The 54473-nt window shown below is 64.6% G+C and carries 60 protein-coding genes (2 of these 60 cut by a window edge); 37 read left to right on the top strand and 23 right to left on the bottom strand.

The genetic code is table 11. From position 1 onward, the window contains the following. Positions 1–396 carry the 3' portion of a nuclear transport factor 2 family protein gene (locus ACRECS_RS08810; protein WP_431582584.1) on the top strand. The gene continues 93 nt to the left of window position 1, outside the view, so only the last 396 of its 489 coding nucleotides appear in the window; its start codon lies off the left edge, out of view; its stop codon occupies positions 394–396. An 88-nt stretch (positions 397–484) separates the two neighbouring features. Here the strand turns inward: ACRECS_RS08810 and ACRECS_RS08805 are convergent, their stop codons facing one another. Further along, a complete protein-coding gene (locus ACRECS_RS08805; RefSeq protein ID WP_431582583.1) occupies positions 485–1264 on the bottom strand; it encodes a SapC family protein in 780 nt (259 codons plus the stop codon). A 68-nt stretch (positions 1265–1332) separates the two neighbouring features. Continuing rightward, positions 1333–2781: an FAD-binding oxidoreductase gene (locus tag ACRECS_RS08800; RefSeq protein WP_431582582.1), complete on the bottom strand. Its 1449-nt coding sequence runs from the start codon at positions 2779–2781 to the stop codon at positions 1333–1335. 133 nt (positions 2782–2914) lie between these two features. Here ACRECS_RS08800 and ACRECS_RS08795 point away from each other — a divergent pair, with 133 nt between their 5' ends. The 3 genes from ACRECS_RS08795 to ACRECS_RS08785 all read left to right on the top strand — a co-directional run bounded on the left by ACRECS_RS08795 (position 2915) and on the right by ACRECS_RS08785 (position 5192). After that, positions 2915–3388, top strand: a complete 474-nt coding sequence (locus tag ACRECS_RS08795) for a hypothetical protein (protein WP_431582581.1) — start codon at positions 2915–2917, stop codon at positions 3386–3388. A gap of 123 nt (positions 3389–3511) precedes the next feature. Further along, the gene (locus ACRECS_RS08790) at positions 3512–4981 is read left to right on the top strand and encodes a DEAD/DEAH box helicase (RefSeq protein ID WP_431582580.1); all 1470 of its coding nucleotides are present in this window, start codon (positions 3512–3514) and stop codon (positions 4979–4981) included. A gap of 4 nt (positions 4982–4985) precedes the next feature. Then, a complete protein-coding gene (locus tag ACRECS_RS08785) occupies positions 4986–5192 on the top strand; it encodes a DUF1289 domain-containing protein (protein ID WP_431582579.1) in 207 nt (68 codons plus the stop codon). Positions 5193–5342: 150 nt separating this feature from the next. Here ACRECS_RS08785 and ACRECS_RS08780 read toward each other — a convergent pair whose 3' ends face one another. From ACRECS_RS08780 to ACRECS_RS08765, 4 genes are all read right to left on the bottom strand, one after another. After that, positions 5343–5963: a glutathione S-transferase family protein gene (locus ACRECS_RS08780; protein WP_431582578.1), complete on the bottom strand. Its 621-nt coding sequence runs from the start codon at positions 5961–5963 to the stop codon at positions 5343–5345. Between the two features lie 49 nt (positions 5964–6012). After that, entirely contained in the window at positions 6013–6888 is an 876-nt protein-coding gene (locus ACRECS_RS08775) for a dienelactone hydrolase family protein (RefSeq protein ID WP_431582577.1), read from the bottom strand. 48 nt (positions 6889–6936) lie between these two features. Next, the gene (locus ACRECS_RS08770; RefSeq protein ID WP_431582576.1) at positions 6937–8025 is read right to left on the bottom strand and encodes an MBL fold metallo-hydrolase; all 1089 of its coding nucleotides are present in this window, start codon (positions 8023–8025) and stop codon (positions 6937–6939) included. 74 nt (positions 8026–8099) lie between these two features. Continuing rightward, positions 8100–8954: a LysR substrate-binding domain-containing protein gene (locus ACRECS_RS08765; RefSeq protein ID WP_431582575.1), complete on the bottom strand. Its 855-nt coding sequence runs from the start codon at positions 8952–8954 to the stop codon at positions 8100–8102. A gap of 111 nt (positions 8955–9065) precedes the next feature. Between ACRECS_RS08765 and ACRECS_RS08760 the strand changes: the two genes are divergently transcribed. Next, positions 9066–10595 carry an MFS transporter gene (locus tag ACRECS_RS08760; RefSeq protein ID WP_431582574.1) on the top strand — a complete coding sequence of 510 codons (1530 nt, stop codon included), beginning with the start codon at positions 9066–9068 and terminating at the stop codon, positions 10593–10595. 63 nt (positions 10596–10658) lie between these two features. Here the strand turns inward: ACRECS_RS08760 and ACRECS_RS08755 are convergent, their stop codons facing one another. The 6 genes from ACRECS_RS08755 to ACRECS_RS08730 all read right to left on the bottom strand — a co-directional run bounded on the left by ACRECS_RS08755 (position 10659) and on the right by ACRECS_RS08730 (position 15593). Then, complete coding sequence (locus tag ACRECS_RS08755) at positions 10659–11339, bottom strand: cell cycle transcriptional regulator TrcR (RefSeq protein ID WP_431582573.1); 681 nt, start codon at positions 11337–11339, stop codon at positions 10659–10661. 283 nt (positions 11340–11622) lie between these two features. Further along, the gene (locus ACRECS_RS08750; protein ID WP_431582572.1) at positions 11623–12159 is read right to left on the bottom strand and encodes a hypothetical protein; all 537 of its coding nucleotides are present in this window, start codon (positions 12157–12159) and stop codon (positions 11623–11625) included. Positions 12160–12263: 104 nt separating this feature from the next. Further along, positions 12264–13289: a glycosyltransferase family 4 protein gene (locus tag ACRECS_RS08745; RefSeq protein WP_431582571.1), complete on the bottom strand. Its 1026-nt coding sequence runs from the start codon at positions 13287–13289 to the stop codon at positions 12264–12266. A gap of 5 nt (positions 13290–13294) precedes the next feature. Beyond that, positions 13295–14197: a UDP-2,3-diacylglucosamine diphosphatase gene (locus ACRECS_RS08740; protein WP_431582570.1), complete on the bottom strand. Its 903-nt coding sequence runs from the start codon at positions 14195–14197 to the stop codon at positions 13295–13297. 90 nt (positions 14198–14287) lie between these two features. Beyond that, positions 14288–14905 carry a glutathione S-transferase family protein gene (locus ACRECS_RS08735; protein ID WP_431582569.1) on the bottom strand — a complete coding sequence of 206 codons (618 nt, stop codon included), beginning with the start codon at positions 14903–14905 and terminating at the stop codon, positions 14288–14290. Positions 14906–15020: 115 nt separating this feature from the next. Next, positions 15021–15593 carry a hypothetical protein gene (locus ACRECS_RS08730; protein ID WP_431582568.1) on the bottom strand — a complete coding sequence of 191 codons (573 nt, stop codon included), beginning with the start codon at positions 15591–15593 and terminating at the stop codon, positions 15021–15023. 87 nt (positions 15594–15680) lie between these two features. Between ACRECS_RS08730 and ACRECS_RS08725 the strand changes: the two genes are divergently transcribed. Next, the gene (locus tag ACRECS_RS08725) at positions 15681–16649 is read left to right on the top strand and encodes a helix-turn-helix transcriptional regulator (RefSeq protein ID WP_431582567.1); all 969 of its coding nucleotides are present in this window, start codon (positions 15681–15683) and stop codon (positions 16647–16649) included. Positions 16650–16793: 144 nt separating this feature from the next. Here ACRECS_RS08725 and ACRECS_RS08720 read toward each other — a convergent pair whose 3' ends face one another. Continuing rightward, positions 16794–17924, bottom strand: coding sequence for a citrate/2-methylcitrate synthase (locus ACRECS_RS08720; protein WP_431582566.1), 1131 nt, complete (start codon positions 17922–17924; stop codon positions 16794–16796). A 78-nt stretch (positions 17925–18002) separates the two neighbouring features. Here ACRECS_RS08720 and ACRECS_RS08715 point away from each other — a divergent pair, with 78 nt between their 5' ends. Beyond that, on the top strand, positions 18003–19070 hold the full coding sequence (locus tag ACRECS_RS08715; protein ID WP_431582565.1) for a citrate synthase/methylcitrate synthase: 1068 nt from the start codon (positions 18003–18005) through the stop codon (positions 19068–19070). A 124-nt stretch (positions 19071–19194) separates the two neighbouring features. Here ACRECS_RS08715 and ACRECS_RS08710 read toward each other — a convergent pair whose 3' ends face one another. From ACRECS_RS08710 to ACRECS_RS08695, 4 genes are all read right to left on the bottom strand, one after another. Then, on the bottom strand, positions 19195–19776 hold the full coding sequence (locus ACRECS_RS08710) for a hypothetical protein (protein WP_431582564.1): 582 nt from the start codon (positions 19774–19776) through the stop codon (positions 19195–19197). 56 nt (positions 19777–19832) lie between these two features. Next, a complete protein-coding gene (locus ACRECS_RS08705; RefSeq protein WP_431582563.1) occupies positions 19833–21539 on the bottom strand; it encodes a flotillin family protein in 1707 nt (568 codons plus the stop codon). A gap of 5 nt (positions 21540–21544) precedes the next feature. Next, positions 21545–22156, bottom strand: a complete 612-nt coding sequence (locus tag ACRECS_RS08700; RefSeq protein WP_431582562.1) for a YqiJ family protein — start codon at positions 22154–22156, stop codon at positions 21545–21547. Positions 22157–22700: 544 nt separating this feature from the next. Further along, entirely contained in the window at positions 22701–23705 is a 1005-nt protein-coding gene (locus ACRECS_RS08695) for an NAD(P)H-quinone oxidoreductase (protein WP_431582561.1), read from the bottom strand. Positions 23706–23781: 76 nt separating this feature from the next. Here ACRECS_RS08695 and ACRECS_RS08690 point away from each other — a divergent pair, with 76 nt between their 5' ends. Together ACRECS_RS08690 and clpA are read left to right on the top strand one after the other, a co-directional pair. Then, positions 23782–23979 (top strand): DUF1192 domain-containing protein, encoded by a 198-nt coding sequence (locus ACRECS_RS08690; RefSeq protein WP_431582629.1) that lies wholly within the window; start codon positions 23782–23784, stop codon positions 23977–23979. A gap of 125 nt (positions 23980–24104) precedes the next feature. Further along, entirely contained in the window at positions 24105–26417 is a 2313-nt protein-coding gene (gene clpA / locus ACRECS_RS08685; protein ID WP_431582560.1) for an ATP-dependent Clp protease ATP-binding subunit ClpA, read from the top strand. Positions 26418–26467: 50 nt separating this feature from the next. Here clpA and ACRECS_RS08680 read toward each other — a convergent pair whose 3' ends face one another. Beyond that, positions 26468–26917, bottom strand: coding sequence for a UrcA family protein (locus ACRECS_RS08680; protein WP_431582559.1), 450 nt, complete (start codon positions 26915–26917; stop codon positions 26468–26470). 101 nt (positions 26918–27018) lie between these two features. On the opposite strand from ACRECS_RS08680, the gene ACRECS_RS08675 reads away from it, so the two are divergent. The 3 genes from ACRECS_RS08675 to ACRECS_RS08665 all read left to right on the top strand — a co-directional run bounded on the left by ACRECS_RS08675 (position 27019) and on the right by ACRECS_RS08665 (position 28457). Next, on the top strand, positions 27019–27600 hold the full coding sequence (locus ACRECS_RS08675) for a hypothetical protein (RefSeq protein ID WP_431582558.1): 582 nt from the start codon (positions 27019–27021) through the stop codon (positions 27598–27600). Between the two features lie 8 nt (positions 27601–27608). Then, positions 27609–27836: a hypothetical protein gene (locus ACRECS_RS08670; RefSeq protein ID WP_431582557.1), complete on the top strand. Its 228-nt coding sequence runs from the start codon at positions 27609–27611 to the stop codon at positions 27834–27836. A gap of 90 nt (positions 27837–27926) precedes the next feature. Beyond that, on the top strand, positions 27927–28457 hold the full coding sequence (locus tag ACRECS_RS08665; protein WP_431582556.1) for a rhodanese-like domain-containing protein: 531 nt from the start codon (positions 27927–27929) through the stop codon (positions 28455–28457). Here the strand turns inward: ACRECS_RS08665 and ACRECS_RS08660 are convergent. After that, the gene (locus tag ACRECS_RS08660; protein ID WP_431582555.1) at positions 28432–29331 is read right to left on the bottom strand and encodes a LysR family transcriptional regulator; all 900 of its coding nucleotides are present in this window, start codon (positions 29329–29331) and stop codon (positions 28432–28434) included. The two genes, ACRECS_RS08665 and ACRECS_RS08660, sit on opposite strands and share 26 nt — an antisense overlap. Before the next feature lie 270 nt (positions 29332–29601). Here ACRECS_RS08660 and ACRECS_RS08655 point away from each other — a divergent pair, with 270 nt between their 5' ends. The 4 genes from ACRECS_RS08655 (at position 29602) to ACRECS_RS08640 (ending at position 34182) form a co-directional block, all read left to right on the top strand. Beyond that, positions 29602–31245: a diguanylate cyclase domain-containing protein gene (locus ACRECS_RS08655; RefSeq protein WP_431582554.1), complete on the top strand. Its 1644-nt coding sequence runs from the start codon at positions 29602–29604 to the stop codon at positions 31243–31245. A gap of 74 nt (positions 31246–31319) precedes the next feature. Then, entirely contained in the window at positions 31320–31517 is a 198-nt protein-coding gene (locus tag ACRECS_RS08650) for a hypothetical protein (RefSeq protein WP_431582553.1), read from the top strand. Positions 31518–31597: 80 nt separating this feature from the next. Next, a complete protein-coding gene (locus ACRECS_RS08645; RefSeq protein WP_431582628.1) occupies positions 31598–33298 on the top strand; it encodes an AMP-binding protein in 1701 nt (566 codons plus the stop codon). Between the two features lie 137 nt (positions 33299–33435). Beyond that, positions 33436–34182 (top strand): hypothetical protein, encoded by a 747-nt coding sequence (locus ACRECS_RS08640; protein WP_431582552.1) that lies wholly within the window; start codon positions 33436–33438, stop codon positions 34180–34182. Here ACRECS_RS08640 and ACRECS_RS08635 read toward each other — a convergent pair. Further along, positions 34179–35537: an NAD-dependent succinate-semialdehyde dehydrogenase gene (locus tag ACRECS_RS08635; protein ID WP_431582551.1), complete on the bottom strand. Its 1359-nt coding sequence runs from the start codon at positions 35535–35537 to the stop codon at positions 34179–34181. The two genes, ACRECS_RS08640 and ACRECS_RS08635, sit on opposite strands and share 4 nt — an antisense overlap. Positions 35538–35749: 212 nt before the next feature. Here ACRECS_RS08635 and ACRECS_RS08630 point away from each other — a divergent pair, with 212 nt between their 5' ends. The 8 genes from ACRECS_RS08630 to ACRECS_RS08595 all read left to right on the top strand — a co-directional run bounded on the left by ACRECS_RS08630 (position 35750) and on the right by ACRECS_RS08595 (position 41953). After that, positions 35750–35989 (top strand): exodeoxyribonuclease VII small subunit, encoded by a 240-nt coding sequence (locus tag ACRECS_RS08630; protein WP_431582550.1) that lies wholly within the window; start codon positions 35750–35752, stop codon positions 35987–35989. Between the two features lie 4 nt (positions 35990–35993). Beyond that, positions 35994–36893 (top strand): polyprenyl synthetase family protein, encoded by a 900-nt coding sequence (locus tag ACRECS_RS08625; protein WP_431582549.1) that lies wholly within the window; start codon positions 35994–35996, stop codon positions 36891–36893. Positions 36894–36916: 23 nt separating this feature from the next. Continuing rightward, the gene (coaD, locus tag ACRECS_RS08620; protein WP_431582627.1) at positions 36917–37417 is read left to right on the top strand and encodes a pantetheine-phosphate adenylyltransferase; all 501 of its coding nucleotides are present in this window, start codon (positions 36917–36919) and stop codon (positions 37415–37417) included. A gap of 102 nt (positions 37418–37519) precedes the next feature. Then, complete coding sequence (locus tag ACRECS_RS08615; protein WP_431582548.1) at positions 37520–38317, top strand: peptidylprolyl isomerase; 798 nt, start codon at positions 37520–37522, stop codon at positions 38315–38317. Between the two features lie 44 nt (positions 38318–38361). Then, entirely contained in the window at positions 38362–39387 is a 1026-nt protein-coding gene (gene queA, locus ACRECS_RS08610) for a tRNA preQ1(34) S-adenosylmethionine ribosyltransferase-isomerase QueA (protein ID WP_431582547.1), read from the top strand. Between the two features lie 163 nt (positions 39388–39550). After that, positions 39551–40966: a PLP-dependent aminotransferase family protein gene (locus ACRECS_RS08605; protein WP_431582546.1), complete on the top strand. Its 1416-nt coding sequence runs from the start codon at positions 39551–39553 to the stop codon at positions 40964–40966. A 108-nt stretch (positions 40967–41074) separates the two neighbouring features. After that, complete coding sequence (locus tag ACRECS_RS08600) at positions 41075–41530, top strand: carboxymuconolactone decarboxylase family protein (RefSeq protein ID WP_431582545.1); 456 nt, start codon at positions 41075–41077, stop codon at positions 41528–41530. A gap of 102 nt (positions 41531–41632) precedes the next feature. After that, positions 41633–41953 carry a DMT family transporter gene (locus ACRECS_RS08595; protein ID WP_431582544.1) on the top strand — a complete coding sequence of 107 codons (321 nt, stop codon included), beginning with the start codon at positions 41633–41635 and terminating at the stop codon, positions 41951–41953. Positions 41954–42020: 67 nt separating this feature from the next. Here the strand turns inward: ACRECS_RS08595 and ACRECS_RS08590 are convergent, their stop codons facing one another. Continuing rightward, on the bottom strand, positions 42021–42797 hold the full coding sequence (locus ACRECS_RS08590) for an alpha/beta fold hydrolase (protein WP_431582543.1): 777 nt from the start codon (positions 42795–42797) through the stop codon (positions 42021–42023). Between the two features lie 141 nt (positions 42798–42938). On the opposite strand from ACRECS_RS08590, the gene ACRECS_RS08585 reads away from it, so the two are divergent. From ACRECS_RS08585 to ACRECS_RS08535, 11 genes are all read left to right on the top strand, one after another. Then, positions 42939–43403 (top strand): MarR family winged helix-turn-helix transcriptional regulator, encoded by a 465-nt coding sequence (locus ACRECS_RS08585; RefSeq protein WP_431582542.1) that lies wholly within the window; start codon positions 42939–42941, stop codon positions 43401–43403. A 35-nt stretch (positions 43404–43438) separates the two neighbouring features. Beyond that, positions 43439–44350, top strand: a complete 912-nt coding sequence (locus tag ACRECS_RS08580) for a bifunctional helix-turn-helix transcriptional regulator/GNAT family N-acetyltransferase (RefSeq protein WP_431582541.1) — start codon at positions 43439–43441, stop codon at positions 44348–44350. 91 nt (positions 44351–44441) lie between these two features. Then, complete coding sequence (locus ACRECS_RS08575) at positions 44442–44987, top strand: hypothetical protein (RefSeq protein WP_431582540.1); 546 nt, start codon at positions 44442–44444, stop codon at positions 44985–44987. Further along, positions 44984–45184, top strand: a complete 201-nt coding sequence (locus ACRECS_RS08570) for a hypothetical protein (RefSeq protein WP_431582539.1) — start codon at positions 44984–44986, stop codon at positions 45182–45184. The genes ACRECS_RS08575 and ACRECS_RS08570 overlap by 4 nt, the downstream gene beginning before the upstream one ends. 88 nt (positions 45185–45272) lie before the next feature. Continuing rightward, entirely contained in the window at positions 45273–45785 is a 513-nt protein-coding gene (locus ACRECS_RS08565; RefSeq protein ID WP_431582538.1) for an EF-hand domain-containing protein, read from the top strand. A 60-nt stretch (positions 45786–45845) separates the two neighbouring features. Next, positions 45846–46532: an HAD hydrolase-like protein gene (locus ACRECS_RS08560; protein WP_431582537.1), complete on the top strand. Its 687-nt coding sequence runs from the start codon at positions 45846–45848 to the stop codon at positions 46530–46532. A 3-nt stretch (positions 46533–46535) separates the two neighbouring features. After that, a complete protein-coding gene (locus tag ACRECS_RS08555) occupies positions 46536–47342 on the top strand; it encodes a nucleotidyltransferase domain-containing protein (RefSeq protein ID WP_431582536.1) in 807 nt (268 codons plus the stop codon). Next, positions 47335–48471, top strand: coding sequence for a tRNA guanosine(34) transglycosylase Tgt (gene tgt, locus ACRECS_RS08550; protein WP_431582535.1), 1137 nt, complete (start codon positions 47335–47337; stop codon positions 48469–48471). Before ACRECS_RS08555 ends, tgt begins: the two co-directional genes overlap by 8 nt. Positions 48472–48504: 33 nt before the next feature. Then, positions 48505–48708, top strand: coding sequence for a hypothetical protein (locus ACRECS_RS08545; RefSeq protein ID WP_431582534.1), 204 nt, complete (start codon positions 48505–48507; stop codon positions 48706–48708). A gap of 5 nt (positions 48709–48713) precedes the next feature. Next, on the top strand, positions 48714–49490 hold the full coding sequence (locus ACRECS_RS08540) for a GNAT family N-acetyltransferase (protein WP_431582533.1): 777 nt from the start codon (positions 48714–48716) through the stop codon (positions 49488–49490). A 132-nt stretch (positions 49491–49622) separates the two neighbouring features. Continuing rightward, positions 49623–50684 (top strand): cell wall hydrolase, encoded by a 1062-nt coding sequence (locus ACRECS_RS08535; RefSeq protein ID WP_431582532.1) that lies wholly within the window; start codon positions 49623–49625, stop codon positions 50682–50684. A gap of 203 nt (positions 50685–50887) precedes the next feature. Here ACRECS_RS08535 and ACRECS_RS08530 read toward each other — a convergent pair whose 3' ends face one another. After that, positions 50888–51235: a hypothetical protein gene (locus tag ACRECS_RS08530; RefSeq protein WP_431582531.1), complete on the bottom strand. Its 348-nt coding sequence runs from the start codon at positions 51233–51235 to the stop codon at positions 50888–50890. Between the two features lie 340 nt (positions 51236–51575). Here ACRECS_RS08530 and ACRECS_RS08525 point away from each other — a divergent pair, with 340 nt between their 5' ends. Further along, on the top strand, positions 51576–52064 hold the full coding sequence (locus ACRECS_RS08525; RefSeq protein WP_431582530.1) for a helix-turn-helix domain-containing protein: 489 nt from the start codon (positions 51576–51578) through the stop codon (positions 52062–52064). Between the two features lie 55 nt (positions 52065–52119). On the opposite strand, the gene ACRECS_RS08520 is transcribed toward ACRECS_RS08525, so the two are convergent. Beyond that, on the bottom strand, positions 52120–53376 hold the full coding sequence (locus ACRECS_RS08520; protein WP_431582529.1) for an N-acetylmuramoyl-L-alanine amidase: 1257 nt from the start codon (positions 53374–53376) through the stop codon (positions 52120–52122). 498 nt (positions 53377–53874) lie between these two features. On the opposite strand from ACRECS_RS08520, the gene ACRECS_RS08515 reads away from it, so the two are divergent. Next, positions 53875–54473 carry the 5' portion of an Rne/Rng family ribonuclease gene (locus ACRECS_RS08515; protein WP_431582528.1) on the top strand. Its footprint extends 2128 nt past the window's final position, so 599 of the gene's 2727 nt are visible here — the first part of the coding sequence; its start codon is at positions 53875–53877; its stop codon lies off the right edge, out of view.

The following is a 54473-nucleotide window of genomic DNA, read 5'->3' as shown; positions in this document are numbered from 1 at the left end:
GGACCGGGCGAAGCGGCAGTGCGACAGGCGCTGAAGCGCTATGCGGCGGCCTGGACGAGCGGTGATCTGGCCGCGATCGTGGCATGCTATCATGATGACTTCACGCTGCATTATTTCGGCCAATCCGCCCTGTCGGGCGATCATGTCGGCAAGGCGGCGGCGCTCAGGACATTGGCGGCCTTTGCGCAGCGCACGCGGCGCAAGCTGATCGGCGTCACCGACATCATGGCGGGCGACCGGTTCGGCGCGATCGTGGCGCGCGAAATGCTGATGCAGGGCGACCAGCCGGTCGAGGTCGATCGTCTGCTGCTCTATCAGGTGGCCGACGGGCTGCTGATCGAATGCTGGGTTCATGACCAGGACCAGCGGCTGATCGATACGATCATCGGCGAATGACGCCGGCACGAGATGGAGCCGGAACGGACAGCGCCCCTGCCATGACCATCGGTCATGACAGAGGCGCTGCGGATCTTTATCGTTCAGGTCAGATGGTCAGTTCGGGCACCGGCATCTTGCCGAGCTGTACCTGGCGCGCGAAGATATCGCGCATCAGCGGCAGCGAGAACAGATGTGCATAGAGCAGCGGCAGCATGCCGTTCTTGTGGATCTTGCGCAGCTGATCGCCGCGCAGATCGGCGAGCTTCTCTTCATTGACCATCTGGAAGCCGCGATAGACGAAGGGCTGTTCGGCGCCTTCGGGCTGGATCGAGACTTCGCCTTCCATCAGCAGGCCCATTTCGCGCAGCTCGCCCATGAACTGATTGGTGCGGGCGCCGGCCTGTTCGAACGATTCGTTGAACGCGAGGACGTTCTTGACCAGCTCGGTCGGCTGGCCGTCAGCGAACAGCGGCTCGCCATCGTCGAAATTGCCCAGTGCCTCCGAGGTCGGATCGAAGCACAGCGACAGTTCCTGTGCATCGGGACGCAGCCGCGCGAGCATATAGGGATAGCGGCGGACATAGGCCGGCACGTAGAAATTATTCTCGAGCAGCTTGCCGTCGTCGCCGATGAAGACGTTGACGCCTTCGTTCAGCCCCATCAGCGCGATCGGGATCGCATCGTCGCCGGCGGTGAAGACGATCGGCATGAAACGCTGCGCCAGGGTGAATTCGTCGACCGTGATCGGAATGGTGTGCTGGTTGACCAGGAACGGTGCGCTGTCCATCGCCCGGGCGCGATAATTGGCATGGGCTTCGGATGAGAGCGGCTCTAGCGCGTTATAGAAGAGCGGCAGTTGCGATTGCTGTTGCGGCGCGCTGGCCATTGGAATCTCCATTGAAAACGATCGTCGTTGATCGGGCGCACACTACGCGAGCCGAATGGCTCGTGGCTCTATGGCTTGGCGGGCGTCGGCGCAAGCGTCACGAGCTTCCCGGGATTGAACAAGCCATGCGGATCGAGCGCACCCTTGATCGCGCGCAGCACGGCCATGCGCGCGGGCGAGGACAGGCGTTCGAGTTCGCCAAGCTTCATCTGGCCGATGCCATGTTCGGCGGAGATCGATCCGCCGCTTGCCACGACGAGATCGTTGACGAAGCGCGTCACGCCCGGCGCATCCTCCGCATACCAGCGCGCCGGATCGACCCCGGCGGGCGCGCGGACATGGAAATGGACATTGCCGTCGCCGAGATGGCCGAAAGCGCTGGCATGCGTGCCGGGAAATGCCGCCTCGCAGGCCGCCGCGGCCTCGATCATGAAGCGCGGCATGACCGAGACCGGGACCGAGATGTCGTGCTGCACGGCGGGGCCGGCGGCGCGTTCGGCCTCGGAGATCGAATCGCGCAGCCGCCAGAACGCCTCGGCCTGCGCCTCGCTTGCGCCGATCACTGCGTCATTGGCCATGCCATCCGACAGCGCGGCGGCGAGCAGGCGCTCAAGCAGCGCCGCGGGCGATTCGGCCGCCTCGTCGGTCGCGACCGATTCGATCAGCACATGCCAGGGATGACTGCCGCCGAGCGGCGCCCGCGTGCCGGGGATGTGGCGCAGCACCAGGCCAAGCGAATCGGCCGGGATGATCTCGAAGCTCTCGATCGAGTGAGTCGCGGCTTCGAGCCGGCGGAGCAAGCGGAGTGCCGCCTCCGGGCCTTCCAGCCCGACCCAGGCGACCGCGCGCGCCGTGACGGCGGGGACGAGACGCAAGGTCGCCGCGGTGACGATGCCGAGCGTCCCTTCCGCGCCGATCAGCAGTTGGTTGAGATCATAGCCGCGATTGTCCTTCTTCAGCGCGGCGAGGCCGTCATGAATCGAACCGTCAGGCAGCACCGCTTCGACGCCGGCGACGAGCGCGCGCATCGTGCCGAAACGCAGCACCTGCGTGCCGCCGGCATTGGTCGAGACCAGCCCGCCGATCGTCGCGCTGCCGCGTGCGCCAAGCGTGAGCGGGAAACGGCGGCCCTGTGCGAGCGCCGCGGCATGGAGATCGGCGAGAATCACGCCCGCCTCGGCGATGGCGAGATTGTCCGCCGGCCTGACGCTGCGGATATGGTTAAGCCGGCGCAGCGACAGGATCAGCGCGGATCCGTCCGTGGGCGGTGTCGCGCCGCCGACCATGCCGGTATTGCCGCCCTGCGGCACCAGCGCGACGCCCTGTTCCCCGGCCAGCGCCACGATCGTCGCGACGCCCGCGGTGCTGTCAGGCGCGAGGATCGCCGGGCTCGCGCCGTGATAGCGGCCACGCCAGTCATGCAGCCAGGGGTCGATATCGGCAGGATCGGTCAGCACTGCCTTGGGCCCAAGCGCAGCGCGGACGGACTCAATCAGCAGGGATTGGGCGGATGTCATGGCGCTGCGCTATCACGCGGCGCGGTACAGGCCAATTGCGGTGCGCTCAAAAGCGACACACCGCCGAATGCTGCGCGGCCAGTGTCATTAGTTCATCGACTGTTCAAACGTTTGCGGTAATTGTTGGCGGTTCATGCCGAATCCGATCGTCCCTGTTGTGATCCTATTGCTGGCCGCCCCGCCCCCGACCGACAAGGATCAGGGTAACAGGGGCGTGTTGGTCGCACAGCTGACGATTCGGCAGCGGATCATCATCCGCGTGCCGCGCCCGCCGGTCGGTCCGCCGCCAATGGCCGATATCGTCATACCGGATTCACCACGGCGCATGGCCGAGAAGAACGGTCCCAAATGCATCCCGGTACAGAATCTCGCCGGGTCGGCGGAGGCACGCAAGGACAGCGTCGATTTGATGATGGCCGATGGCAGCAGGATGCGGGCGAAGCTCGATCATGATTGCCCCGCACTCGATTTCTACGCCGGCTTCTACATCAAGAAGACTCCCGACGGCATGATCTGCGCCGAACGCGACATCATCCGCTCGCGCTCTGGCCGCGCCTGCCCGATTTCTTCGTTCAAACGGCTTCAATCCAAACGCGGAAGAGATTAGGGCTTTAATTGCTCGTCGCGTAAAGTCGGACGAGCGCCTTTACCTTGACTTTTGCCCTCTTATCCGCAAGCGCACCATTACTGGCTGGTGGCTTTCCCCAAGCCTGATTTTTCCGGACACAGCATGACTTTTGCCGATCTCGGCCTTTCCGACGAACTCCTAAAAGCCGTGAACGAGTCCGGTTATACCGAACCGACTCCGATTCAGGCGAGCGCGATCCCGAGCGTGCTGATGATGCGCGACATCGTCGCCATCGCGCAGACCGGCACGGGCAAGACCGCGGCCTTTGTGCTGCCGATGATCGATATCCTCGGCGAAGGGCGCAGCCGCGCACGCATGCCGCGCTCGCTGATCCTCGAGCCGACGCGCGAACTCGCCGCGCAGGTCGCGGAGAATTTCGAGAAATACGGCAAATACCACAAGCTCTCGATGGCGCTGCTGATCGGCGGCGTATCGATGACCGACCAGCAAAAGGCGCTGGAAAAGGGCGTCGACGTGCTGATCGCGACGCCGGGCCGGCTGATGGACCTGTTCGGGCGCGGCAAGATCCTGCTCACCGGCTGCTCGCTGCTGGTGATCGATGAGGCCGACCGCATGCTCGACATGGGGTTCATCCCGGATATCGAGGAAATCTGCACCAAGCTGCCCAAGCAGCGCCAGACCCTGCTCTTCTCCGCGACGATGCCGCCGCCGATCAAGAAGCTGGCCGACAAGTTCCTCGACAATCCCAAGACAATCGAAGTGGCGCGTCCCGCGACCGCCAACATCAACATCAAGCAATGGCTGGTGCCGGTCACCTCGTCGAAGAAGCGCGAAAAGCTGACCGAGCTGCTGCGCGCCGAGGATGTGCGTACCGCGATCATTTTCTCCAATCGCAAGACCACGGTGCGCGAACTCAACAAGGCGCTGCAGCGCCAGGGCTTCCGTTCGTCGGAGATTCACGGCGACATGGAACAATCGCAGCGCATCGCCGAGCTCGACCGGTTCAAGGCCGGCGACGTCAACATCCTGGTCGCGTCCGACGTCGCGGCGCGCGGACTCGACATCAAGGGCGTGAGCCATGTGTTCAACTTCGATGCGCCCTGGCACCCAGATGATTATGTCCACCGCATCGGCCGCACTGGCCGCGCGGGGGCGACCGGGGTCGCCTTCACGCTGGTGACGTCGGACGATGCCGAGAATATCCAGAATATCGAGAAGCTGACTGGCCTGAAAATCGACCGCTACGAGGGCGCAGCGGACATCGCCGCGGCCGACGATGACGGCGACGCCAAGCCGCGCGGACGCTCACGCGCCAAGCCGGCGGCAAAGGGCCGTTCAGCCAAACCGGCACCGGTCGAGGCCGATACGCCGGAGGCGGAGGAAGCCCCGGCCCGCACGCCGCGAGCGCCGCGCGATGCACGGCCTGCGCGCGACGCCCGTCCCGCCCGTGAGGAGCGGCCGGCACGTGCGGCACGGCCGCCCCGTGACGAGCGTCCTGCCCGTGACGAGCGTCCGGCGCGCGACCATCGCCGCGAGCCCGACGATGGACCCGATGACGGCTGGAACGGCCCGATGCCAAGCTTCCTGAGCGCCAAGCTCATCGTCGACTGACACCATGGGCGGGATTTTCGAAACGGTCCCGGTGGTGCGGATCGCGAGTCCGTGCATCAATATCTGCGAGATCGACGAGGTGTCCGGCCTGTGCGCCGGATGCGCGCGGACGATCGACGAAATCGCCGGCTGGACCAGCGGCACGGCCGAATGGCGCGATGCTGTGATGGCGGCGCTGCCGGGGCGGGTTCGGGACCGGAATAAGCCGTAACAGCACCGTCACCCCGGACTTGTTCCGGGGCGACGGTGCCATCGCGATCCGCTCGTTTGTAGCGCGGTGGACCCCGGAACAAGTCCGGGGTGACGGTTTGATATATTCTACCCCTGTCTTTCCCTACCCGCCTGCCATCGGCAGCGAAGATCAGGCCGGCTGCTGTGCCGGCATCAATGCATCGTCCTTGGCATTGCCGCGCTGATACGCCTCGCGCGCCGTGAGGCGGGCGACATAATCGACAAAGGCATCGCGCTTCGGCAGCGTGCCGAACTGCGTGCCCCAGGCGACCTGCGATCCGACATAGACATCGGCGGCGGTGAAGCTGTCGCCGGTGATATAGGGATGCGCCGACACTGCCTGTTCGAGCACATCGACCATCAGGTCGTAACTGCCATAGCCGGCCATCCGGCCCTGCTCGGCGGTCGGCGCGAAGCCGAGCGACTTATTGGTGACCGCTTGCTCGGTCGGTCCCGAAGCGAAGAACATCCAGCGGTAATAATCCGCCCGGTCAGCAGTCGGCGGGGCAAGGCCAGCCTCCGGAAAGGCATCGGCGAGATAGGCGCAAACCGCGGCACACTCTGTCACGACATGGCCGTTATGGACGATCGCCGGCACCTTCCCCATTGGATTGACCGCGAGATAGGCCTCGTCCTTCATTGACGACGCGAAGTCGAGCACCACCGTTTCATAATCCGCGCCAGTCTCTTCGAGCATCCAGCGCGCGATCCGGCCGCGTGACATCGGATTGGTGTAAAAGGTCAGGCTCATCGCACTCTCCATGTTCAGATTATGGAACATATATAGAACATTCGAACGGTCAGCCGTCAAGATGGCTGTGCAGGAAAGCGATGGTGCGTTCCCATGCCAGCGTCGCCGCCGCCTCGTTATAGCGTTCCTTCGAGGTGTCGTTGTTGAAGGCGTGATCGACACCCTCATAGGTATAGGCGGTCACGTCCTTGCCCGCCGCCTTGAGCGCCTCGGTCCAGGGCACGCCGGTCGCCGCAACGCGTGCGTCCTTGCCGGCATAATGGAGCAGCAGCGGCGCTTGTACCTTGGCCGCCTCTTCCGGCGCGGGTGCGGGACCGTAATAAGCGACACCCGCCGACAGCGCATCGCCCGCCGCAACCGCGACGCGGTTGACCAGCGCGCCGCCCCAGCAAAAGCCGATGATCCCCGCCTTGCCATTGCCGTTCTCGCGCGTCTTGAGCCGCGCGATCGTCGCGATCGCGCTGGCGATGACGGCATCGTAATTGGCCTTGCCGATCAGGTCGCGCGCGGCATTCTCATCGGCCGGCGTACCGCCCTGGTCGGACAGGAAATCAGGCGCGACGGCGTAGAAACCGCCCAGCGCGACGCGGCGCGCGACATCCTCGATATGTGGGGTCAGGCCGCGATTTTCATGGATCACCATCACCGCACCCGCGCCTCTCGCATCGCGCGGTGCAGCGAAATAGCCGGTCATGCTCTTGCCCGGGCCGATATCGTAGCTGCCCTTGCGCGTCACCAGGCGCGGGTCGGCCGGATCGATGATCGCGGCAGCGGCGGGCGACGCGGCAATGCCCGCGATCAGCACTTCGGCCGCGGCGACCGATCCGGCGAGCGCCGCCATTTCGCGCAGCAAGGTGCGGCGATCGCGGTGCTCATGGGTGAAGGCGTCATAGATCTGGATGGCGCGGTCGCGAAGATCGGACATTGGCGGCTCCAAAGATGAATCGCCCCCCGGCGCGGCATAACTAGCGCGTCAGATCGCGCGATACCACCACACACCGTCGACAACGTTCCTCACTGCCCTGCCCTCGATCTCGAGCCGGCGGAGATGCGCCAGCGCTTCGCCCGTCGCCATGCCAAGCATGTCGGGACCGATCGCGCGGCGGAACAGGCGGCCGAAACAATCCACCGCGCGACGCGGCTCGGACAGGAAGACTTCGAGTTCATCGAGCCGCTCATGATGCTCGCGGTCCATCGCGTCGAGCCGGGCATGGAGGCCGGTAAAGGGATCGCCATGCCCCGGCAGCACGAGCAGATCGTCACGCAAGGTCTTGAGCTTGGCGATCGAGGCAAACCATTCGCCAAGCGGGTCGGCATTGGGCTCAGTCACGCCGAGCGAGACATTGGGGCTGATCCGCGGCAGCACCTGATCGCCCGCGATCAATATGCCCGTCGCCTCGTTAAGCAGGCAGGCATGTTCCGGGCTATGGCCCGATCCGACCACCACGCGCCACGCCTGGCCGCCGATGCTCAGCGTGTCGCCATCCTTGATCCGCGTGAAGCTGAGCGGCATCGGCGTGACGATGCGGCGAAAGCCCGCCCAGCCACGCTCCGCCGCATGGGCGATCTGCTCCTCGTTCCAGCCGGCACCGACCCGCATCGCGGTGACCTCCCCCGGAATCCCGTCACGCGCATCGGCGACGAGCATCTGCGCGGTCAGCCATTCGCCGCGCGTCATCACCAAAGGCGCCGCGTGATGATCGCACATCCAGCCGGCAAGTCCGATATGATCGGGATGGAAATGCGTGCCGATCATCTGCGTCACGCGCACCCCGGAGAGCGGCCCCTTGAACACGGCCTTCCACGCGGCGCGCGCCTCGGTCGTGTTCATGCCGGTGTCGATCAGCGCGACGCCGTCTTCATCATCGAGCAGCCAGCAATTGACGTGCTTGAGTGGCCCGGGGATCCTGAGCCGGACCCAGCGTATACCCTCGGCCACCGTCATCACATCGCCATCGGCCGGTTCAGCGCCGCCGAACGGGTAGGTCAGCCCCTTGTGGCTGGTGGGCACGAAGCTCTCGTCGGGAACGAAGGCGGCATCGGACTGGGGCGCGGTCGACATAGGTTGCGGGTAGCAACGGAATGACGCGCGTGCCAACAACTATGTGTGCGTTGCTGTGACTGGACGGAATGTCTTCAATGGGAAGACGCGCGATGCTCCCGAAAGGCGCACGCCAGGGTGCGCAGTGCTTCGCGAGATTTGGTATCGGTCAGCGTGGAGTGCAGGACAATCTCAGAGGATGGCAGCGGTGGCAGTCCGAAACGCTGGCTGACCTCCACCGTGTCGGCCGGTGCGAGGCGGCAGGAAAATGCCGAGACCGCCAGACCGGCCGACACCGCCGCCGTCACGACCGACGATCCGCCGCCAAGGAAAACCTCAGTCCAGGCAATGCCGGCGGCATCGAGCGCGCGGGTCGAGATGTCGCGGACGCCGCACACCGACGACAGGGCAGCGAGCTTGAGCGGCTCACCCTGGCGATGCTCGAACTGCGGGGCGGCGAACCAGCCGAAATGCTCCGGCCCGAGGACCTCGCCGTCGCGCCGGTCATCCTCACGGCGAATGATCGCCGCATCGAGTTCGCCGCGGTCAAAGGCATCGAGCAATGCGCGTGACGTATCAAGCTGCACTTCGATCGTCAGGCCCGGGTCATGCGCGTTGAGCCGGGCCAGCAACGTGGGCACTTCGGGGCCGGCGACATGCGCGGCGATGCCCAGCGCGAAATGGCGGCGGGGCGAGGAAAGCGCCATCACCGCCCGGTCATGCGCACAGAGAAAATCGCGGGCGGATTCGAGGAACACCGCTCCTTGTGCCGACAAGCGCACCGAGCGCGGCGTTCGCTCGATCAGCCGGTGATCGAGCCGCTCCTCAAGCCGCTTCAACTTCACGCTGATCGCCCCTTGCGTGCTGCCGAGCGCTTCAGCGGCACGGGTAAAGCTTTGTAGGTCAGCGATCGTCACAAAGGCACGGACCGCGTCCACATCCAGCGTCATCACGGCATCTATCCATTTCCGTCGTCTCTGAAATATCTAATCATCCAATTCTGTTATGATCAAGCACGCATTATCTCGCATCGGCCCATCCCGGTGTCGAAAGGCCGAACCATGCCCCTCACATCCCGCAGCCAGAGCCTGATCGCACTGGCCGCCGTCTGCCTGTCCTCGCTGATGTTCGGCCTGGAGATTTCCAGCATCCCGGCGATCCTGCCGACGCTGGAGCAGGCATTGCACGCGGACTTTAGCGAGCTGCAATGGATCATGAACGCCTATACCATCGCGGTGACCACCGTGCTGTTCGCCACTGGCACGCTGGCCGACCGTTATGGCCGCAGGCGCATTTTCCTGATCGGCATCATCGCTTTCGGCGCGACATCCTTGATCTGCGGCCTCACCGGCAACGTCGCCGTGCTGATCGCCGCGCGCTTCCTTCAGGGCATGAGCGGCGGGGTGATGCTGATCTGCCAGGTCGCGGTCCTGTCGCACCAGTTCAGCGGGGCGCAGGAACGCGGCATGGCATTCGGCTGGTGGGGAATCATCTTCGGCATCGGCCTCGGCTTCGGGCCGATCATCGGCAGTGCGATCGTCGCGCTGTCGAGCTGGGCCTGGGTCTTCCTGGTCCATGTCGTGCTCGCCGCAATCACCGCGCTCCTCGCCGTCATCGGCGTCCGGGAATCGCGCGATCCCGGTGCGGAAAGCCTCGATATGATTGGCATCCTCACGCTTTCCTTGTCGGTCTTCTGCCTCGCCTTCTACATCACGCAGGGGCCCGCGCTCGGCTTTGGCAGCCCGGTCGCGCTCGGCATCATCGGCCTGGCAGCGGCGAGTTTCATCGCCTTCATCATCGCCGAGAAGATCAGCCCCCGGCCGATGATCGACTTTTCGGTCTTCCGCATCCGGGCCTTTTCCGGCGCAGTGGTCGGGTCGGCGGCGATGAACATCAGCTTCTGGCCGTTCATGATCTACCTGCCGATCTGGTTCCATGCCGGGCTTGGCTATGACACCGTCACGACCGGGACGGCGCTGCTTGCCTATACACTGCCGGCGCTGCTGGTGCCGCCGGTCGCGGAGCGGCTGGCGCTGCGCTACCGCGCCGCTCTCGTCATTCCGGCCGGGCTATTCGTCATCGGCCTGGGATTCTTCGTGATGAAGGCCGGCAGCGCCGCCGCGGACGCGAGCTGGGTGACGATGCTGCCCGGCGCACTGCTTGCCGGGATCGGCATCGGCCTGACCAACACGCCGGTCACCAATACCACGACGGGCGCGATCTCGAGCGACCGCGCCGGCATGGCATCGGGTATCGACATGAGCGCGCGGATGATCTCGCTCGCGATCAACATCGCGATGATGGGCTTCATCCTGATCAGCGGTGTCGCGACACATCTCAGAAGCGTGTTGCCAGCGTCAGTCGATGATGCGGCACTGCGCTCGCTGGCGGAACGGATCGCCGCCGGCAACACCGCCGCCGTGCCGGAACTGTCCGGCGCAGTGGTTCACGACGCGCTGGTCAACGGCTTTGGCTGGGTCATGCTCTATGGCGGAATCGGCGTCTGGACGCTGGCCGGGATCAGCTTCGTGGTGTTCGGCGCGCGCGAAGAGGCCCAGACGGCAGAGGCGGCGAGCCCCTGCACGTCATGATGGCGTGTCGATAAACGGCGGGCGCCATGCACCAGCCTTGGCCGGCGCGCGGCGACCGACCGATCAGCGCTTGAACAGATTCTCGGCGGTCGGCTCGGCCGAGGCGGGCGCCTCGCCGGCTTCGACCGCTTCAGCGTCGAGCACGGCCTGGGCACGCTGCGCGCGCAGCTCAGTGATCAGCGCCTCACGATCGCCCTCAAGCCGCGTATCGACCGGCGCTTCGAGACCCGCCGCCTTGGCCGCCTTGGCCACCGCCGCGTCGAGCTCGCGCTGCGTGGTCAGGCCCAGGGTGACCGGATCCTTCGGCGTGATGTTGGCGATGTTCCAGTGGCTGCGGTCGCGGATCGCCGCGATCGTGGTACGGGTCGTGCCGATCAGGTTGCCGATCGCGCCATCCGTGATTTCCGGATGGTTGCGGATGATCCAGGCGATGCCGTCGGGCTTGTCCGAACGCTTCGACACCGGCGTGTAGCGCGGGCCCTTGGTGCGGCGGACCTGTTCCGGACCTTTCAGGATCTTGAGCGAATATTCCGGATCGGCCTGGCCCTTGTCGATTTCTTCCTGGGTCAGTTCATGGGCACGAACCGGGTCGCGGCCGGTCAGTTTGGTCGCGGCGGTATCATCGGCGATCGCCTGGATTTCGAGGATGTGCAGGCCGCAGAATTCAGCGATCTGCTCGAACGAGAGCGAGGTATTGTCGACGAGCCACGACGCGGTCGCATGCGGCATGAGCGGCTGAGCCATGGTGAAACTCCTTAAAAACAGAAAGGGCCGCCCCTTTCGGAGCGGCCATGTGCTGGCGCCCGACTTACTGCGGATGGCGCGGAGTGGCAAGGCATTGCCTCCCCATCCCCTTGTGCACTGGCGATCACCCTGTTTCTCGCTACGCGCGGCAAACAGTTTATCGACCGACTGGCCATTGGCGCGAAGGATCCTTTCGACCCTTTTGCGGCCTTCATAACAGGCCAGGGCCGGCACATGCCGGCTGGTAGCCTTCAATCCCGGACGCTCACGCGCCCAGCGGCCGCTATTCCACGCCCAATAGCATTCTGTAGAAGTCGCCATGCGCAGGGCCGCCCGCAAGCAGTATGCAGCGGTCAAGGGTTTGGCATTGCAGTTCCGACCCGGATTGATCGATCGCGATGCCAGCGCCCAGATATTTTGCTGCCGCCGCAAGTGCTGCGAGCAAGCTAGTTCCATCCCGCGCGCACGTCCATATCGTGTGGTCTGGACAAGTAATATCTCGCACCGTCACCTCGCCGGAAGAAGCTTCCAGGGCCAAGTAATCGGCTTCCACCTGCCCTATAATATAGCCGTATGACACTTGCTCCGGGACATGGCAGAAGCGCACCATTCCTATTTCGACATTGCTGGCGTCATAGCGCGCAAAAAGATCATTGAGCGTGGAGTCTGGTAGGCTGGTATCCTGCTCAACTGCGCGCTCGCGTACCTCAAAGGTGGCAATTATATCCGCAGCTTCGTCGCTGCTAAGTCCTTCTCCCAATAGAGATACCATATCGGGCTTTGCTGCTTGAAGGGCATTCTTGAATGACAGCGCGTCCATAGTTGTCCTATTGATAATTACGGTGACACTGTCGCCGCAATAACCAGAGAAGCAGACGCTCGTCTCTGGCAGGTCAGACGGCAAAGCGGTATCGCAAAGGCAGCTCAGGCCGCGGCGGCCTCGTCACCGAATGCCGGCACCAGCGCACCGAGGAACTGGCGCGCGCTCGCTTCCCAGGTGAAGGTCTGGCCGTAAGCCATGCAGGCCGCGCGGTCGCGGGTCAGCGCCGCCGCGATCGCCGTGTCGAGATCCTCGTCCATCGCCCCGACCCGGTCGTTCAGGATGTCGATCGGCCCGGTCACCGGATAACCCGCGACCGGCACGCCGCACGCCAGCGCCTCGATCATCACCAGCCCGAACGTGTCGGTCCGGCTCGGGAAGACGAACACATCGGCGGCGGCATAGCAGGCGGCGAGATCGGCACCGAAGCGGGGACCAAGGAACGTCGCGTCCGGATATTTCGCCTCCAGCGCGGACCGTGCGGGGCCATCACCGATGATCACCTTGGTGCCGGGCTGACTGGTCTGCAGGAACGCCTCGATATTCTTTTCCACCGCGACGCGGCCGACATAGAGCTGGATCGGGCCCGGCAGCGCCTTGATCGCGGGATCGGGCGCGACATCGGCACCGAAGACCGACAGGTCGACCCCGCGTCCCCAATGCCGGATGCGGGTCAGGCCATGCGCCTTCAGCGTCTCGGCAATCGACGATGTCGAGGCGAGGATCGACTGCGCCGGGGCATGGAACCAGCGGATATAGCGCCATACCCATTCGGGGTTCACGCCGGTCCGCGCCGCGACATAATCGGGGAACTGAGTGTGATAGGCGGTGGTGAAGGGAAATTCGCGGCTGAGGCACCAGCGCCGCGCCGCGACGCACACCGGCCCCTCGGTCGCGAGATGGATCGCATGCGGCGCGAAATCCTCCAGCATCTTGCCGACCGTATAGGTGCTGGCAAAGGCGAGGCGGATTTCCGGATAGGTCGGGCACGGCACCGAATAGAACAGGTCGGGCGAGACGATCAGCACTTCGTGGCCCAGGCGCTCGAGTTCGGCACGGACCATCTGCAAGGTCCGCACGACCCCGTTGACCTGGGGCGTCCACGCGTCAGTGGCGATCGCGATGCGCACTTTGGTCAGGCCGCCATCATCTCGATCCCCGCGCGGGCTTGTCCTGGTGCGTCATCGGGCAGTTCGCGCCGGGCGATCTCGTCGGCCCAGTGGATCAGCTCCATGCGGCCGTCGAAATGTTCGACCAGCGCCGTGCATCCCTCCACCCAGTCGCCATCATTATAATATTCCACGCCGCCGATGTCGCGGAACTCGGCGGTGTGGATATGGCCGCAAACGACGCCGTTGACGCCGCGGCTGCCCGCCGCCTGCGCCACGACTTCTTCGTAATTCGAAATGAATTCGACTGCGTTCTTCACCTTGGCCTTCGCGTGTTTCGACAGTGACCAGTAAGGCAGGTCGAAGAAGCGGCGATACGCATTTACCCAGCGGTTCAGGGCCATCATGAATTCATACGCGACATCGCCGACATGCGCCAGCCAGCGATGCGTCAAGGTAATCGCGTCGAATTCATCGCCGTGCAGCACGAGCAGGCGGCGGCCATCGGCGGTTTCATGGATCGCCTGGCGGCGGATCGACACGCCGCCGAAATCGAGCCCGGAGAATTGCCGGAACACCTCATCATGATTGCCCGGGATATAGATCACGCGGGTGCCGCGCTTGGCGCGCTTCAGCAACCGCCAGACAATATCGTTATGCGCCGACGGCCAGTAGAATTTCTTCTTCAGCCGCCATCCGTCGATGATATCGCCGACCAGATACATGGTCTCGCTGTCGACATGATCGAGAAAGTCGATCAGCATCGTCGCGTTGCAGCCGCGCGTGCCGAGATGCACGTCGGAAATCCAGATCGTGCGATATTGCCGCCGCCCCTCCACGATCCGCTCCGGAATCACCGGATGGGAATTGGCGAAGTCCGCCAGATCGGTAATATTGCCGTCGCTTACAAGCTTGCTGATGACGTTCATGGCCTCGCCCCGCTAAGGTTTCCCATTGCAGCGGCTATGACGATGTCGTGTTACATTTAGAATCGTGACGCGTGACAGTTCCGTGTCAGTTCAAGCGTCCAATGTTACATGCCCCGGCGTCGTCGCGACTTGCGCGGTCCATCTTTGTACGGATGGGTAGCGAGACAGATCGAAGCCTCCCTCGTTGGCGACATGGGTATAAGCGTAAAGCGCAATGTCGGCGAGCGTCAGCCGGTCGCCGACAAAATAATCGCGCGCGCGCAAATGCTCGTCCATCAGCGCAAGCGCCGCCTCGCCCGCCGCCTGTTTGAGCGGGAGCTGCGCGCGCTGCGTCTCGTTCAGCCCGCCCTCGCCGATGAACAGGCGCCAGAAGCGCAGTGTCGCGACATTGGGTTCGTGATTATATTGTTCCCAGAACATCCAGCGCATCATATCCGCGCGCTCGAACCGGTCCGCCGGGATCAATGCCGACCCGTCGGCAAGATACAGGCATGCCGCACCGCTCTCGGGCAGGAATTGATCACCGATCTGGAGCACCGGAATACGCCCATTGGCGTTGACGCTGCCGAGAAAATCCGCCGTCCGCGTCTCGCCTGCCAGGATGTCATACTCGCGCCGCTCGACCGGCAGGCCGAGATAGGCCGCGGTGAGGCGGATCTTGTAGCAATTTCCGGACTGGGCATATTCATGAAGTATCAGGCTGGACATCGCTGCGGCTCCCCTCGGCTGGCGCGCCCTTCATGACGCGCCAGCGGGTTGCGTCAAATCAAAGCGGCGGCGCAATTGACAAGCCCGCCTTGTGAAAGCGCCTGTCCGATCCGGCTCACGCCACGCGGGTCCAGTCCATGTACCAGTTTTCCGCCCAGCTCTTGCCGCCGTCGCGCGAGACGGTCTGATACCAGCGGTGCGAGGTCGGGGTGATCCGGTCCCATATCCCGCGCACCAGCATCCTGGCGCCGCCGTCCATTTCCTCGGACTCGAACGTGCCGACGCCGTCCCGGAACACGCCCAGCTGTCCCGGCACAGTGACCACGCCCGACTTGCCATTGACCCAATGATCCGACCAGAGTCGCTTTTCGAGATCGAGCAGGCGCAGCCCCATGCCGGAGAAGTCGCGCGCAGGGATGCGCAGTTCCTCGACGCTGCACACCCCGCCCAGGATCGCGCGCACCGTCGCTTCGCCGGGAAACTCGATCCACTCGCTCGCCGTGCCCGGTTTGATCATGCGGTTGTGAATCCGCCATTCGCCGGTCAGGAAGTCGAAATCGCCCGGCTTGCCCAGCGGTTCGACCCCGGCCGCGCTCGCCGCCGTCACGCCGCCTGTGAGCGCCAGTTGCGCGACGATCAGGCCCGCTGCGCCCTGCAACATTGTCCTGCGTCCGATTGTCTGTGCCATGTCCATTCCCTTTCGCCTGTGATGCGAAGCGCTATGGACCGTGCTACCTGACACTTTCCGTCAGCTATTATCGGGCATAGCCGATTCATGCGCGCAAGCCGGCTCCTGTCGATCCTGATCCTGTTGCAACTCCGTACGCGGCTGACCGCCCGGGCGCTGGCGGAGGAGTTCGAGGTTTCGGAACGGACCATTTACCGCGATATCGACGCGCTGAGCGCGGCGGGCGTGCCGGTCTATGGCGATCGCGGCCCGGGCGGCGGATTCCAGCTGCTCGACGGCTATCGCACCCGGCTGACCGGGCTCGCCAGCGACGAGGCGGAGGCGATGCTGATGATCGGCCTGCCCGGCCCGGCCGCGGCGCTCGGGCTGGGCCCGGCGGCATCGCGCGCGAAAGGCAAGCTGCTTGCCTCGCTGGCGCCCGGATCGGTCGATGGCGCGGTGCGGATCGGCGGACGCTTCCATCTCGATCCGGTCGACTGGTACCGCGACGATCAGCCGGCCGAGCATCTGCCCCGCCTGACCCGCGCGGTGCTCGACCAGCGCGTGGTCGAGATGCGCTACGAAAGCTGGACCGCGACGCATGACTGGCGGATCGAGCCGCTTGGCCTGGTGATGAAGGGCGGCGGCTGGTACTGCGTCGCCGCCGCACGCGGCAAGACGCGGATCTTCAAAGTGTCCAATATCCTTTCGGCAACGATGCTCGACACCGTGTTCGAGCGGCCGGCGGAGTTCGAACTCGGCAGCTTCTGGTCGATGGCGACCGAGCGGTTCGAAAGCGAGTTGCGGCAAGGCGAGGCCGTGTTGCGCGCCTCCCCGGTCGGCCTCAAGCGGCTGGCCCGGCTCGGCAGCTATGCCGCGCGCGCCGTGCAGGGCGCCGGGGCGGTGGAACGCGATGGCTGGGTGCGCCTGACCCTGCCGGTCGAACGCCCGGAACAGGCCGCGCTCGACCTGCTTGCGATCGGGCCGGAGATCGAAGTGATCGATCCCCCGGCCTTGCGCGCGGCGCTGCGTGAGCTGGCCGGGCAGGTGATCGGCCGAACCGCGCCGCTGGTTTAAAAGGACCGACCTGTCCGTCATTCCCGCTTTCGCGGGCACGCCGATGCTATAACTCGCCGAAGTAGCAATTTGAACGGTCGCACCGATCGAGGAACTAGCCGCTTTTACTCCCGACAACAGTCGAAGCCATGCCGGTGATGCCGGTCAGGACAAAGGCGCTGTTTGACTTCGGCCCTGATATCGTGCGCGAGGCCTGATGATCGCGCCGGTTGCCGCCTGTTCAAGGGCGTGTGCCACCCAGCCGACCGTTCGGGCAATGGCGAACAGTGCGAAACCGGATCGCGGCGGCAAGGTATATCGGCGCGCAATCGCGAGGAGCGCAAAATCGATGTTCGGTTGCAATCCCAGCATATCCATGACCGCATTCCGCAGCCTCGCGAGTTCCCCATCCGGCTGGATATGCACAAGCAAGGCGCGCGCGCGCAGGTCCCCATAGGGATAGAGCGGGTGGCCAAATCCGGGCAGCCCATGCCCTGTCGAGAGCCAGCGCTCTATCGCGGCGTCGGCGCCCGTATTGATCGCCTCGATGAGAAAAGATTCGAGCGCTGCGCCGGCGCCGCCATGTTTCGGTCCCGACAGGGTGGCCAGGCCGGCGAGGATGCAGGCGGGCATTCCGGCGCCCGTCGAGGCGGCGACGCGTGCCGCGAACGTCGACGGGTTGAGTTCATGATCGGCGAGCAGAACCAGCACGCGTCGAACCAGTTCCTCGCCTTCCATGTCGAGGGCCCATGCAGCGGAAAGCCGGTGATGGATCGAGCCCGCCCCAGCGGCGCCAAAAGCAGACGCCATCGCCGCGACGCACATCGCACCTTCGTTTACCAGTTTCGCGGCAGGCCTGCCGATCAGCGATCGCGCCTTTCCGGCTAATGCGGCGAGAGCCTGAAACGGGTCGTCACCCACGGAGGCTTCCGGAAAGACAATGGCGTCCGGCTGTTCCCACAGCAGCGCCGCAACCTCCTCCAGCCCCATGCGCGCGGCAAGGGCCGTGGCGGTCTCGCCCCGATAGATCAATTCCCCGTGACTGACCGTCGCGATGGCTGTGGGGATCACGGGTTCGCCCCATGCCAGCGTGCTCGCCGCAACGGATGTTTGGCGGCGCCCGCGCGCGCGCCGCTCGGCAAGCGCGAGAATGTCGTCACCCCGATAGAGGCTGTGCCGCGGGTCCGCGGGGTCGGCTCTGCGCTCGATCTGGCCACGGCTGACATAAGCATAGAGCGTCTGGGCCCGGACGTTGAGCTTCGCCAGCACCTCCTCCCGTGTCATCCATTCGCGCATGATTGATTCACTTGATCAAGATTGATTCACTACGGTGAAGGGATCATCTCGCTCGTTGCCAGTCAAGGAGCGAATGAAATGAATAATGGTCTAGAAGACGTCGTGGCTGCCGAAACGGTGCTGTCGGACGTCCGCGGCGCGGTCGGGCAGTTGATCATCCGCGGATATCCGCTTTCGGCATTGGCAGGGCATTGGACGTTCGAACAGACCGCTCACCTCCTGTTTACGGACTTCTTCGCCGATTTGCCCGATGCGGCGGAATTTGCGGCAAGGCTGGGCGCCGCACGCGTCGATGTGTTCGAGAGAACGCAGGAATTGCTCGGGCCGATGTCGAAACTGCCCGCCTATGACGGCATGCGTGCCGCGATGGCCATGCTGCCCGACGACACGGCGCTGCCCGATGCGCTACGCCTGCTCGCGGCCCCTGCGGTGTTTCTTCCGGCGCTGATCCGGATGCAGGCGGGCGACGAGGCAATCGAGCCATCGGCCAATGCAGGCCACGCCGCAGACGTGATCCGAATGCTGGGTCGATCGGACGGCGCACGGGCACTAGACACCTATCTTGTTACCGTAAGCGACCATGGTCTCAACGCTTCCACTTTCGCTGCGCGGGTGGTCGCCTCCACCCAGGCAGGGCTGACCTCCTCGGTTCTCGCGGGGTTGGGTGCGCTCAAGGGGCCGCTTCATGGAGGAGCCCCCGGTCCGGTTATCGACATGCTCGACGCGATCGCGGAGGAAGGCGACAGCGCACGCTGGATCGACCGTGCGCTGGACAAAGGCGAGCGGCTAATGGGTTTCGGGCATCGCATCTATCGCACGCGCGATCCGCGCACCGACGCGCTCAAGGCCGCGCTTCGGTCGTTCGGGGGTGTCGATGCCCGGTTGCGTTTCGCCGAAAGTGTCGAACAGGCCGCGCTCGATGCGCTCCATCGGCGCAAACCCGATCGCGTGCTCGAAACCAACGTCGAATTCTATACGGCTCTTCTACTGGAAGCGGCAGGGTTCCCGAAGCATGCATTCACGGGAGTTTTCGCCATGGGCAGGGTCGCGGGCTGGCTGGCGCACGCTCGCGAACAGGCGCTGACCGGCCGGTTGATCCGGCCCGCGTCCCGCTATGTGGAGGCGTTGACGAAGGATGCCGCCTAAAGCCGGCTGATTGCCATGTATCGGTCATAGCCGATGATTGTCGGGCCTGGCAGTCCGACGGCAGGTCGAGAAATCGCTACCATCGGTGCCCTCAGGTTCACGGGGATGACAATTGGATGGGATGCTACATGATCCCCGTGACCTCGCGCCGCCGCCGCGCAGCACCGAGCTCGAACAGCCCGACACCGGCGATGGCGACCACGAACAGCCAGCCCCACATATGTGGCCATAGCGGGAAATCGCCGTCATCGAGCGGTTTTGCCGTCTTGACGCCGATCCGCTGCAGATATTCGTCGTTGAGCGGCATCACGACGAACTCCGCGCCATTCTCGTAATAGATGACATGGCCATGTTGCTTGCGGACGATGAACGGCATCGCCGCCACAGTCTTCTCGTAGAAGGAATAGCCGAATCTCAGCGGCGGCTTCTCGTCGCCCAGCACGGGAAAGGGCGCACCGGCCGGGATCGTCCGCTGACGCCCGAGCTTGAGAATATGGATGCCATAGTCGTCAAGGACCCGGACATAGTCGCGCGGCAGATCACGATAGGCAATCGGGGCGCCGGGCAGAACCCAGGACTGGTCGCCGATGAACCGCGACCGTTTCGACAGGACCATCGTCGTCGCGATCGCCAGGATCAATATGCCCAGCAGGACGCCGCGAATCATCGCGTCCCGCCTGATCACCGGATCGTCGTTTACGGCCATCGTCTTGCTCCCCCCGAAGGTCCGACTTTAGGTTGATATGCGGACGGAAGGCGCCGTCATTCCTCCCCGGACGCCGCGACGCCCGGCGCGATGACCGATGCGATGATCGGCGGAGCCGGCGTTGCGGCCACCGACCGCGTCATCGCCTCAAGCGATGAGCCGTCGATGCCGAGTTCCTTCATCAGCCCGTCAATCAACGGTGCCTGAGCGCGGTAGCGCAGCGCCGCCGTTACCGCCGAATTGGCGAGATTGCCGTTCCCGCCATCGCCGTCGATCGCGATCCCCGCGCCGCCTTGTCCCTGCAGCCCTTCGACCTGGACGATCTTGATGCTGTCGATCGCTTCCATCGGCCGTGCCGCTTCGCGGATCAGGTCGGGCAGGACCTTGAGCAGGGCGAGCTTGGTCGCCATCGACACCTGGTCGGACGAGAGCAGGTTCGCCGCCTCGTTGACCGCCCGCTGGCCCGCCGCTTCGACTTCGAAGCGAACCCGGTCGCCTTCCGCCTTGAGCTTGGCGGCTTCGGCTTCGCTTTCGGCGGTCAGCCGCACCGCTTCGCCGCGATTGGCAGCGGCGTGTTTTTCGGCCTCGGCCTGCACCTTGATGCCGATCGCGGCACGTTCGGCTTCGCGCGATGCGTCGATCAGCTCGATGCGCTTCTGGCGCTCGGCAATCTCGGTCTCGCGCGCGGTGCCGACCTGTTCCTCGGCCGCGACGGCGCCGGCACGGGCCTTGTCGGCCTCCGCACGGGCCTGGCTTTCCTCGCGGCTCTTGTTCTGCACCGCGATCTGCTGCTCCTGACGGGCGAGCGCGAGTGCCTGTTCCTGCGCGATCTGCGCTTCCTTGACCGCGCGGTCGGCCTCGATCTGCGAGCTGTCGACCTTCTGCTTGGCCTCGATCTTCGCCTGATCGGCTTCACGCGTGCGCAGTGCCTGTTCGCGCGCCACTTCGGATGCCTGGCCGGCGCGCTTCAATTCGATCTCGCGCTCCTGCTCCAGCCGGGCGAATTCAGTATCGCGGCCGATCAGGAAGGACTGGCGCTCGGCCTCGAGATTCTTGGTCTCGATCTGAATCCGCGTGTCCTGTTCGATGTCGTTGCGCGCCTTCTTGCGCAGCTCGATCTGCTCGGTCAGCTTGGTCAGACCTTCGGCGTCGAACGCGTTATTGGCGTTGAAATGCTCGATCGACGTCTGGTCGAGCCCGGTCAGCGAGACGGATTCGAGCTCCAGGCCGTTCATCGCCAGATCGGCGGACGACACCTGCTGCACCTTTTGCACGAAATCGGCGCGCTGCTCGTGCAGCTGGTTCATCGTCATGCCCGCTGCGACCGAGCGCAGCGCGTCGACGAACTTGCCCTCGACCAGTTCCTTCAACGCGTCGGGATGCATGGTACGCATGCCGAGCGTCTGCGCGGCGGTTGCGATCGACTGCGCATCGGGGCGAACGCGGACATAGAATTCCGCCTTCACGTCGATGCGCAGCCGATCGAGCGTGATCAGCGCGTCGGTATTCTTGCGCTCGACCGCGAGGCGCACCGTGTTCATGTTGACCGGCATGGTTTCATGGAACACCGGCAACACCAGCGCGCCGCCGTTGATCACGACCTTTTCACCGCCGAAGCCGGTGCGCACGAAGCCGATTTCCTTCGAGGCGCGCTTGTACAGCTTGGCGAGGATCATGCCGAGGATCAGCAATGCGGCCAGGCCGACGCCCGAATAGATCAGATAGGGTATGATCGATCCCGACTGGGTCACGACGTCGTTCATTGCGGTCAGACTCCGATATGCGGCAGACGATGGTCGCCGCGGGAAATGGCACGAAAGATCTGCTCCTCGCGGCGCACGAGCAGGATGCGCTCGCCCTCCTCAAAGACCTGATCGGGGGTATTGGGCTCGACCATGACGTAATGCGCTTGGCCATGCTCGTCCTCGACGCGCGCGCGGGCAGGCGATCCGTACGCGGCGCGGCCAGTAACGATACTGCCGGTCTCACCGACCAGATCGTCGAGCAGGATGGCGGTGGTGTGGTCGCGCGGCAGGATGCGCGCCAGGCCACGCGCGGCAAGACCGGTGACGGGAAGCGCGGCGGCAAGCGCCGCCGGAATGGCGAACCAGGGATCCAGCAACGCACCGGTCGAATCATGGATCGCCTGCTGGCCGATCAGCCCGATCACGCCGAAGGTCGCCAGGAAAACGACCAGCAGCATGAGCATTGGCAGGCGGCCGACCCCGAGCCAGCTCAGCAGATCGGGGTGCGACTCGAAATCGCCATGGAGATGCGCGTCATGGCCAAGCCCGACCAGCTGCACGACGCCGATCAACAGCATCAGTACAATGGCCGAAACGAAGACGAAATTTTCCGGCGCCCCGAGAAACGCTAACATGCCACCCTGCCCATGGCGGCGATTGTAATGCCCTGTACGGGCCACGCTACCGAAATCGAAACGGGTGCGGCGATTGAGATGCCTGACGGCGCTGCCGCGCTTTTACCTGGGTCGATCCGAGCCTCAACGGCGGACCGGCGAAACGCTTTGTGAAGGACCGTCCTGGCGAACCGACGTTCAACGCGCCGACACATTCCGGGATCGCGCGGCCGCGTTGATCGCGGGATGCGGACGCAGGCCGTCGATATTGATTTAACTAGTTGATATATAATAATATTATACAAACATCCCGGCCGGTACGGTGGCCTGAGATATGCGACTTCCGGTGTCCCATATCTCAAATCTGTCGGCGAAGCGGCGGCCCCGGGACATGCGACATTCGGTGTCCCATATCTCCCATTGCCCATCCCCGCAGACCTGTCCCGGGCAGCGATTCAAGCTTCACGGGGAACCGGGCATGGCGTCCCTGGCCGGACTGGGGCCGGCACGCGTTCAATGTCGAAACAGGATTGCCACAGGACCTCCGAAGCCATGGCCTCGTACATTATTCTTCGATCACCAGCACGATCTTGCCGACATGGTCGCCCGCCTCCATCCGCTCATGCGCGGCGGGCGCTTCGGCGAGCGGGAAGGTGCGGTCGATCACCGGTTTCAGCCGCCCCGCCGCGACATGCGGCCAGACGGTGCGCGCCAGTTCGTCGGCGACCAGCGTCTTGAACGCGGTGTCGCGCGGTCGCAGCGTCGATCCGGTCAGGGTCAGGCGGCGACGCATGATCTCGAAGATCGGGATCGTCGCGGTCAGCCCGCCCTGCACGGCGATCGAGACATGACGTCCGTCATCGGCAAGGCACTGCATGTTGCGCGGCAGATAATCGCCGCCGACCATGTCGAGCACCACCGCACAGCCCTTTCCACCGGTGATCGCCTTCACCTCGGCGACGAAATCCTGCGACTTGTAGTTGATCGCATGATCCGCCCCGAGCGCCCTGGCCGCGGCGCATTTTTCGTCCGAGCCGGCAGTGACGATGATCGTCAGGCCGAACAGATTGGCGAGCGCGATCGCCATGGTGCCGATCCCGCTGGTCCCGCCATGGACCAGCACCGTGTCGCCTTCCGAGGCATAGCCGCGCTCGAACAAATTGGTCCACACGGTGAACAATGTCTCGGGCATCGCCGCTGCTTCGATCATCGACAGCGCCTCGGGCACCGGCAGGCACTGGCCCCAGGGGGCCACGGCATAGTCGGCATAGGCGCCGCCGCTGATCAGCGCGCAGACCGGCTGGCCGATAATCTCCTTCATCACGTCGTCGCCGACCGCGACGATCGTGCCGGATATCTCCATGCCGAGAATCGAGGGCGCGCCCGGCGGCGGCGGGTACAGGCCCTTGCGCTGCATCACTTCGGGCCGGTTGACGCCGGCGGCGGCGACTCGGATCAGCACCTCTTCGGGGCCGGGCGCCGGCACGGGACGCTCGACGATGCGCAGCACGTCGGGACCCCCGGGCGCCTCGGGATCGATCGCCCGCATCAGTTTCGGAATGTTGATCATCGATCCGCCGCCCCTTTTCGCCGGATATCCGGCGGGTCTTATTGACATCGCGATACGCCCGGTCAACTTTCATGTCATGGATTTGGATGAGATCCCTGCAGGAAAACCGGGCGACGCGCTGATAGCGCTGACCCGGCAGGACCTCGACCCCTTGTCGGTCGAGGAATGCGAAGCGCGGATCGCCGCGCTGGAGGGCGAAATCGTCCGCACACGTGCACGCTTGACCAAGGCCGTTAACCACCGCGCAAGCGCTGACGAGCTATTCAAGCGATGAGCATCGAGGCTCCGGCAGGCTGGAAGGGCCGGAGCGTTTTTCAAGTGCTTGATGCAGGCGACCTGCCTTCCAACATTAGTGGAAAGGGCCGTCCGCATTCCGACGGCCCGCATGGAGTAACCTGAATGCCTAGTTTCGCTTCCGCGCTCGAGACCACGCTGCACAAGGCGCTCGAAGCCGCGTCGTCGCGCCGCCACGAATATGCGACGCTGGAACACCTCCTGCTGGCGCTGGTCGATGACGAGCACGCCTCGAACGTGATGTCGTCATGCGGCGTCGATCTCGGCGAGCTGAAAGCGACCGTCGCGCATTATCTCGACACCGAGCTCGAGGCGCTGAAGGTCGATGCCGCCACCGACCCCTCGCCGACCAGTGGCTTCCAGCGCGTCGTGCAGCGCGCGATCCTCCACGTCCAGTCCTCGGGCCGCGACGAAGTGACCGGCGCCAATGTGCTCGTCGCCCTGTTCAGCGAGCGCGAAAGCTATGCCGTCTATTTCCTCCAGCAGCAGGACATGAGCCGCCTCGATGCCGTCAGCTTCATCTCGCATGGCGTCGGCAAGGGCGGCACCGTTCCCGAAGCGCGCGAAGTGAAGGGCGCCGAGGAAGAGAAGACGCAGAAACCCGGCGAGAAAAAGGGCGAAAGCGCGCTCAAGCAGTTCACCGTCGATCTCAACGAAAAGGCGAAGAACGGCAAGGTCGATCCGCTGATCGGGCGCGGGCCCGAGGTCGATCGCACCGTGCAGATTCTGTGCCGCCGGTCGAAGAACAACCCGCTCTATGTCGGCGATCCCGGCGTCGGCAAGACCGCGATCGCCGAAGGGCTGGCGCGCAAGATCGTCGAGGGCGATGTGCCTGAAGTGCTGCTGCCGGCGGTGATCTACTCGCTCGACATGGGCGCATTGCTTGCCGGCACGCGCTATCGCGGCGATTTCGAGGAGCGGCTGAAAGCGGTCGTCAACGAGCTTGAAAAGCTGCCCGACGCGATCCTGTTCATCGACGAAATCCACACCGTGATCGGTGCCGGCGCGACCAGCGGCGGCGCGATGGACGCGTCGAACCTGCTCAAGCCGGCGCTGTCGGGCGGCACGATCCGCTGCATCGGCTCGACCACCTACAAGGAATTCCGCAATCACTTCGAGAAGGACCGCGCGCTGCTGCGGCGCTTCCAGAAGATCGACGTCAACGAGCCGACGATCGAGGACACGATCAAGATCCTGACCGGCTTGCGCACCGCGTTCGAGACTCATCACTCGGTCAAGTACACCCCCGACGCGATCAAGTCGGCGGTCGAGCTGTCGGCGCGCTACATCAATGACCGCAAGCTGCCCGACAAGGCGATCGACGTGATCGACGAAGTGGGCGCGATGCAGATGCTGGTGGCGCCGAACAAGCGCAAGAAGACCATCACCACGCGCGAGATCGAGGCCGTGATCGCGACGATGGCGCGCATCCCGCCGAAATCGGTCTCGACCGACGACACCAAGGCGCTGGAAAGTCTGGAAACCGATCTCAAGCGCGTCGTGTTCGGTCAGAATGCCGCGATCGAGAAGCTTGCGTCCGCAATCAAGCTCAGCCGCGCCGGCCTGCGCGATCCCGACAAGCCGATCGGCAATTACCTGTTCACCGGCCCGACCGGCGTCGGCAAGACCGAAGTCGCCAAGCAGCTGGCCAGCATCATGGGCATCCCGCTGCAGCGTTTCGACATGTCGGAATATATGGAGCGTCACTCGGTCAGCCGGCTGATCGGCGCGCCTCCCGGCTATGTCGGCTATGACCAGGGCGGGTTGCTGACCGATGCCGTCGATCAGCAGCCGCATTCGGTGCTGCTGCTCGACGAGATCGAGAAGGCGCATCCCGACCTGTTCAACATCCTGTTGCAGGTGATGGACAACGGCAAGCTGACCGACCACCACGGCAAGACCGTCGATTTCAGGAACGTCATCCTGATCATGACGACCAATGCCGGCGCGTCCGACATGGCGCGCGAGACGCTGGGCTTCGGCCAGCTGACGCGCGAGGGCGAGGACGAGCAGGCGGTGCAGAAGATGTTCACGCCGGAATTCCGCAACCGGCTCGATGCGATCGTGCCGTTCAGCTATCTGCCGACCGACGTGGTCGCGCGGGTGGTGGAGAAGTTCATCCTCCAGCTCGAACTGCAGCTCGCCGATCGCAATGTGCACATCACGCTCGACGACGAGTCCAAGGCGTGGCTCACCACCAAGGGCTATGACAAGCTCTACGGCGCGCGCCCGATGGCCCGCCTGATCCAGGAAAAGATCAAGCAGCCGCTCGCCGAGGAATTGCTGTTCGGCAAGCTGGTCCATGGCGGCGAAGTGACGGTGAAGATGAAGGACGGTGCGCTGGTCTTCGAAATCACCGCCGCGGCGCCGAAAAAGCCCAAGAAAAAGGGTAAGGCGGAAAGCGTCGAAGCGAAATAAGGCGTTACGTCACCTACAGTGAAGGGCCGGGCGAAAGTCCGGCCCTTTTGCTATCGGCGGTAATAGACCGGCCCCGGCGAGGTGCGGATCACGACCGTAACGCGGGTGCCGGGCGCCACTGAATAGGTCATGGGCGGCGGGGCCGGCGGGGACCATGCCTGAGCGGGTTGCGGCGCGCACCCGCCCCAGCCGCAGGCGCGCAATTGCGCCGCGCGCTCCAGCGCCAGGCGCCGCATCCATTTGTCATGGCTGATCGCGGCCGAGGCCTGGTCCTCAGTGCTTTCCCAGGCCTCCGCGCGGCAGTCCCGGTCGCTGCCGCAAATCCGGTTCACCGCGCGATCGACCCGGCGATAGAGTTCGGCGATCCCCGCGCTGGTCGACAGATCGAGATCGGCGGCGGCCACCACCACCTGCTGCATGTCGTAACGATCGTCCCAGTCCGCCTGGGCGGCACTTGAGATCGTCGCCAGTGCGACTCCAGCCAGCAATTTCCGCACCATGTCCGACTCCCACGGTATGATGGTTAACAATAGGCGCCAGATGACAGTGAAACACAAGCGATGGTCAGCGCCTGTCTCGTATTCGGACAGGGTCGCGCGACATGCTTTCACCACTGTTCTTCCAATTGGCAAGTCATCATCCCCGCCGGTTGCAGCCGGCCCGGCAAATGATAGTATCGGCGGATACACCTTGGCGGCTTTCCCTTGCAACATTCCACCGGGATATGAGCGAGGCGGTGCCCGCATCCGTGCTGCGCGGCGTCGTTGCGGCCATTGCCGAGTTCCTGCTTTCGCTGCGGCTGGGCGTCCTCCTTCCCTTCACCTATCTCGCCGCGACGGTCGGAACCCTGTGGGCGGTCGGCAAGGCCTATGAGATGACGGTCGACGGGATCGAGCTACAACATGAACTGCTCGGCGAAGCCCCGGGACGATTCTGGATGCTGCGACGTTATGAGATCAGCGGCGTTCAGGACCCTCAGGCGACCTGGCTTTATTATTTGCCGCCCGATCAGGCCAAGCGTCTGGCCCGCAAATGCCTCCCGGGTCGGTCGGAGCACATGTATTTCGCGGAAAAGGGCCTACCGCGAACCGGCTGCGTGCTCCTGGACCGCCAGGAAAGCCCCAATTTTTATCTCATCCTGCTCAACGGACAATGGCTCGAAACGCAGTACAGCAATTCATGAGTCGGGCTATGACGCTTTTCCTCCGCCTTCACCGCCTGGTGCTGCGGAGCATTGTCGTTCTGATGATCATTGTCGGCCTTACCATGGTCGCGCTGGGCGGACATCGCGAGGCATTCTATTTTTACCGGTGGGAATGGCTCGCGCTCGCGCTGTTCATTCTTATCGGCGGTGAGACGACCGGCTGGGCAATGGCGAGGGCCCATAAGGAGCCTGCCGCTCCATCCGGACGGCCATAGCGCGGGGAAAGCCGCAACCATAATCGTTCAGCGCAGATCAAGCTGGCAAGGCGCAGCATCGCATTCGGTTCAATGGCGGGAGTGGATGGCATGCGTAAAGCATTGATCTTGTTGACGGTGCTGGCCGGATTGAGCGTCGCAATGCCTTTGTCGGCAAAGGAAGCGCCGCCGCCCGCCAATCCGTTGATCGACTATGACGGCTTTGTCGCGCTGACTCAGGATGTCGGCCCCTATCGCGCAAAACGGTTGCTGAATGTGGCTGACTTCAAACGCGAAAGCGTGGCGCCGAACGCGCTGTTGCTCGATGCGCGATCCGCCGAGGCATTCCGCCAGGGGCATATTGCCGGCGCGGTCAATCTGCCGCTGCCCGATTTCACTGCCGAAAGCCTGGCGCGGGTGATCGGATCCGACACGAACCGGCCGATCTACATCTATTGCAACAATAATTTCCGCAACAACATCGCACCGGTGGTCACCAAGTCGCGGCCATTGGCGCTCAATATCCAGACCTTCGTCAATCTGGTCGGCTATGGCTACAAGCAAGTCTGGGAATTGGGTGAGGCCATCGACATGAACGATCCGGCGATCGGCTGGGTCAGGGGTCAACCGACCCAGGGTTAGCCGCCGGCTGGTCGGCCTGGCCGGCGAGCCAGTCGAGAAACGCCGTCAGCACTTTCGACCGGTCGTCGCGGCGATGAATCAGGTTGATCGTCCAGGATGCCGGCGGATCCAGCGGAACCGCGACCAGCGAACCGGGACGCATCGAGTCGACGATCTCGGTATCGACAAAGCCGATGCCGGCGCAATTCCTGACCACTTCCGCAACTGAGCGCTGGCTGCCCATCTCATGGATCATGCCCGGACGGACGCCGAATTCTTCCAGCATGGCATCGACCGTGCTGCGGATATTATGCGCTCGCGGCATCATCACGAATATTTCGCCGTCGAGCTCGCTGAACCGGACCAGGTCGCGATCGGCAAGACGGTGATTCGGCGCCACGACCAGCGTCATGATGCGCTCCCCGATCGGGACCGTCGCCAGCTTCATGCCGATCGGGACCGGGCCGATGATCGCGCCCATATCGACTTCGCCCGCGAGGATCCTGTTGAGCACCAGTTCGGGCGGCGCAACATGCTGGTTGACGCTGACCTGCGGGTTTTCGCGCGCGAAACGGCCGAGCAGCGCCCCAAGCACGCCTTCGGCAACGACCGGAATCGCCGTCGCCCATAATGTGCCGTGCAGGCCGCCTCTGATCTCGCCGATCGTGCGCTGGACGGCGCGCAGGCCGGCAAAGCTGCGTTCGACCGATGCGAGCAGCACCTCACCCTCCGGCGTCAGGGTCATGCCGTTCCGGCCGCGATCGAACAGCCGGAAACCGCAGGATTTCTCGAACGTGCCGATCGATCGCGTCACGCTTGGCTGAGTGATGTTGAGCCGGTTCGCGGCGCGCGTCGCCGATCCGGTCTCGGCAATGGCCCGGAAGATTTCGAGCATACGAGGATCGACAGGGGTCATCCGTGTTACTGACCTCGATGCAAAGCGGCAGCCGGAACGATAGTCATATCGGTGGCGTAATGGATAGCGACCCGATCGAATTTTCATAGCCCGGTGCCGGCGTGCCGCCCCGGATCGATACAGTCGGTGGTCGCCAAGGCGCTCTTTACCTTCTGTTTGGCATATTCGGTCTACACGGTGCCGATGCTTCGGCCGTGGTTTTTCAATCTGTTGGCGCTGGTCTGCGCTTGCCTGGCGATGATGATCGCCATGCCGGCACCCGCGCGAGCCCAGGCCGGGACGGTCGGCAAACCGATTACCCTGTGTATCCAGCGCGCTGCGCCCGGCATCACCGCGGCACAGCTTTTGCGCGCACCATCGTCAGGCTTCGACTGCACGACCCCCCAGCAGAAGTTCGGCGCGGGCAATTTCTGGGCGATCAGCCAGCCCTTGTCGGTCGTGGATCTGCGCCAGCGCATTGGCGTGCGCGTCCTCAGCCAATGGCAGAAAAGCATGACGCTGTACGCGCTCTATGCCGATGGCAAGGTCGCGACGATCAGGACCGATGCCCATGCCGCGACGCGCAATCTGCAACTCGGCGCGATCGTCCATCGCTGGCTCCCGCGGCGCGATGTGCCGGTGGTGCGGCTGCTCTGGTATGTCGAGGACAGCATGAACCTGCGCGGGATCGTGCTCGGCGCGACGATCGCGACCGGCACCGAAACCGCGATGTCCAACATCATCCTGGCGGCAATCTATGCCGGATTTGGCGGCCTGTGCCTCGCGTTGCTGCTCTACAATCTCGGCCTGGCCCGGGCGCTGCGCCAGGACTATCTGCCGCTCTATTGCCTGATGCTCCTTGCCTTGATGCTCTACGCCTTTTCGTCATCCGGCACGCTCGCCTGGCTGCTGACGGACATCGACAATCGGACGCGGCTGCGCATCAACTATCTGACCCTGGCGATGGTCGGGGTGACGGCGGTCGCGTTTCTCGGCCATTTCTTCGAACATGGCGTGATGACCCGGCGGCTGCGCGCATTGACCCGGATCGCGTCGGCGGCCGTGGCATTGCCCGCACTGGGCATCGCATTGTTCGCGCCTTGGGGGATGGGTGCATTCGACACCGCCCTCTCGGTCGGCTTCGGGCTGCTGATCCTGTCGATCATCCCGATCCTGTACAGCGCCTGGCGGCACCGCAGTCCCTATCTGTGGCTGTTCCTGATCGCCTGGTCGGTGCCGATCGGTCTCGCGACAGCGCGCACCGCGTACAGCTTCAACCTGCTGCCCTATAATTTCTGGCTCGACAATTCGACCGTCATTTCGATGGCGGTCGAGGCCGTGCTGTCGTCGATGGCGATCGCCTATCGCATCCTGATGATCAGCCGCGAGCGCGATGAAGCGCGCGAACAGGAGATTGCCGCGCGATTGCTGGCCGACACCGATCCGCTCACCGGCCTGCTCAATCGGCGGGCCTTTTTGCACCGCGCGATCGGCCGTGCCGGCAATCAGTCGCTGCTGCTGATCGACATCGACAATTTCAAGCGAGTCAATGACACGATCGGCCATGACGGCGGCGATGAAGTATTGCGCGTGGTCGCCCGTATCCTGCGCGCCGCGGCCACGCCCGACGCGCTGGTCGCCCGGATCGGCGGTGAGGAGTTCGCGGTGGTCACGTCGTGCGATCGTCCGATCGAAGCCGAAGCGATCCTGGCCGGATTCCGTAGCGGCCGGATGCCGTTCGATCTCGCCGTCACCGCCAGCATCGGCGTGTGCGATGGCCCGCTCGCGCGCGAAACCGACTGGAAAGCCTTGTATCGCGCCGCCGACCGCGCCCTGTTCGATGCCAAGGAAGCCGGCCGCGACCGGGTGCGTGCGGCCCACGCGCCACAGCGTGAACGAGCGGCGGCAGCCTAGTTGCGCTTGCCGTAAAGCCGCCGAATCGTTACGCAGAACGACGACAGGGGCCATTTAACGAGAAGGACGCGCCGATGCGCGATCGTCGAATAGCCGTGGCCGTTGTCGTGGCATTGCTCTTCGCAATCGCCGTGCGGCATCCGTCCGCCGATATTCGTATCATCACCCATGACCAGGCCGACCGATCGCCGCGCCGCGTGCAGGCTGCGATCGATGTCGGCCTGTTCGGCGTGTCGGTACTGATCACCTGGACCAAGCGCTTCGCAGGCTGACTGTGTTTTAATGTTGCCGCCCGGGCGGCAGCACATTCTCGCGCTTGCGTGGGGGGAAACCGTTGCTTACACCAATGTCAATGTCAGACCCGATCGCCGCCTGGACCAACGCCTATCGCCATCCCACACGCTGGGACACGGTGTTCCCGCCACTCTCGATGGTGGAGCTGTTCGATCGTTCAGCCGCCCTTGCCGGAGAAGCGCCGCTGGTCGATTTTCTCGGCCGGCACTACAGCTATGCCGAGACGCTGGACGGTGCGAACCGTGTCGCTGCCGGGCTGACCGCGCTGGGTTATGGCCCGGGCGACCGGATCGGGCTCTTCCTCCCCAATGTGCCGCATTATCTCGCTGCCTATTACGGCATCCTCAAGATCGGCGCGACGGTGGTCAATTTCTCGCCGCTCTACACGGTTGACGAACTGGCGCATCAGGTCGCGGATTCGGGCACGCGCATGCTGTTCACCGTCTCGGCCAGCGCGGTGTTGCCGACCGCCTTGAAAGTGCTCGAGCAAAGTGGCCTTGAGCGGCTGGTGGTCGGATCGGTCGCCGGCGTGCTGCCACCGGCCAAGTCGCTGCTTTACCGCCTGTTTAAGGGCAAGGAGACGACCAAACGGCCCGACGATCCCCGGATCATCGCTTTCTCCAAGCTGATCGACAATGACGGCCAGCATGTGCCGGCGCAGATCGATCCGGCGACGCATGTCGCGCTGATCCAATATACCGGCGGCACCACGGGCACGCCCAAGGGCGCGATGCTGACGCATGAGAATCTGTCGGCCAATGCGCGGCAGGTAATGGGGCTCGATCCGCACCCCGGCGCGGTCGATCGCATTCTCGGCGTGCTGCCGCTGTTCCATGTCTTTGCCAATACCTGCGTGCTCAATCGCACAGTGCTCAATGGCGGCTGTATCGTGATGCTGCCGCGCTTCGATTCAGGACAGGTGCTCGCCGCGATCCACCGCACCAAGGCGACTGCCCTGCCCGGCGTCCCGACCATGTACCAGGCACTGCTCGATCACCCGAAGATCGGCCAGACCGATTTCTCCTCGCTGCGGATCTGCATCTCCGGCGGCGCGCCGCTTTCGTCCGAGCTGAAGGCGAAGTTCGAGAGCGTTACCGGCGCGACCGTGGTCGAGGGTTATGGCCTGTCGGAAAGCTCCGGCGTGGTATCGGCCAATCCGTATGAGAATGAAGGCAAGCCGGGGACGATCGGTCAGCCGCTGCCCAGCACCAATGTAAGACTGGTCGACAAGGGTGATCCTTCATCGCCCGCCCCCGAGGGCGAGCCGGGTGAGCTGGTCGCGTCGGGGCCGCAGATCATGAAGGGCTATTGGGGCAAGCCCGATGCCGATGCCGAAGTTTTCGTGACCGATGCGGCGGGCACGCGCTGGCTGCGCACCGGCGATGTCGGGACGATCGACCCGGATGGTTTTATCCGCATCGTCGACCGGCTGAAGGACATGATCGCGGTCAGCGGCTTCAAGGTCTTTCCGAGCCAGATCGAGAATATCCTCTACCGCAACCCGGCAGTGAAAGAGGCGTTGGTGATCGGCATGCCCGACGCGTATCGCGGCGAGCAGCCGCGCGCCTATGTGACGCTGGTCGACGGGAGCGCCGCCACGGGCGAGGAATTGCGCGACTGGCTCAATCCGCAACTCGGGCGTCACGAGCGGGTGGATGAAGTAGTCGTCCGGCTGAACATGCCCAAGACGATGATCGGCAAGCTCAGCCGCAAGGACCTGATCCACGAGGTTCTGGCCGAGGAAAAAACCACCGCTTGACACCGCCTTAACGGCGGGGGCTTCTGTCCCAGTCTCGTACGGCTATTGTTAACCATCTGCATTAGTGTTGTTTTAAGCATATCTCTGATGCCCGATGCTGTACCTCCTTTGTCAGGGACCGAGGGAAACATCATGAGATGCAAGCAATCCTGTCCCGGCTGCGCAATCGCCAAGAAGGCGAAATCGCCGCACTGATTCTGAAGAATATTCGGCACGGTATCGCCGCCCTCTCGGTCGAACAACGCCGTCGCCGCGCCGCCGATCGGGCGTTCGACCGGCGCTGGGGTACAGAGACCAGTCGCGGCGTGAGCGTCCATGACCTGGACATCGACCGATCGCGGATCGAACAATGCAATCGCTACGACCCGAGCAGTGCGGCGATGCTGCGCGATCCGATCGCGGCGCTGGGCATCGACCCGGCAATCCATCATTTCATCGATTATGGCGCCGGCAAGGGGCGAGCGATGATGCTGGCGATCGAGATGGGTTTCGCACGGGTTTCCGGCATCGAGCTGTCGACACGCCTGTGCGATATCGCCAATGCCAATATCGCGCACTTCGCCACCCGACGTCCCGACATGCCGCCTGTCCGGATGATCGCCGCCGATGCGGCGGCGTTCATGCCCGATGGCTGCGATATCGTGGCCTATTTCTACAATCCGTTCGACGCGACGGTCATGAGCATGGTCAGGAATCGGCTGGAGGGCGCGCTGTGCCGGCTGACCGGGCGGGTGGTGGTGATCTATGCCAACCCCGAACATGGCGCGGTGTTCGCCGACGCCCCGGGATGGCGGCAAGGGCCCTCCACACCGGGCGTAGCGACATTTGTGGCCGAGGCGGAGCGGTTCCGATGGCGCGCGCTGACGGCCCGCGCGCCTTTCTAACCGACTACCGTCTTCAGGTTCATGAATTCGTGCAGACCATAGGGCCCGAGTTCGCGCCCATGCCCCGATCGCTTGATCCCGCCGAACGGAGCTTCGGGGTTGCTCGCCAGCATCTGGTTCACGGCGGTCATACCCGCTTCGATATAACGCTCGAACTGTTCGCGTTCGGCCGGGTCGCTGGTCCATACCGAGGATCCCAGGCCGAACGGTACATCATTGGCCAGCGCGATCGCTGCGTCGATATCCGCTGCCTTGAACACCATTGCCACCGGGCCGAACAGCTCCTCCTGCGCAACGGCATGATCGACCGGCACGTCGACCAGGATGCCTGCCGACATATAGGCGCCCTTCCCCGGTAATTTTTCCCCGCCCAGGATCAGCTTCCCGCCCTCCTTCTCGATCATCGCGATCTGGTCGAGCACGGTCTGGCGCTGTTCCTCGCTGGAGAGCGGGCCCATATCGGTATCGGGCGACATCGGATCGCCGGCCCTGACTGCCGCCATACCGGCGGTGAACTTCTCCAGGAACTCATCATAGATCTCGGCATGGACGATCATGCGCTTGGCGCAGATGCAGGACTGGCCGGTATTCTGGATACGCGCAGTCACTGCGGTCTTCACTGCCTTGTCGAGATCGGCCGAGGGCATGACGATGAACGGGTCCGATCCGCCCAGTTCAAGCACGACCTTCTTCAACGCGCGGCCGGCAGCTTCGGCGACCTTCATCCCCGCGCCCTCGCTGCCGGTCAGCGTCACCGCGACGATGCGGTCATCGGCGATCAGCGCATCGACCTTGTTCGACTTGATCGCGAGATTCTGGAACACACCCACCGGCGCGCCGGCCGCAATCACCATTTCCTCGATCGCCGCCGCAACGCCCTGCACGCTCGACGCATGCTTCAACAGGCCGACATTGCCCGCCATGATCGTCGGCGCGAGGAAGCGTACCACCTGCCAATACGGGAAATTCCACGGCATCACCGCGAGCACCGGCCCCATCGGCAGCCAGCGCGCGGTGGCTTTACCGGTCGCGGTGGCGATCTCGCGCGAGGCAAGCATGGTCGGCCCCTCCTGCGCATAGTGGCGGAACCCGATCGCGCATTTCTCCACTTCGGCGAGGGCGGATTTCAGCGTCTTGCCCATTTCCCGCACCGCGATCTCGGCCAGGCGCTGGCGGTTCGCGTCGAACTGATCGGCGATCGCCGAGAGCAAGGCGGTCCGCGTCGCATAATCGGTCGTGCGCCATGACCGGAACGCGTCATGCGCACGCTGGACCTTGGCCTCGATCTCGTCGGCGGTCAGCTCGGCAAAGGAGTCGCCGGCGTCGCCGGTAGCGGGGTTGATGCTGGTGAACATGGGCGCGCTCCTGTGATCTATCGTCACAACGAAGCTGGTGACGTTGCTTTCCCAGTTAAAGGGGCTGGCCCAGTTAAAGGGGCTGGCCCAGTTAAAGGGGCTGGCCCAGTTAAAGCGCCTCGCCCAGTTAAAGCGCCTGGCCCGGAGAAAAGCCGCGCTTTGCACAGCCGCCGTCCTTGACCCCCCTCGCCCGCCTGCCGCATAGCGGCGCCATGGATAATCCGATCGAAGAATTGTCGTTCGAGGCCGCGCTCCGGGAGTTGGAGACGATCGTCTCGCGGCTCGAAAGCGGCGATGCGCCGCTCGACGAGGCGATCCGTCTGTACGAACGCGGCGACCAGCTGCGGCTGCGGTGCAAGGAACGGCTCGACGCGGCGCAAGCGCGGATCGAGGCAATCCGGCTCGACGGTGAAGGCCGGCCAACGGGCACCGTCCCCTTTGCCGCCGGCTGAGCGCGTGAACGCCGCATCCCTGACGCTGCAGGCTGCGCTGGGTGAGGTCGCCACCGATATCGACCAGCGTTTCGATGCGCTGCTGTCCATTCCCGACGATCCCCGCGCCGATCTGTACCGCGCGATGCGGCATGCCGCGATCGGCGGCGGCAAGCGATTGCGCCCGTTGCTGACCATGGCGACCGCGCAATTGTTCGGTGTCGACCGCGATTGTGCCGGGCGCGCCGGCCTCGCGATTGAATGTATTCATGTCTATTCGCTGATCCATGACGATCTGCCCGCGATGGACGACGACGATATGCGCCGCGGCAAACCCACCGCGCATAAATTGTTCAGTGAAGCGACCGCGATCCTTGCCGGCGATTGCCTCCATGCACTGGCGTTCGAGATCCTTGCCGACACCGCGACTCACGCCGACCCGCATGTCCGGGTCGAGCTGATCCTCGATCTCTCGCGCGCGTCGGGCCCGAGCGGCATGGCCGGCGGGCAGATGATGGATCTTGAAGCGGAGAAAGCGAGCTTCGATCTGCCCACCGTCACCCGGCTGCAGGCAATGAAGACCGGCGCGCTGATCGCCTGTGCGGTCGAGGCGGGGGCGATCCTCGGCAAGGTTCCGCCCGAACAGCGCACGCCGCTGCGCGGCTATGCCCGTGATCTTGGCCTCGCGTTCCAGATTGCCGACGACATTCTCGACGTCGAAGGTGACGAGGCGGTGGCGGGCAAGAAACTCGGCAAGGACGCGGCGGCAGGCAAGGAGACATTCCTGTCGCTGCTCGGCCTTGACCGCGCGCGCGGCCAGGCGCGCATGCTGGTCGATCAGGCGGTCGAGCATCTGCAGGGTTTCGGCCCCGAGGCCGACCTGCTCAGGGACATTGCGCGGTTCGTGATGGATCGCGACCGCTGAATTCGAGGGGCAACAGCATGACCATCCGCACCGGCGTCTATCCCGGCACTTTCGACCCCGTTACCCTGGGGCATATGGACATCATCCGGCGCGGCGCGAAGCTGGTCGACCGGCTGGTCATCGGCGTCACCACCAATCCGTCCAAATCGCCGATGTTCAGCCTCGAAGAGCGCATGGCGATGGTCAAGCGCGAGGTCGCCGAAGTCGGCGGCGAGATCCATGTCGTCGCGTTCGATTCGCTGCTGATGGATTTTGCCGAGCGCGAGGGCGCCAAGGTCATCGTGCGCGGCCTGCGCGCGGTGGCCGATTTCGAATATGAGTATCAGATGGCTGGTATGAACCAGCAGATCAATCCGCGCGTCGAGACCGTGTTCCTGATGGCCGATGTCTCGCTGCAACCGATCGCCAGCCGCCTGGTCAAGGAAATCGCCCTGTTCGGCGGCGACATCCACAAGTTCGTCCCCGCCCGCGTCCGTGACGACGTCGTTGCACGGGTCGAGAAGGTCGGCCGCAAGGGTTCGTGATACCACGGGAAGCTGCTCAGGATTCGGGCTCAAGGTTCGGATTGGCGCGGCCCCGGATTTGCTTTAGACGCGAGCCATTCCCTCGATAGTTGCGAGACCAAGATGCGTTTCATTGCCAGCCTGTTTGCGTGTTTGACGGTCCTGATCTCTGGCCCGGTCGCGGCGCAAGACGCCCTTGACAAGCTGATGCAGCGCGCGCCCGTCGCGTCGGCAACCGACAAGGAGAATATCCTTTATCTCGACCTGTCGACCGGCGGTCGCGTGGCCATCTGGCTGCGTCCTGACGTTGCGCCCAAGACGGTCGAGCGGATCAAGACCCTGTCGCGTCAGCATTTCTATGACGGGCTGCTGTTCCACCGCGTGATTGACGGCTTCATGGCGCAGACCGGTGACCCCAAGGGCGACGGTACCGGCGGATCGCCGCTGCCCGACCTACCCGCCGAGTTCAATTACCTGCCGCATGTGCGCGGCGCGGTCGCCGCGGCACGCGAAGGCGCGCCCGAAGGCGCCGATGCCGCCGCCAAGAAAAAGGCCGAGGACAGCGCCAACAGCCAGTTCTTCATCGTCTTCCAGCCGCGCCTGTCGCTCGACAAGAAATACACCGTGTTCGGCCGGGTGCTCGAGGGCATGCAATATGTCGACGCGATCGAACGTGGCGAGCCGCCGGCAAACCCTTCGCGCATTCTCCACGCCTATATCGCGGCCGACAATCCTCCGGCCTATGTGGCCGCACCGGTTGAGGCCCCGGCGGCACTGGGCCCACCCGTGGCGCTGCCCGGAACCGGAGCCGGGATCGGCGCGGGGATCGGAACGATTGCTCCCAAGCCCACACCACCGGCAGCGGTAACGCCCGCGACGAAAAAGCCGGCCGCCAAAAAACCGGCCGCAACGAAGAAGTAACCTTCGCCCCGCGGCCTTTGGGCGGCATGGCTGACGGGAACGGCATGAAAGTCGATCTGTTCGATTTCGAATTGCCGCCGGAGCGCATCGCGCTGCGGCCGGCGGAACCGCGCGACGCCGCACGCCTGCTGCTGCTCGATGGCGCGGCGACGCGCGACCTGCAGGTCGGCGATCTGCCGGCACTGTTGCGCCGCGGCGACCTGCTGGTGTTCAACGACACCCGGGTCATTCCCGCCCAGCTCGAAGGCACGCGCGGCGCCGCGAAGATCGGTGCGACGCTGCACAAGCGCGAGGGGCCGAGGCGCTGGCGAGCGTTCGTGCGCAATGCCAAGCGGCTGCACGATGGCGACGCGATCGATTTCGGCAATGGTGTCGCGGCGACCGCATCCGACCGTGCCGAGGATGGCAGCTTCGCGCTGACCTTTGCTGGTGACGAGCCGGTCGAGCTGCTGCTGGAGCGCGCCGGGCGCATGCCGCTGCCGCCCTATATCGCCGCCCGACGCCAGGCCGATGCGCGCGATGCCGACGATTATCAGACCATGTTCGCCGCCGAAAAAGGCGCCGTCGCCGCCCCGACCGCCGCGCTGCATTTCACCCCCGCGCTGATCGCCGCGCTGACCGAGGCCGGCATCGGCCAGGCGACGCTGACGCTGCATGTCGGCGCGGGCACCTTCCTGCCGGTCAAGGTGGACGACACGGCGGAGCATAGGATGCACGCCGAATGGGGCCGCATCGACGCCGCCACCGCGGACCGCCTCAATGCCGTGCGCGCCGCCGGCGGCCGCGTGATCGCGGTCGGCACCACCAGCCTGCGCCTGATCGAAAGCGCGAGCGGAGAAGACGGGGTGATCCGCCCGTTCGAAGGCGACACCGCGATCTTCATCACGCCCGGCTATCGCTTTCGCGGCGTGGACGGCCTGATGACCAACTTCCACCTGCCGCGCTCGACCTTGTTCATGCTGGTCTCGGCGCTGATGGGGCGGGAACGGATGCAGGCCGCCTATGCGCATGCGATCGGGACCGGTTACCGCTTCTACAGCTATGGCGATGCCAGCCTGTTGCTGCCCTGAATTGATCCCCGCCCGGTCTGATCCGCGCCTGACCTGATTCGCAGTCGCCGCATCCGGCCTGGATGGGGCGCCTGATTATCGTCGTTCTGATTTGCCATGCGCTGGCAGTCCGGAGCAGAGTGGCGCAACCGCTTTTTCAACCATGGCCAGAATCGGCTAGTCCATGTCCATCGTCAGATCCGCCAGTATCTCGCCCCTGGATCCAGCTTCGGCTGAGCCCTATTATCGGCAGATCTACGAGCGGGTTCGCGGTGCGATCGCCAGCGGCGTGCTCAGGCCCGGTGACCGGATTCCCTCGGCACGTGGCCTGGCCACCGAATTGGGACTGGCAAGAGGCACCGTCGAGACGGCCTATTCGCTCTTGTCCGCGGAAGGATATATCCAGGCCCGCGGCCAGGCCGGGACCGTCGTGGCGCCAGGCCTCGACCTGCGATCGCCGGTTGCGGAACCCCGGCGCGACAGCCGCACACCAACGGACAGTTTCCGCGCGGATTCAGTCCTGCCGTTTCAGATGGGTCTGCCGGCCCTTGATGCCTTTCCACGCAAGATCTGGGCACGGCTGGGCGCGCGCAGCATCCGTGCGCTGCAACCATCGGGCATGGCGCATCCGGCCGTTTTCGGCATGCCGGCCTTGCGCGCCGAGATCGCCGCCTATCTCCAGGTCTCGCGCGGGATCGACTGCTCTCCGTCGCAGATCTTCGTGACATCGGGCTATCGTCACACCCTGCACCTGATCTGTCATGCCCTGCTGCAGGCGGGCGACGGCGTCTGGGTCGAGACGCCGGGCTTTCCGCCGACGCGCGAACTGCTGGGCCATATGGATATCGCCGCAATAGCCGTACCGGTCGATCGCGAGGGCATGGTCGTTTCAGAGGCGATCGAGCGCGCACCGGGGGCACGCGCCGCGGTGGTCACCCCGGCGCATCAAAGCCCGCTCTGCGTGTCGCTGTCCCTGCCCCGGCGGCTGGCGCTGCTGGACTGGGCCGCAAGCAACCACGCCTGGATCATCGAGGATGATTATGACGGCGAGTACCGCTATGTCAGCCGCCCCTTGCCGGCGCTGAAGAGCCTCGATCGCGACGGACGCGTGCTGTATGCGGGCACGTTCAGCAAGGTGCTCTTCCCCAGTCTGAGGCTCGCCTATCTCGTCGTACCGGAGGCGCAGATCGACCGGTTCGAGCAGATCGCCCTGGCTTTTGCCGGGGGAAGCCCGGAGCTGACGCAGACCATCGTCACCGCGTTCATCAAGGAAGGCCATTTCGCGCGCCATATCCAGCGGATGCGCAAGCTCTATGCCGAGCGCCGCGAGGCGACGGCGGCCGGCCTGGAAAGCGTGCTGGGCGATCATCTGCGCATCGACGCCCAACCGGGCGGCATGCATCTGATCCTGCGGCTGCTCGACGGCCGATCGGATCGACAGCTTGCCGCAAGAATGCGGGTCGAGGGCCTTTATGCCGAAGCCCTGACCAACTGGACGCCGGATCGCGACGGCGCTCCGGCGCTGCTGCTCAACTTCACCAATATCGACTCCTTGGCCACCGCCGAAAAACTCGCAAAGCGTATTCTGAACCTGATCTAAGGGCGCTCGACATGAAGATCATGGCCTATCACACAACCTAGATCATGGCCCTTCAAACATGGTCCAAGATTCACGAGATGGAGCTCGTCAACTCGATAGGAATTCACCATGACCAAGCGCATCGATTACACAAAGGCATCGCCCGACGGCTATAAGGCTTTCGGCGGCGTCTATGTCGCAATCCAGAAATCCGGCCTGCCGAAAGAGCTGATCGACCTTGTCTATCTGCGCGTGTCGCAGATCAATGGCTGTGCCTATTGCATCGACATGCATAGCCGCGACCTGCTCAAGTCCGGCCTGAGCACCGACAAGCTCGTCCTGGTCCCGGTATGGCATGATGCCGGCGACGTATTCAGTCGGCGTGAACGTGTCGCGCTCGCCTGGGCGGAGACTGTGACGAACGTGGCCATCACCGGCGTTCCCGATGCCGATTACGACGCAGCATCGGCCGAATTCAGCGACAAGGAACTGGCCGACCTCACTTATGCGATCGGCCTGATGAACGCCTTCAACCGGCTGGGCATCACCTTCCGCGTACCCCCTGCGGCTGCGCTGAAGGCCTGAACCGCCCGGAAGCGAGTGCCGCGCCAGTGTCGGCTCTCGCTTCTCCGCCCCTTCCCGCCCGGCCCTCAGAGCGCCGGTGACCCATGAACGGATCGATCGCCCATGGCGTGGCTCCTCCTCGGCATCGCCGGCATTCTCGAAATCGCGTTCGCGCTGTGCATGAAAGCGTCCGACGGCTTCACCCGGTGGGTGCCCGGCCTGTTCACGGTCGCGACCGGCCTGTCGAGCGTCGTGCTTCTGTCGATCGCGCTGCGTACCTTGCCGGTCGGCACCGGCTATGCGGTCTGGACCGGGATCGGTGCTGCGGGCACCGCGATCTTCGGCATGATGATATTGGGCGACTCCGCATCGCCGCCGCGACTCTTCTGCATCATGCTCATTCTGGCCGGCGTCATCGGCCTCAAGCTGGTCGCGCCCAACTGACATATCGAAGGCGCCGGACCTCGCTGAGAGATCCGGCGCCCCCGGTGCGTGCGACGTCGCCTGCGGATTACTTGCTGTTGCGGGCTGCATCCTCAATGATCGATGCGACGGCTGCCGGCTTCGACACATAGATGGCATGGCTCCCGGCCACTTCCACGACCTGCGCCCCGGCACGTGCCGCCATGGTCCGCTGGGCGGCCGGCGGGATCATCTTGTCCTCGCTTGCCACCAGATACCAGCTCGGCTTCACGCGCCAGGCCGGTGCGGTCACCGTGCCGGAGAGCGCCTCGACGCCCCATGGCACCTGCGAGTCGGCCATGAACTGCGCGAGATCGGGCCGGACATCGGCGGCGAACGCGGTCGCGAACTTCGCTTTGTCGAGCGACAGATAGCCGTCCTTGGGCGGGAGGATCGGCGGCACCGGTGCGCCCGGCGCGGGGTTGGCGATCAGCGATGAAACCGACTCGCCCTTATCGGGGGCGAAGGCAGCGATATAGACCAGGCCGGCGACCTTCGGATCGGTGCCCGCTTCGGAAATGATCGCGCCGCCATAGCTGTGGCCGACCAGGATCACCTTGCCGTCGGCGGCGGCGATCGCACGCTTGGTGACCGCGACGTCATCGGCCAGCGAGTTGGTCGGGTTCTGGACGATGGTGACGTTGTAGCCGTCCTTCTTCAGGATCTTGTAGACATCCATCCAGCCCGAACCATCGGCGAACGCGCCATGGACAAGCACGACCGACTTGGCTGAGCCCGGTGCGGCGTCCTTGGCGGACACGGCGGCGGGAAGCGTACCCAGAGCGAGCGAAGCGGCAGCGGCGAGAAGCAGTTTGGACGTGGTCATTTTCAGTCTCCTTTATTTGTTATTGCGAAATTCCTTATCGCGATATCTATTAGGTAGTGCGGCGATTCTCCCTTGTCCAGATAAAAATTATCGCGATATGCATTTTAGTGATAAGAGCTTGATTCGAAAGCGAGGAATCCAGTGACCAAAACCGCCAGCCCACCCCTGCCGCTCGATGCGCAGCTCTGCTTCTCACTCTATTCCACGACCATCGCGATCAACCGGCTCTACAAGCCGATGCTCGATTCGCTCGGCGTGACCTATCCGCAATATCTCGTGCTCAGCACGCTGTGGGAGGGTGACGGCCAGACCATCTCCGCCATCGCCGACCGCCTCGCGCTTGAGCCCAGCACCATCACCCCACTGATGAAGCGGCTCGAAGCGGCCGGCTTCGTCTCGCGCCAGCGCAATCCGGCCGACGAGCGCCAGGTGCAGGTCTTTCTCACCGCCAAGGGCCGCAATCTGCAGAATGACACGCCGTGCCTTACCGATGCGCTGCTCGCCAATTCCGGTCTCTCGGTCGCCGAGATCATGGCTCTCAATCAACAGGTGCAGCGTCTGCGCTCGGCGCTGGTCGATCGGCACGAGCCTGTTCGCGACCAATAGTTGACACAGTCAACTATTGGTCGCAGTCTCCCTGTATGGACTCGACGATTCAGGCGCTGCGCGCCTTCAACCGCTTTCATACCCGCTTCATCGGGGTGCTCGGCGCGGACTATCTCGACAGCACCATGTCGCTGACCGAGGCGCGGCTGCTGTACGAGATCGCCACGCGCGAAGCGCCGGTCGCGGTCGACCTGCAACAGATCCTCGGGCTCGATGCCGGCTATGCCAGCCGCATCGTGCGGCGCTTCGAACAGCGCGGCTGGGTCGCGCGCGGCCGGAGCGATGACGCCCGCCGCCGTCCGATCGAGCTGACCGACGCGGGACAGGCGATCTTTGCCGACCTGCAGCAGCGCCAGCACGGCCTGTTCGCCGACCGCATCGGGTCGCTCACCGCGGCCGATCGCCGCACGCTGGAGGCCGCGCTCGACACGGCGCGCAGCCTGCTCTCCCGCACCGAACCCGCCGGCTATAGCGTGCGCACGTTCGAGACCGGCGACATGGGACTGGTCGCCGCGCGCCAGGCAATCCTGTACCGCGAAAGCCATGGCTGGGGCGCGCCGATGGAGGTTCTGCTTGGCGAGGTGACCGCCCGCTTCCTGCGCGATTTCCAGCCGGGGCGGGAGCAATGCTGGATCGCCGAAAGCGCCGGCGCGATGGCGGGCTCGGTGTTCGTCGTCGATGCGGGTGACGGCGCCGCGCAATTGCGCTTGCTCTATGTCGAACCCTGGGCCCGCGGCATGGGCATTGGCGGCGATCTCGTCGCGCGCTGCCTGACCTTTGCGCGCGCGGCCGGATATGGCTCACTGCGGCTGTGGACGCACACCGTGCTTGAAAGCGCGCGGCGCATCTACGCCAATGCCGGCCTCCGCATCGTCTCGACCGAAGTGCACCATGAATTCGGCGCGCCGGAGCAGGGCGAAACCTGGGAAATCACGCTGAACGCGTGACCGGGACCGGATATCGGCATAAGCCGTCGCCCATTGCGACTGTTTCGAACCCAGCCGACACCGTGTCCTTTCGCGCCAACAGAATGTTTCGATGCCCATGCTAAGTCAGGCCGAACTGGCGATCCTGAACCTGGAGCAAGCGCGTGATCTGCGGGCTTCCGGCACACCCTATCGCCAGATCGGTCGCCAGCTCGGCCTCACCTCCGGCCAGCTCAGCCATATCCGCCGGACGCTGAAGCGGGAAAAGGGCGCGCGGACGCGGCTGTTTTCGGCGAACCGCCAGGCGACGGATCGCGACCTGCCGGTCAGCCAGTCCGCCCTGCCGGCCGGACTGCGGCAGCGCCTCACCGCATCGGGGCACCGGACGCTTGGCGATCTGGCGGACAGGCTTGCCGATCCGGACTTTCCGGGACTGGAAACCATGCCCGGCATCGGCCCGCATCGGGCACGGCTGGTGACGCGGCTACTGGATCATTTCGGCCTGCTCCCCGGACCCAGTGACCTGCAGGCGGCGATCGAACGCATCTTTCCGGAATTCGGTGACGCGCCGCCCGACGGGCAAGCGCCAGGCGCCGCGAAAAAACCGGCGCCCCCTTCTGGACGTCCCCGCCCCGGCCCCGCTATCGGCACGCGATGAGCATCATCGCCACCATCATGAATTCGTCCACCGGCCAGCCGATTCAGCGCATGACCTTCGGGCGCATGCCCAAGCCCTGGGCCTCGTTCAATCTCGAGACCGGCGAGCTCGTCACCGCCGACCGCGTCTATGTCGGCAAGCCCGCCCCGGGCAAGTTCGTCGCGCCGGTTGAAGTATGGGTGACGCCCAAGGGCTGAATGGCGCCAACAATCTATCGCCATCACTTCCCAAATGCGGCTATCGCTTCCGTGACCAGGGGCGATGCCGGCCCCGAAAGGATCGCCGATGCGCCGCCTGATTCTCGCCGCTGCCCTCTTCACCACAGCGGCGGCCGCTCAACAGCAACCCGCACCGCCCGTCGCTGGCCAGCCCATCCCGTCCGTACCGCCGGGCCCGGGCCAGCCGGCCGCGACGATCATCGTCGAGCCGGCCGCGATGATGATCGCCGCGTGCGACGCCGACGGCGATGCGCGCGTCACGACCGCGGAGCTGACCGCCTGTGTGGCGAAATCCTTCGCCGGCACGGAGGGCGCTGCGACCGGATCGATCGGCTATATCGCTTATAGCGACTGGGCGTTGAAATGGCTCGGCGACCGCAACGCCCTGCCCAGCCCGTTCACCGTCGATGCCGATAACGACAACCGCATCACCCTGGCCGAGTTGCAGGGACAGTTCGCCAAATTCTTCGCACGCTTCGATGTCGACAAGGACGGCGTGCTGACGCGCGCGGAATTGCTGACGATCAAGACCGGATATCGCGACCTGGGCGAGCGCGGCAAGCGCGGCCGCAAGCGGTGATCGCGTGACGGCGATGGCGCAGGATGACGGGACCGATCCGGGACCGATTGCGGGCCGGCGATGGCGGCGGTATCGAGCCTGATGTCCGCGCCGCGCTACAAGATGGTGATCTTCGACTTTGACGGAACGCTCGCGGACAGCGGCGACTGGTTCCTGTCGATCTCCGACGAACTTGCCGATCGCTTTCGCTTTCGCCGCGTACCGCCCGACGAAATCGAGATGCTGCGCGGCCAGTCGAGCCGCGAAGTGATCCGCTATCTGCGCGTCCCGCGCTGGCGGTTGCCGGCAATCGGGCGCTTCGTTCATGCCAGGCTCGCTGAACAGACCGATCGCATTGCACTGTTCGACGGTGTCGTGCCGATGATCGAGGCACTGGTCGCGGCCGGCGTGCGGCTCGCGCTGGTCACCTCGAATTCGAAGCATAACGCCTGCGCCATTCTCGGGCCGCGCATCACCGATCATATCGAGCATTTCGAATGCGGCGCGTCGCTGTTCGGCAAGGCGCCGCGCTATCGCAAGGTGCTGCGCCGCGCGAAGCTGAGCACTGACGAGGTCTTCTCGATCGGCGACGAAACCCGCGATATCGCCGCCGCGCACAAGGTCGGGATCAAGGCCGGTGCGGTGATGTGGGGCTATGCCAATCGCGTCGCGCTGGCGCGGCTCTCGCCCGAGGCGATGTTCGAGACGCCGGATGCGGTGCTCGATCTCGTGCTGGGCCGGCACCACGATCCGGCAACGGCGGCCTGACCGATGCGTTCGATTCCCGACAGTTTCGACCCGGCCGTGGTCGCCGCGATCGATGCACGGCTCGATTCAGTCGCGCGCGACGAACGCGTGTCGCTCCCGCTGGTGATCGAAAGCGGCAGCCGCGCCTGGGGCTTCGCCTCGCCCGACAGCGATTATGATTGCCGCTTCATCTATGTCCGCCGGCGGCGGGATTACCTCGCGCTGTGGCCGAAACGCGATGTCATCGAAACGCCGCTCGATGGGCTGCTCGACGTCAATGGCTGGGACCTGGCCAAGGCGTTGCGGCTGATCATGAAGGGCAATGCCGTGGCGATCGAATGGCTGCGCTCGCCGATCGCCTATCGCGGCGCCGAGGAATTTCGCGGTGCGCTCGATGCCTTCGCGGTCGAGCATATGCCGGTCGATGCCGTGCGGAGCCATTACCTCCATCTCGGCCTCCTGCAATGGGGTGCGCATGGCGCGGGAATCACCTCGGGCAAGAAACTCTTCTATGCGCTGCGCCCGGCGGCCGCCTTGCGCTGGGGCCGGCTGCACGATCGCGCCCTGCCGCCGATGCATTTCCCGACATTGATGGCCGAGTGCGATCCACCCGCCGACGTCGCCGCGATCACCGCCGATCTGATCACGCGCAAGGCCGAGACCCGGGAACTGGGCGAGGCGGTCATTCCCACCGAGATCGCAGCGTTTATCGAAAACGAGTATGAGCTCGCGGCGAACGAGCCGCGCGATCGCGGCACAGACGATAAGGCGAAGGCTGCCGCCGACGCTTTGTTCATGACCTTATTGGACCGATTTTCCCCCGATGACTAAACCCCGTTTCGACTTCACCATCCACGCCACCGACGGCAAGGCGCGCAGCGGCGAGATCGCGATGCGGCGCGGCACGATCCGCACGCCCGCTTTCATGCCGGTCGGCACCGCTGCGACGGTCAAGGCGGTCAAGCCCGGCGATGTGCGCGCGTCGGGCGCCGACATCATCCTCGGCAACACCTATCATCTGATGCTCCGCCCCGGCGCGGAGCGGATGGCGCGGCTTGGCGGCCTGCACGGCTTCATGGGCTGGGACCGGCCGATCCTGACCGATTCGGGCGGCTATCAGGTGATGAGCCTGTCCGACCTGACCACCCGGTCGGAGGATGGCGTGACGTTCAAGAGCCATCTCGACGGCACGCGCCACACGCTCAGCCCGGAACGCTCGATCGAGATCCAGCGCCTGCTTGGCTCCGACATCGTCATGGCGTTCGACGAACTGGTCCCGACCACCTCGACCCGTGAGGTGCAGGCGGCGGCGATGGCGCGCTCGATGCGCTGGGCGAAGCGCAGCCGCGACGCATTCGACGCCGGCGGTGAGCATGCCGAGGGCGCCGCGCTGTTCGGCATTCAGCAGGGCGCGCTCGATCCGCGGCTGCGCGGCGAGAGCGCCGGCGCGCTGATCGAGATCGGTTTCGACGGCTATGCGGTTGGCGGGCTCGCGGTCGGCGAGGGGCAGGAGGCGATGTTCGCCTGTCTCGACTTCGCGCCCGGGCAATTGCCCGAGGACAAGCCGCGCTACCTGATGGGCGTCGGCAAGCCCGACGATATCGTCGGCGCGGTCGAACGCGGCATCGACATGTTCGATTGCGTGCTGCCGACCCGGTCGGGACGCACCGGCCAGGCCTTTACCCGCATGGGCCCGATCAACATCCGCAATGCGAAATTCAGCGAGGATCTCGGCCCGGTCGATCCCGCCTGCGCCTGCCCGGTATGCAAGACCTGGAGCCGTGCCTATCTTCATCATCTGGTGCGGGCGGGCGAAATCCTTGGCGCAATGCTGATGACTGAGCATAACCTGTATTTTTATCAGGCGCTGATGGCCGATTTGCGCGCCGCGATCGTTGAAGGGCGGCTCAGGAATTTTGCCGATGCGTTCCGGGCGGATTATTGCAAGAGTATAACGTGAGCGTGTGACGAGTGCGACGTGAAGGAAGATGGCGTGAGTGACGACAGCGTACCCGAGATGAACGAGATCGAAGCGGCAGCCCATGAGGCAAAGCGCGCCCGCGCCGCCGCCGATGCCAGCGCCGCGAAGCGCGAGGACGGCGGCAACTGGCCGATCGTGCCGATCGGCATCGGCATCGGTTCGGCTGCTCTGGTGGCGGCGCTCCTCTATGCCAACCGGTCGCGCAAGAAGCGCTGACTGAGGTGAGCGCGGCAAGCCGGGTCGCCGCCGCGCGTCGCTGGTTCCGGCTGCTGGGCAAGACACCGGTCGTTGATCACGGCGCGATCGTGGTCGCCGATCCGTCACACCCCAATGTCTGGGACGCCAATTTTGCGCTGGCCGAACCGGACGCTGATCCGGATGCGGTGATCGCGGCGCTCGACCGCGCCATGCCGCATAGCCAATGGCGCGTGGTCGTCGCCGATGCGCTGACCGATCCCGCGATGGCGGCGACGCTCGGATTCGAAGGCTTTGAACAGGCGGGGCCGTTGATCGAAATGCTCGCATCCGAATCCGCCTCATTATCGCAGGCTGTTGCGCCGATTACGCTACGCCGGGCGACACCCGACGAAAATTGGCCGGCGTTCGAGCTATTGGTGCGCGCCGATCATCGCGAAGGGCTGCGCACGGGACCCTATAATGTGGAGTTGAGCAACGGGTTGCTCGCGACGATGCGAAACCGCTCCCTGCTTTGCCATTATTCGATCATCGCTCTTGACGGTGTCGATGTCGGATATGGCCTGAGCACCCGCTGTCCGAACGGCTTGGGGATCATCGACGAACTCTTCACATTGCCGGGGTGGCGCGGGCGCGGCGTGATGTCGGCATTCATCGTCGCCGCTGATCGTGAGCTGCGCCAGGCTGGCTGTGACGGCGTGTTCCTTGACGCCTTCGCCGATGATCGGCCCCGGCTCCTGTACGCGCGGCTCGGCTTCAGGCCAGTCGCGATAACCTGCCGATGGACGAAAAGATTACCTTAACCATCTAGCGTTTCATCGCGGGACGCGGCGAAATCTAGGGCATCCTGTTAAGAGCTGCCGCGCTATGCGGGTGCAGGCGGATTCATCGGTTGAGTCGGCCTGAGCCTGGGGCATGACCGCTTGACGCTGGAGATGATCAGAAACGGGTTCCGGATACGGCGGCTGGGCTGGCTCGGCGTCGCGGGAACGGTTGCGCTGGTCTTTGCCGGTGTGTCTCAGGCCGCGCTGCGCGCGATCGTCGAACATAGCGGCGATGCCCTCGCCACCGCACCGCAGGCGGTCGGCTATGAAGCCGAGGATCATTTTCCGGGCTCGGCCTATCTCTATGTCGCGGACGAGAATGCCGCGCCGGCAAAGGGCGCGACCGGCACCGCTGCCCTGCCCGATCTGCCGCTCCCGCCCGAGGCCGCGTCGCTGGCGGCCGACGGCTCGATCCATGCCGCCGCGCCCTTCTCGATGCGCAATGCCAGCGCCACCGATCGCGGCCGCGCGCTGCAATGCCTGACCGCGGCGATCTATTACGAGGCCGCGTCGGAGCCCGATGCCGGGCAACAGGCGGTGGCGCAGGTGATCCTCAACCGCGTGCGTCATCCCGCCTTTCCGGCCACGGTGTGCGGCGTGATCTATCAGGGCTCGGAACGCACCAGCGGATGCCAGTTCAGCTATGCCTGTGACGGATCGATGGCGCGCGTGCCGGCCAAGGCCTATTGGAACCGCGCGATGCGGGTCGCGGCCCAGGCGCTGAACGGCGCGGTCTATGCGCCGGTCGGCCTGGCGACGCATTATCATACCTATGCGGTGACCCCGTCCTGGAACCGCAGCCTGGTGATGACCGCGGCGATCGGCGCGCATTTCTTCCATCGCTGGCAGGGTTATTGGGGCACGCCGGGCGCATTCCGCCAGGTCTATCGCGGCGGCGAACCGCTGCCCGGCCCGCATCCGCGTCCCGATGTGCCGGAGGTGCCGGCTGTTACCCTGGCCGCAGCGGCGGCAGTGCCGCCCGCCCCGCAGGCCTCAACACAGACTGCACCGGCGACAATTCAGCCGGCCTATGCGCAGAGCGGTACGCCGACCAATGGCTATACGCCGGCCGTTGCCTCGGCTGTTGCCAAGGTCGCAGCTGTACCGGCAGCGCCGGCCGGAGATTCGCAGATCCTCGATCGCTGGAAGGATTCCGGCAAGCCGCTGCGCTGACTTTCGCGGTCTGCGCCGTCCTTGCCGACCTCCGCCATCCTCGCCTACCTCCCCCGTTCGCCCTGAGCTTGTCGAAGGGCCGTTCTTCTTTTCTCGGCACCGGAGAAAGAAGGACGGTGCTTCGACAAGCTCAGCACGAACGGAGGAATATATGAAACGGCCCCGCCATCGCTGGCGGGGCCCCTCCTGTCAGATCTCAGCGCTTAGTAGCGGCGGCCCTGACGGTCATGCTTCTGGATCCGGATGCGCTGGCTCAGTCCGTCGAAGCGGCGGTCGAGATCGCGGCGTTCGGCAATGGTCAGGCCGGGACGGCTGCGGCGATACTGCGCCTCGAGATTGTTGAGCTGGCGGAACTCCGCTTTCAGCCGGCTTGCTTCGACGCGGTTGAGCGCGCCGGAACGGATGCCCTGGTCAATCCGGTTGTACAGATTGGCCTGGCGCTGGTTGATATTCTGCCACTGCCCTTGCGGATAAGGTGCTGCATTGGCGGCAACGGGAAGCGCGGTGGCGGCAAAGCCGAGGCTCGCGATCAAAATGGCAATCTTCTTCATAACCCTCACTCCTTGTACCCGGCCGATCCGATCGGCCTGACACGGGTTATGAGATCCGCCTGTCGCGCGGATGTCCCGCAAAGCCATGAAAAGTGTCGCGAACTTTGTCAGCGATGGGTGGTTCGTTCAGGTTCGCCGGAACGAGGGCCGACTTTGGCGGGCGACCCGCCGGGGCTTTATCGAATTATCTACTTAAATCATTGATATTATTATATAAATTGTACGACATCCTCACATGCCTTCGCGCCGAAGATATGGAACAACCGGTGTCCCATATCTCCCCCAAAACTTTATCGCGCGGCTGATTCAAGCCCCATGCAAGCCCGGTTATCCGGCAAGCATGGAAACCAGACCCACAACTTTCAAATCCGATTATGTCCGCCAGGCGCAGGAACTCTACGCCCACGGCCTGACCGATCGCGAGCTGGCCGAGGCGTTCGGCGTCTCGCGCAGCACCATCTTTCGCTGGCGTGCCGCTTACCCCGAGTTCGCCGAGGCGACCAAGCTCGGCAAGGACGTCGCCGACGACCGTGTCGAGCGCGCGCTGTACGAGCGAGCGATCGGCTATGAGGAGGAGGCGGTGAGCGTTTATCGCCCGACTGGTGCCGAGGCGCCGGTGATCGTGCGCTACAAGCGCGAAGTGCGCCCCGATGTCACCGCCGCGCTGCAATGGATGCGCGCGCGACGTCCCGGACTCTGGGCACGACCTGCCCCGCCATCCGAGAAGGATAAGAATTGGGCTGAAGAACTCCGCAAGGCGGCAGCCCGGGTCAGCGACATGGAATCGCCGGAAATTCAGGCGGCACTGCGCTATCATGCCCAGGAATAAGCATATTGACGGCGTGAGGCGATACGACCGCGCCCCGGCCGGATCGGTTACCGACTCAATTGGATGCGAGCCGCTTGGCGAAATGAACCTCGACCGCGCGGCGCACGCTCTGCGCGATCCGCTTGCGGCCGTCGGCCGAGTCAATGAACGCGGCGTCATTCGGATTGGAGATATAGCCGGTTTCGAACAGGATCGACGGCATGTCGGGCGCCTTGAGCACCATCAGCGACGCCATGCGGTGGAAGTTCGCCCTGAGCGGCATCAGCGGCTGCGCTTCGCGGCCAAGCAGCCGGGCGAAATTCGCCGAACTGTTCATCGTCTCGCGCTGCGTCAGGTCGATCAGGATCGACGAGATATCGGTGGTGGTGCCGCCGAGATCGACGCCGGCAATGATGTCGGCCTTGTTCTCGCGCGTCGCGAGCCGCGCCGATTCCTTGTCCGAGGCGACTTCGGACAGCGTATAGACCGATGCGCCGCTTGCGGTCCCTGCGCCGACGCTGTCGCAATGCACCGAGATGAACAGGTTCGCCTTGAGCTTGCGGGCGATGCCATAGCGTTCCTGCAGGATCAGGAACCGGTCGTCCTCGCGGGTCAGCGCAACCCGCACCCGGCCCGAGCGCAGCAATTCGTCGCGGATCGCCTTGGCGATGCGCAGGGTCACGTCCTTTTCGCGCAACCCGCTGTCGGGCGAGATCGCGCCGGGATCGACGCCACCATGACCGGCATCGATCACCACCAGCGGGCGGCTGTCGTCATCGCCATAGACGGTCGGCAGCGTCAGCGTCTTGCTCGGCTGGGGGACCGGGAGCGTCAGCTCATAGCGGCGCGGTGCTGCGGCCGTGGTGAAATTGTTGAACGGCGGCAGGAAACTCATCCGCCCTTCCGCTGCGGCGCGCGCGAAGCTGGCATCGTCGACGGTGCGCAGCGCGAGCGTCAGGGCGCGGCCGTCGCGGCCGAACGCGCCTTCGGTCACGATCGCGGGGCGCGCAAGGTCGAACACCACGCGCGCACCCTCACCGCCGCGCGGCGCCTGGCGGATCGACATGACCGGGCCACCAGTGCTGGTCCGTCCGCCCGGCGTGGCGCCATTGAGATCGAGCGCGATGCGGTTGGGCCCGGCCAGCATGAACATCGACGCATCGACGATGCGCTCGTCGAAATGCACCACGATGCGGTCGCTTTTGACCTCGACGCGCTCCACCGACGCCGCCCAACCGGGGGTGCCGGCAAGCCAGCATGCCAGGAGGGTCAGGAAGAAGGACACACGAATGTAATGCCGCGCCGACAGTGGCGCGGTCCAGCGAAAATACATGGGCGGGGGGTCCCATTCGAAACAATAATGACATTGGCTGGATAACGCCCGCCGCCTTCCAACACGGTGAAGCGAAGCGGTTAACGGTGCGTTCGGCATGATATTGCCGTAACGGCGGCAAGAACGTGCCGGTTGCTGCGCCGAACGTCCGGTGCTAGATGCGAAATTGCACCGGTAAGCGCAATGTTCATGCGCCTAATCCGGTCTCACGGCCGCCCCGGCTTCCCGGGCGTGGTCCTTCCAGGTTGAAGTTCGCAATGACGCATTTCCTTTCCCGCCCGCACCGACCGGTTCCGACCGGCGGGTTCGTGGGCGTGTCAGGTGCCACGGGCCAGGCGCCCAGGCGTGCGCTGCGAGCAGAGGCAAATTTCGACAACAGCGGCATGTCCGGGCCAGGCGACTCTTTCGCCCGGCTCGACGGCCATCACAATTGCGCGCGGCCATCCCGGCCCAGCCTTTACCAGCTGCATCCCGGACCGCGCGCCCGGAGAATAGTCAATGACAACGCGTATGCTGATCGACGCACGCCACCGGGAAGAAACCCGTGTGGCGGTCGTCAAAGGGAACCGGATCGAGGAGTTTGATTTCGAGTCCGCCGAGCGCAAGCAGCTCAAGGGAAATATCTATCTAGCCAAGGTTACTCGGGTCGAACCGTCGCTGCAGGCGGCGTTCATCGATTATGGCGGCAATCGCCATGGCTTCCTCGCGTTCAGCGAAATCCATCCCGATTACTACCAGATCCCCAAGGAAGACCGCGACGCGCTGCTTCGCGAAGAGGCGGAGCATGCCGCCGAGGAAGCCGCGCTGCGCGCCGAACAGGATGCGCAGGACGAGTTGCACGGCGACGAGTATGACGACGATCATGATCATGACGCCCATGATAATGACGGCGACATCGACGAAGAGACGGTAGAACGGTTCGAGGACGATGGCGGCGTGCAGGCCGAAGTCGCCGCCGAAGAAGGCGGCCGCTCGCGCGGGCGCCGCAAGCGCGGTGCGTCCGACGATGCGGTCGATGACCTGCGCGAACGGCGCATGAACCTGCGCCGCCGCTACAAGATCCAGGACGTGATCCGCCGCCGCCAGGTGCTGCTGGT

Origin of the sequence: Sphingomonas sp., assembly GCF_050725575.1 — a bacterium.
In the GTDB taxonomy this organism is placed as follows: Bacteria; Pseudomonadota; Alphaproteobacteria; order Sphingomonadales; family Sphingomonadaceae; genus Sphingomonas.
The sequence above is the reverse complement of the archived record's forward strand: the minus strand, read 5'-3'. Positions and strand labels throughout refer to the sequence as shown.

What these genes read in the sequence shown, in the direction of transcription:
- ACRECS_RS08805 (WP_431582583.1), bottom strand. Translation starts at nt 1,264, where the DNA reads ATGGCCAGCGCGCCGCAACAGCAATCGCAACTGCCGCTCTTCTATAAC.
- ACRECS_RS08800 (WP_431582582.1), bottom strand. Translation starts at nt 2,781, where the DNA reads ATGACATCCGCCCAATCCCTGCTGATTGAGTCCGTCCGCGCTGCGCTT.
- ACRECS_RS08795 (WP_431582581.1), top strand. Translation starts at nt 2,915, where the DNA reads ATGCCGAATCCGATCGTCCCTGTTGTGATCCTATTGCTGGCCGCCCCG.
- ACRECS_RS08790 (WP_431582580.1), top strand. Translation starts at nt 3,512, where the DNA reads ATGACTTTTGCCGATCTCGGCCTTTCCGACGAACTCCTAAAAGCCGTG.
- ACRECS_RS08785 (WP_431582579.1), top strand. Translation starts at nt 4,986, where the DNA reads ATGGGCGGGATTTTCGAAACGGTCCCGGTGGTGCGGATCGCGAGTCCG.
- ACRECS_RS08780 (WP_431582578.1), bottom strand. Translation starts at nt 5,963, where the DNA reads ATGAGCCTGACCTTTTACACCAATCCGATGTCACGCGGCCGGATCGCG.
- ACRECS_RS08775 (WP_431582577.1), bottom strand. Translation starts at nt 6,888, where the DNA reads ATGTCCGATCTTCGCGACCGCGCCATCCAGATCTATGACGCCTTCACC.
- ACRECS_RS08770 (WP_431582576.1), bottom strand. Translation starts at nt 8,025, where the DNA reads ATGTCGACCGCGCCCCAGTCCGATGCCGCCTTCGTTCCCGACGAGAGC.
- ACRECS_RS08765 (WP_431582575.1), bottom strand. Translation starts at nt 8,954, where the DNA reads ATGACGCTGGATGTGGACGCGGTCCGTGCCTTTGTGACGATCGCTGAC.
- ACRECS_RS08760 (WP_431582574.1), top strand. Translation starts at nt 9,066, where the DNA reads ATGCCCCTCACATCCCGCAGCCAGAGCCTGATCGCACTGGCCGCCGTC.
- ACRECS_RS08755 (WP_431582573.1), bottom strand. Translation starts at nt 11,339, where the DNA reads ATGGCTCAGCCGCTCATGCCGCATGCGACCGCGTCGTGGCTCGTCGAC.
- ACRECS_RS08750 (WP_431582572.1), bottom strand. Translation starts at nt 12,159, where the DNA reads ATGGACGCGCTGTCATTCAAGAATGCCCTTCAAGCAGCAAAGCCCGAT.
- ACRECS_RS08740 (WP_431582570.1), bottom strand. Translation starts at nt 14,197, where the DNA reads ATGAACGTCATCAGCAAGCTTGTAAGCGACGGCAATATTACCGATCTG.
- ACRECS_RS08735 (WP_431582569.1), bottom strand. Translation starts at nt 14,905, where the DNA reads ATGTCCAGCCTGATACTTCATGAATATGCCCAGTCCGGAAATTGCTAC.
- ACRECS_RS08730 (WP_431582568.1), bottom strand. Translation starts at nt 15,593, where the DNA reads ATGGCACAGACAATCGGACGCAGGACAATGTTGCAGGGCGCAGCGGGC.
- ACRECS_RS08725 (WP_431582567.1), top strand. Translation starts at nt 15,681, where the DNA reads ATGCGCGCAAGCCGGCTCCTGTCGATCCTGATCCTGTTGCAACTCCGT.
- ACRECS_RS08720 (WP_431582566.1), bottom strand. Translation starts at nt 17,924, where the DNA reads ATGCGCGAATGGATGACACGGGAGGAGGTGCTGGCGAAGCTCAACGTC.
- ACRECS_RS08715 (WP_431582565.1), top strand. Translation starts at nt 18,003, where the DNA reads ATGAATAATGGTCTAGAAGACGTCGTGGCTGCCGAAACGGTGCTGTCG.
- ACRECS_RS08710 (WP_431582564.1), bottom strand. Translation starts at nt 19,776, where the DNA reads ATGGCCGTAAACGACGATCCGGTGATCAGGCGGGACGCGATGATTCGC.
- ACRECS_RS08705 (WP_431582563.1), bottom strand. Translation starts at nt 21,539, where the DNA reads ATGAACGACGTCGTGACCCAGTCGGGATCGATCATACCCTATCTGATC.
- ACRECS_RS08700 (WP_431582562.1), bottom strand. Translation starts at nt 22,156, where the DNA reads ATGTTAGCGTTTCTCGGGGCGCCGGAAAATTTCGTCTTCGTTTCGGCC.
- ACRECS_RS08695 (WP_431582561.1), bottom strand. Translation starts at nt 23,705, where the DNA reads ATGATCAACATTCCGAAACTGATGCGGGCGATCGATCCCGAGGCGCCC.
- ACRECS_RS08690 (WP_431582629.1), top strand. Translation starts at nt 23,782, where the DNA reads ATGGATTTGGATGAGATCCCTGCAGGAAAACCGGGCGACGCGCTGATA.
- clpA (WP_431582560.1), top strand. Translation starts at nt 24,105, where the DNA reads ATGCCTAGTTTCGCTTCCGCGCTCGAGACCACGCTGCACAAGGCGCTC.
- ACRECS_RS08680 (WP_431582559.1), bottom strand. Translation starts at nt 26,917, where the DNA reads ATGGTGCGGAAATTGCTGGCTGGAGTCGCACTGGCGACGATCTCAAGT.
- ACRECS_RS08675 (WP_431582558.1), top strand. Translation starts at nt 27,019, where the DNA reads ATGCTTTCACCACTGTTCTTCCAATTGGCAAGTCATCATCCCCGCCGG.
- ACRECS_RS08670 (WP_431582557.1), top strand. Translation starts at nt 27,609, where the DNA reads ATGACGCTTTTCCTCCGCCTTCACCGCCTGGTGCTGCGGAGCATTGTC.
- ACRECS_RS08665 (WP_431582556.1), top strand. Translation starts at nt 27,927, where the DNA reads ATGCGTAAAGCATTGATCTTGTTGACGGTGCTGGCCGGATTGAGCGTC.
- ACRECS_RS08660 (WP_431582555.1), bottom strand. Translation starts at nt 29,331, where the DNA reads ATGCTCGAAATCTTCCGGGCCATTGCCGAGACCGGATCGGCGACGCGC.
- ACRECS_RS08655 (WP_431582554.1), top strand. Translation starts at nt 29,602, where the DNA reads ATGCCGGCACCCGCGCGAGCCCAGGCCGGGACGGTCGGCAAACCGATT.
- ACRECS_RS08650 (WP_431582553.1), top strand. Translation starts at nt 31,320, where the DNA reads ATGCGCGATCGTCGAATAGCCGTGGCCGTTGTCGTGGCATTGCTCTTC.
- ACRECS_RS08645 (WP_431582628.1), top strand. Translation starts at nt 31,598, where the DNA reads ATGTCAGACCCGATCGCCGCCTGGACCAACGCCTATCGCCATCCCACA.
- ACRECS_RS08640 (WP_431582552.1), top strand. Translation starts at nt 33,436, where the DNA reads ATGCAAGCAATCCTGTCCCGGCTGCGCAATCGCCAAGAAGGCGAAATC.
- ACRECS_RS08635 (WP_431582551.1), bottom strand. Translation starts at nt 35,537, where the DNA reads ATGTTCACCAGCATCAACCCCGCTACCGGCGACGCCGGCGACTCCTTT.
- ACRECS_RS08630 (WP_431582550.1), top strand. Translation starts at nt 35,750, where the DNA reads ATGGATAATCCGATCGAAGAATTGTCGTTCGAGGCCGCGCTCCGGGAG.
- ACRECS_RS08615 (WP_431582548.1), top strand. Translation starts at nt 37,520, where the DNA reads ATGCGTTTCATTGCCAGCCTGTTTGCGTGTTTGACGGTCCTGATCTCT.
- queA (WP_431582547.1), top strand. Translation starts at nt 38,362, where the DNA reads ATGAAAGTCGATCTGTTCGATTTCGAATTGCCGCCGGAGCGCATCGCG.
- ACRECS_RS08605 (WP_431582546.1), top strand. Translation starts at nt 39,551, where the DNA reads ATGTCCATCGTCAGATCCGCCAGTATCTCGCCCCTGGATCCAGCTTCG.
- ACRECS_RS08600 (WP_431582545.1), top strand. Translation starts at nt 41,075, where the DNA reads ATGACCAAGCGCATCGATTACACAAAGGCATCGCCCGACGGCTATAAG.
- ACRECS_RS08595 (WP_431582544.1), top strand. Translation starts at nt 41,633, where the DNA reads ATGGCGTGGCTCCTCCTCGGCATCGCCGGCATTCTCGAAATCGCGTTC.
- ACRECS_RS08590 (WP_431582543.1), bottom strand. Translation starts at nt 42,797, where the DNA reads ATGACCACGTCCAAACTGCTTCTCGCCGCTGCCGCTTCGCTCGCTCTG.
- ACRECS_RS08580 (WP_431582541.1), top strand. Translation starts at nt 43,439, where the DNA reads ATGGACTCGACGATTCAGGCGCTGCGCGCCTTCAACCGCTTTCATACC.
- ACRECS_RS08575 (WP_431582540.1), top strand. Translation starts at nt 44,442, where the DNA reads ATGCCCATGCTAAGTCAGGCCGAACTGGCGATCCTGAACCTGGAGCAA.
- ACRECS_RS08570 (WP_431582539.1), top strand. Translation starts at nt 44,984, where the DNA reads ATGAGCATCATCGCCACCATCATGAATTCGTCCACCGGCCAGCCGATT.
- ACRECS_RS08565 (WP_431582538.1), top strand. Translation starts at nt 45,273, where the DNA reads ATGCGCCGCCTGATTCTCGCCGCTGCCCTCTTCACCACAGCGGCGGCC.
- ACRECS_RS08560 (WP_431582537.1), top strand. Translation starts at nt 45,846, where the DNA reads ATGGCGGCGGTATCGAGCCTGATGTCCGCGCCGCGCTACAAGATGGTG.
- ACRECS_RS08555 (WP_431582536.1), top strand. Translation starts at nt 46,536, where the DNA reads ATGCGTTCGATTCCCGACAGTTTCGACCCGGCCGTGGTCGCCGCGATC.
- tgt (WP_431582535.1), top strand. Translation starts at nt 47,335, where the DNA reads ATGACTAAACCCCGTTTCGACTTCACCATCCACGCCACCGACGGCAAG.
- ACRECS_RS08535 (WP_431582532.1), top strand. Translation starts at nt 49,623, where the DNA reads ATGATCAGAAACGGGTTCCGGATACGGCGGCTGGGCTGGCTCGGCGTC.
- ACRECS_RS08530 (WP_431582531.1), bottom strand. Translation starts at nt 51,235, where the DNA reads ATGAAGAAGATTGCCATTTTGATCGCGAGCCTCGGCTTTGCCGCCACC.
- ACRECS_RS08525 (WP_431582530.1), top strand. Translation starts at nt 51,576, where the DNA reads ATGGAAACCAGACCCACAACTTTCAAATCCGATTATGTCCGCCAGGCG.
- ACRECS_RS08520 (WP_431582529.1), bottom strand. Translation starts at nt 53,376, where the DNA reads ATGTATTTTCGCTGGACCGCGCCACTGTCGGCGCGGCATTACATTCGT.